General features: G+C 65.8%; 53 protein-coding genes (2 of these 53 cut by a window edge). 26 read left to right on the top strand and 27 right to left on the bottom strand.

All coding sequences use genetic code 11. From position 1 onward, the window contains the following. From greA to TSA1_RS21685, 3 genes are all read right to left on the bottom strand, one after another. On the bottom strand, positions 1–96 hold the start of the coding sequence (gene greA / locus TSA1_RS21695) for a transcription elongation factor GreA (RefSeq protein WP_100178111.1). Its footprint begins 387 nt before the window's first position; 96 of the gene's 483 nt are visible here — the first part of the coding sequence; the start codon lies at positions 94–96; its stop codon lies beyond the left edge, outside the window. A 60-nt stretch (positions 97–156) separates the two neighbouring features. Beyond that, on the bottom strand, positions 157–636 hold the full coding sequence (locus tag TSA1_RS21690) for a hypothetical protein (protein ID WP_100181270.1): 480 nt from the start codon (positions 634–636) through the stop codon (positions 157–159). A 181-nt stretch (positions 637–817) separates the two neighbouring features. Then, the gene (locus TSA1_RS21685) at positions 818–1153 is read right to left on the bottom strand and encodes a hypothetical protein (RefSeq protein WP_100178110.1); all 336 of its coding nucleotides are present in this window, start codon (positions 1151–1153) and stop codon (positions 818–820) included. Positions 1154–1432: 279 nt separating this feature from the next. Here TSA1_RS21685 and TSA1_RS21680 point away from each other — a divergent pair, with 279 nt between their 5' ends. Then, positions 1433–1666 carry a DUF3551 domain-containing protein gene (locus TSA1_RS21680; RefSeq protein ID WP_100178109.1) on the top strand — a complete coding sequence of 78 codons (234 nt, stop codon included), beginning with the start codon at positions 1433–1435 and terminating at the stop codon, positions 1664–1666. A gap of 422 nt (positions 1667–2088) precedes the next feature. Here the strand turns inward: TSA1_RS21680 and TSA1_RS21675 are convergent, their stop codons facing one another. Further along, on the bottom strand, positions 2089–2286 hold the full coding sequence (locus TSA1_RS21675) for a hypothetical protein (RefSeq protein WP_100178108.1): 198 nt from the start codon (positions 2284–2286) through the stop codon (positions 2089–2091). A 229-nt stretch (positions 2287–2515) separates the two neighbouring features. Here TSA1_RS21675 and TSA1_RS38950 point away from each other — a divergent pair, with 229 nt between their 5' ends. After that, positions 2516–2725, top strand: a complete 210-nt coding sequence (locus tag TSA1_RS38950; RefSeq protein WP_142252154.1) for a hypothetical protein — start codon at positions 2516–2518, stop codon at positions 2723–2725. Between the two features lie 394 nt (positions 2726–3119). Here TSA1_RS38950 and TSA1_RS21660 read toward each other — a convergent pair whose 3' ends face one another. From TSA1_RS21660 to TSA1_RS21640, 5 genes are all read right to left on the bottom strand, one after another. After that, positions 3120–3314 carry a hypothetical protein gene (locus TSA1_RS21660; RefSeq protein WP_100178105.1) on the bottom strand — a complete coding sequence of 65 codons (195 nt, stop codon included), beginning with the start codon at positions 3312–3314 and terminating at the stop codon, positions 3120–3122. A 328-nt stretch (positions 3315–3642) separates the two neighbouring features. Beyond that, entirely contained in the window at positions 3643–4449 is an 807-nt protein-coding gene (locus TSA1_RS21655) for a transglutaminase-like domain-containing protein (RefSeq protein WP_100178104.1), read from the bottom strand. 78 nt (positions 4450–4527) lie between these two features. Beyond that, positions 4528–4719, bottom strand: coding sequence for a DUF3606 domain-containing protein (locus tag TSA1_RS21650; RefSeq protein ID WP_100178103.1), 192 nt, complete (start codon positions 4717–4719; stop codon positions 4528–4530). 229 nt (positions 4720–4948) lie between these two features. Further along, on the bottom strand, positions 4949–5467 hold the full coding sequence (locus TSA1_RS21645; RefSeq protein ID WP_100178102.1) for a hypothetical protein: 519 nt from the start codon (positions 5465–5467) through the stop codon (positions 4949–4951). Positions 5468–5504: 37 nt separating this feature from the next. Continuing rightward, positions 5505–7052: an acetolactate synthase large subunit gene (locus TSA1_RS21640; RefSeq protein ID WP_100181269.1), complete on the bottom strand. Its 1548-nt coding sequence runs from the start codon at positions 7050–7052 to the stop codon at positions 5505–5507. A gap of 243 nt (positions 7053–7295) precedes the next feature. Between TSA1_RS21640 and TSA1_RS21635 the strand changes: the two genes are divergently transcribed. Then, positions 7296–7874 carry a L,D-transpeptidase gene (locus tag TSA1_RS21635; RefSeq protein ID WP_097657733.1) on the top strand — a complete coding sequence of 193 codons (579 nt, stop codon included), beginning with the start codon at positions 7296–7298 and terminating at the stop codon, positions 7872–7874. A gap of 218 nt (positions 7875–8092) precedes the next feature. Continuing rightward, positions 8093–8908: a DUF2927 domain-containing protein gene (locus TSA1_RS21630; RefSeq protein ID WP_100178101.1), complete on the top strand. Its 816-nt coding sequence runs from the start codon at positions 8093–8095 to the stop codon at positions 8906–8908. Between the two features lie 8 nt (positions 8909–8916). On the opposite strand, the gene TSA1_RS21625 is transcribed toward TSA1_RS21630, so the two are convergent. Genes TSA1_RS21625 through TSA1_RS21615 form a run of 3 tightly spaced genes read right to left on the bottom strand, consistent with a single transcriptional unit; the run spans position 8917 to position 11833 of the window. Then, positions 8917–10056: a DSD1 family PLP-dependent enzyme gene (locus TSA1_RS21625; RefSeq protein WP_245448385.1), complete on the bottom strand. Its 1140-nt coding sequence runs from the start codon at positions 10054–10056 to the stop codon at positions 8917–8919. Further along, positions 10046–10699 (bottom strand): helix-turn-helix transcriptional regulator, encoded by a 654-nt coding sequence (locus TSA1_RS21620; RefSeq protein ID WP_100178099.1) that lies wholly within the window; start codon positions 10697–10699, stop codon positions 10046–10048. Before TSA1_RS21620 ends, TSA1_RS21625 begins: the two co-directional genes overlap by 11 nt. A gap of 9 nt (positions 10700–10708) precedes the next feature. Beyond that, the gene (locus tag TSA1_RS21615) at positions 10709–11833 is read right to left on the bottom strand and encodes a threonine synthase (protein ID WP_100178098.1); all 1125 of its coding nucleotides are present in this window, start codon (positions 11831–11833) and stop codon (positions 10709–10711) included. A gap of 323 nt (positions 11834–12156) precedes the next feature. Between TSA1_RS21615 and TSA1_RS21610 the strand changes: the two genes are divergently transcribed. The 3 genes from TSA1_RS21610 to upp all read left to right on the top strand — a co-directional run bounded on the left by TSA1_RS21610 (position 12157) and on the right by upp (position 15446). Further along, positions 12157–13413, top strand: coding sequence for a GTP cyclohydrolase II (locus tag TSA1_RS21610; RefSeq protein WP_100178097.1), 1257 nt, complete (start codon positions 12157–12159; stop codon positions 13411–13413). A gap of 7 nt (positions 13414–13420) precedes the next feature. After that, entirely contained in the window at positions 13421–14659 is a 1239-nt protein-coding gene (locus TSA1_RS21605) for a URC4/urg3 family protein (RefSeq protein ID WP_100178096.1), read from the top strand. 157 nt (positions 14660–14816) lie between these two features. After that, a complete protein-coding gene (gene upp, locus TSA1_RS21600; RefSeq protein WP_100178095.1) occupies positions 14817–15446 on the top strand; it encodes a uracil phosphoribosyltransferase in 630 nt (209 codons plus the stop codon). A 192-nt stretch (positions 15447–15638) separates the two neighbouring features. Here upp and TSA1_RS21595 read toward each other — a convergent pair whose 3' ends face one another. Then, positions 15639–16751, bottom strand: a complete 1113-nt coding sequence (locus TSA1_RS21595; RefSeq protein WP_100178094.1) for a M48 family metallopeptidase — start codon at positions 16749–16751, stop codon at positions 15639–15641. 3 nt (positions 16752–16754) lie between these two features. After that, positions 16755–17900, bottom strand: a complete 1146-nt coding sequence (locus TSA1_RS21590; RefSeq protein WP_174719325.1) for a DUF898 family protein — start codon at positions 17898–17900, stop codon at positions 16755–16757. Between the two features lie 302 nt (positions 17901–18202). On the opposite strand from TSA1_RS21590, the gene TSA1_RS21585 reads away from it, so the two are divergent. Together TSA1_RS21585 and TSA1_RS21580 are read left to right on the top strand one after the other, a co-directional pair. After that, positions 18203–19468 carry a cytochrome P450 gene (locus TSA1_RS21585; RefSeq protein WP_100178092.1) on the top strand — a complete coding sequence of 422 codons (1266 nt, stop codon included), beginning with the start codon at positions 18203–18205 and terminating at the stop codon, positions 19466–19468. Positions 19469–19650: 182 nt separating this feature from the next. Beyond that, complete coding sequence (locus tag TSA1_RS21580; RefSeq protein WP_100178091.1) at positions 19651–20925, top strand: cytochrome P450; 1275 nt, start codon at positions 19651–19653, stop codon at positions 20923–20925. A gap of 300 nt (positions 20926–21225) precedes the next feature. Here TSA1_RS21580 and TSA1_RS21575 read toward each other — a convergent pair whose 3' ends face one another. After that, positions 21226–22146, bottom strand: a complete 921-nt coding sequence (locus tag TSA1_RS21575; RefSeq protein WP_100178090.1) for a LysR substrate-binding domain-containing protein — start codon at positions 22144–22146, stop codon at positions 21226–21228. A 125-nt stretch (positions 22147–22271) separates the two neighbouring features. Between TSA1_RS21575 and TSA1_RS21570 the strand changes: the two genes are divergently transcribed. The 4 genes from TSA1_RS21570 (at position 22272) to mdlC (ending at position 27220) form a co-directional block, all read left to right on the top strand. Continuing rightward, the gene (locus TSA1_RS21570; protein WP_100178089.1) at positions 22272–23441 is read left to right on the top strand and encodes an acyl-CoA dehydrogenase family protein; all 1170 of its coding nucleotides are present in this window, start codon (positions 22272–22274) and stop codon (positions 23439–23441) included. A gap of 9 nt (positions 23442–23450) precedes the next feature. After that, entirely contained in the window at positions 23451–24554 is a 1104-nt protein-coding gene (locus TSA1_RS21565; protein ID WP_100178088.1) for a CaiB/BaiF CoA transferase family protein, read from the top strand. Positions 24555–24569: 15 nt separating this feature from the next. Beyond that, entirely contained in the window at positions 24570–25421 is an 852-nt protein-coding gene (locus TSA1_RS21560; protein ID WP_100178087.1) for an HTD2 family dehydratase, read from the top strand. A gap of 176 nt (positions 25422–25597) precedes the next feature. Next, the gene (mdlC, locus tag TSA1_RS21555; protein ID WP_100178086.1) at positions 25598–27220 is read left to right on the top strand and encodes a benzoylformate decarboxylase; all 1623 of its coding nucleotides are present in this window, start codon (positions 25598–25600) and stop codon (positions 27218–27220) included. A gap of 88 nt (positions 27221–27308) precedes the next feature. Here mdlC and TSA1_RS21550 read toward each other — a convergent pair whose 3' ends face one another. Continuing rightward, positions 27309–28085: an SDR family NAD(P)-dependent oxidoreductase gene (locus TSA1_RS21550; RefSeq protein WP_100178085.1), complete on the bottom strand. Its 777-nt coding sequence runs from the start codon at positions 28083–28085 to the stop codon at positions 27309–27311. Positions 28086–28160: 75 nt separating this feature from the next. Here TSA1_RS21550 and TSA1_RS21545 point away from each other — a divergent pair, with 75 nt between their 5' ends. Next, positions 28161–28622: a MarR family winged helix-turn-helix transcriptional regulator gene (locus tag TSA1_RS21545; protein WP_174719007.1), complete on the top strand. Its 462-nt coding sequence runs from the start codon at positions 28161–28163 to the stop codon at positions 28620–28622. A 16-nt stretch (positions 28623–28638) separates the two neighbouring features. On the opposite strand, the gene TSA1_RS21540 is transcribed toward TSA1_RS21545, so the two are convergent. Together TSA1_RS21540 and trhA are read right to left on the bottom strand one after the other, a co-directional pair. Next, complete coding sequence (locus TSA1_RS21540; RefSeq protein WP_100178083.1) at positions 28639–29433, bottom strand: SDR family oxidoreductase; 795 nt, start codon at positions 29431–29433, stop codon at positions 28639–28641. A gap of 67 nt (positions 29434–29500) precedes the next feature. Then, positions 29501–30196: a PAQR family membrane homeostasis protein TrhA gene (gene trhA, locus TSA1_RS21535; protein WP_100178082.1), complete on the bottom strand. Its 696-nt coding sequence runs from the start codon at positions 30194–30196 to the stop codon at positions 29501–29503. Positions 30197–30373: 177 nt separating this feature from the next. Between trhA and TSA1_RS21530 the strand changes: the two genes are divergently transcribed. Further along, positions 30374–31843 (top strand): YcjX family GTP-binding protein, encoded by a 1470-nt coding sequence (locus TSA1_RS21530; protein ID WP_100178081.1) that lies wholly within the window; start codon positions 30374–30376, stop codon positions 31841–31843. Continuing rightward, positions 31840–32868: a YcjF family protein gene (locus TSA1_RS21525; RefSeq protein WP_100178080.1), complete on the top strand. Its 1029-nt coding sequence runs from the start codon at positions 31840–31842 to the stop codon at positions 32866–32868. Before TSA1_RS21530 ends, TSA1_RS21525 begins: the two co-directional genes overlap by 4 nt. A gap of 114 nt (positions 32869–32982) precedes the next feature. On the opposite strand, the gene TSA1_RS21520 is transcribed toward TSA1_RS21525, so the two are convergent. Beyond that, positions 32983–34566 carry a glycosyltransferase family 39 protein gene (locus TSA1_RS21520; RefSeq protein ID WP_245448563.1) on the bottom strand — a complete coding sequence of 528 codons (1584 nt, stop codon included), beginning with the start codon at positions 34564–34566 and terminating at the stop codon, positions 32983–32985. Between the two features lie 379 nt (positions 34567–34945). Here TSA1_RS21520 and TSA1_RS21515 point away from each other — a divergent pair, with 379 nt between their 5' ends. The 4 genes from TSA1_RS21515 to TSA1_RS21500 all read left to right on the top strand — a co-directional run bounded on the left by TSA1_RS21515 (position 34946) and on the right by TSA1_RS21500 (position 39013). Next, positions 34946–36679: an adenylate/guanylate cyclase domain-containing protein gene (locus tag TSA1_RS21515; RefSeq protein ID WP_100178078.1), complete on the top strand. Its 1734-nt coding sequence runs from the start codon at positions 34946–34948 to the stop codon at positions 36677–36679. A gap of 216 nt (positions 36680–36895) precedes the next feature. Next, on the top strand, positions 36896–38095 hold the full coding sequence (sorA, locus tag TSA1_RS21510; RefSeq protein WP_100178077.1) for a SorA family sulfite dehydrogenase catalytic subunit: 1200 nt from the start codon (positions 36896–36898) through the stop codon (positions 38093–38095). Between the two features lie 12 nt (positions 38096–38107). Continuing rightward, positions 38108–38416, top strand: a complete 309-nt coding sequence (gene sorB, locus TSA1_RS21505; RefSeq protein WP_174719006.1) for a SorB family sulfite dehydrogenase c-type cytochrome subunit — start codon at positions 38108–38110, stop codon at positions 38414–38416. A gap of 396 nt (positions 38417–38812) precedes the next feature. Continuing rightward, on the top strand, positions 38813–39013 hold the full coding sequence (locus TSA1_RS21500; RefSeq protein ID WP_008563500.1) for a cold-shock protein: 201 nt from the start codon (positions 38813–38815) through the stop codon (positions 39011–39013). Positions 39014–39186: 173 nt separating this feature from the next. Here the strand turns inward: TSA1_RS21500 and TSA1_RS21495 are convergent, their stop codons facing one another. Next, positions 39187–39648, bottom strand: a complete 462-nt coding sequence (locus tag TSA1_RS21495; RefSeq protein ID WP_018317238.1) for an Lrp/AsnC ligand binding domain-containing protein — start codon at positions 39646–39648, stop codon at positions 39187–39189. A 114-nt stretch (positions 39649–39762) separates the two neighbouring features. On the opposite strand from TSA1_RS21495, the gene putA reads away from it, so the two are divergent. The 3 genes from putA to TSA1_RS21480 all read left to right on the top strand — a co-directional run bounded on the left by putA (position 39763) and on the right by TSA1_RS21480 (position 44896). Next, positions 39763–42774: a bifunctional proline dehydrogenase/L-glutamate gamma-semialdehyde dehydrogenase PutA gene (gene putA / locus TSA1_RS21490; RefSeq protein ID WP_100178075.1), complete on the top strand. Its 3012-nt coding sequence runs from the start codon at positions 39763–39765 to the stop codon at positions 42772–42774. Between the two features lie 115 nt (positions 42775–42889). Continuing rightward, the gene (locus tag TSA1_RS21485) at positions 42890–44095 is read left to right on the top strand and encodes a CaiB/BaiF CoA transferase family protein (protein WP_100178074.1); all 1206 of its coding nucleotides are present in this window, start codon (positions 42890–42892) and stop codon (positions 44093–44095) included. A 153-nt stretch (positions 44096–44248) separates the two neighbouring features. Continuing rightward, complete coding sequence (locus tag TSA1_RS21480; RefSeq protein ID WP_100178073.1) at positions 44249–44896, top strand: glutathione S-transferase family protein; 648 nt, start codon at positions 44249–44251, stop codon at positions 44894–44896. A 165-nt stretch (positions 44897–45061) separates the two neighbouring features. On the opposite strand, the gene TSA1_RS39795 is transcribed toward TSA1_RS21480, so the two are convergent. The 6 genes from TSA1_RS39795 to TSA1_RS21450 all read right to left on the bottom strand — a co-directional run bounded on the left by TSA1_RS39795 (position 45062) and on the right by TSA1_RS21450 (position 50463). Further along, complete coding sequence (locus TSA1_RS39795; protein WP_174719005.1) at positions 45062–45226, bottom strand: hypothetical protein; 165 nt, start codon at positions 45224–45226, stop codon at positions 45062–45064. Between the two features lie 26 nt (positions 45227–45252). Then, entirely contained in the window at positions 45253–46773 is a 1521-nt protein-coding gene (locus tag TSA1_RS21475) for a hypothetical protein (RefSeq protein WP_100178072.1), read from the bottom strand. Positions 46774–46865: 92 nt separating this feature from the next. After that, positions 46866–47858: a hypothetical protein gene (locus TSA1_RS21470; RefSeq protein WP_174719324.1), complete on the bottom strand. Its 993-nt coding sequence runs from the start codon at positions 47856–47858 to the stop codon at positions 46866–46868. Positions 47859–48313: 455 nt separating this feature from the next. Further along, positions 48314–48811 carry a TPM domain-containing protein gene (locus tag TSA1_RS21465; protein ID WP_100178070.1) on the bottom strand — a complete coding sequence of 166 codons (498 nt, stop codon included), beginning with the start codon at positions 48809–48811 and terminating at the stop codon, positions 48314–48316. Between the two features lie 5 nt (positions 48812–48816). Continuing rightward, a complete protein-coding gene (locus TSA1_RS21460; protein ID WP_174719004.1) occupies positions 48817–49716 on the bottom strand; it encodes a TPM domain-containing protein in 900 nt (299 codons plus the stop codon). Between the two features lie 138 nt (positions 49717–49854). Continuing rightward, on the bottom strand, positions 49855–50463 hold the full coding sequence (locus TSA1_RS21450) for a LemA family protein (RefSeq protein WP_100178068.1): 609 nt from the start codon (positions 50461–50463) through the stop codon (positions 49855–49857). A gap of 177 nt (positions 50464–50640) precedes the next feature. Between TSA1_RS21450 and TSA1_RS21445 the strand changes: the two genes are divergently transcribed. From TSA1_RS21445 to TSA1_RS21435, 3 genes are read left to right on the top strand one after another with little or no spacing between them, the layout of a single operon-like run. Further along, positions 50641–51495: an enoyl-CoA hydratase gene (locus TSA1_RS21445; RefSeq protein WP_100178067.1), complete on the top strand. Its 855-nt coding sequence runs from the start codon at positions 50641–50643 to the stop codon at positions 51493–51495. Positions 51496–51499: 4 nt separating this feature from the next. Then, the gene (locus TSA1_RS21440) at positions 51500–52639 is read left to right on the top strand and encodes an acyl-CoA dehydrogenase family protein (protein ID WP_100178066.1); all 1140 of its coding nucleotides are present in this window, start codon (positions 51500–51502) and stop codon (positions 52637–52639) included. A gap of 15 nt (positions 52640–52654) precedes the next feature. Next, the gene (locus TSA1_RS21435) at positions 52655–53851 is read left to right on the top strand and encodes an acyl-CoA dehydrogenase family protein (protein WP_100178065.1); all 1197 of its coding nucleotides are present in this window, start codon (positions 52655–52657) and stop codon (positions 53849–53851) included. A gap of 141 nt (positions 53852–53992) precedes the next feature. On the opposite strand, the gene TSA1_RS21430 is transcribed toward TSA1_RS21435, so the two are convergent. Next, on the bottom strand, positions 53993–55749 hold the 3' portion of the coding sequence (locus tag TSA1_RS21430; protein WP_100178064.1) for a xanthine dehydrogenase family protein molybdopterin-binding subunit. 565 nt of this gene lie beyond the right edge of the window; the window shows 1757 of its 2322 coding nt (coding positions 566–2322); its start codon lies off the right edge, out of view; the stop codon is at positions 53993–53995.

Genomic DNA, 55749 nt, shown 5'->3' with positions numbered 1-55749 from the left:
CGTCACGAGGTTGGGATGCGGCGAGATCGGGCGATCCGGCAACAGCGTCTCGGACGCGGTTTCGGCGCTTTCTTCCTTGGTAAAGGCGACGCTCAATTCGAAAATCCTGTCGAACTCTTCGGGGTGGCGACGCCACGCGTCGCGGATTGTCCCGGACTATATCTCAAGTTCGACGAAACGACGGAGCTTGAAGACGATATCCGGCATGGTCTGGCGGAACCGCGTCGCGTTCTGGAAGCTGGTCGAGAACGGCGCGAAGGTGAGCATGGCGTTCCAATGCCGGTAGCCATAGACCGTGACCGAGACGCCGGTGGCCGGAAAATCCTCCAGCTTGCGCAGCTCGCCCAGCACCAGATCGGCGATCGCCTCGGCCGGCAGCAGCTGCTTGCCATCCCGCGTCGTGACGATCCTTGCGGGCTGCTCGACCGGCTCCACGGTCGCCGGGGCAGCTTCAGGAGGCTTCTCCTGTTTGATCGGGGTCGGTTCGGTGGCGGACGCCGCTTCCGCTCCGTTCGACGGGACGGTCGGCGGCCCTTCGGTGAGCGGCGGCGGTGCAACAGGGTCTGTACGCTTGTTGCCTCCGAGGATGCTGCTGATCATGGCCACGAGGCCAGCATCCTTCACGTCGTCACTCATCATTCCCCCCGGGATTCGGCCTACTCTAGCATTGCGCTCGCAGACCGCCACCAGGGATGTGAGGCCGCCCGGCGGAGGCGGCTCGTCACAGACTGTTCGGCTCGCCTCGTTCGTCGACGGGCCGTTGGTCGAAGGCACCAGCGGCGCGAAGCCGATCACTCCGCGCCGCGGTGCGGGTCCGCTACTGCTTCTCGAACGGAATATACTGCTGGTACTGCTTGGGCACCGAGCTGCGGTAGCGCGCCGGCACGGTGCCGGTGTCGACGGAATGATCGATCTCCTGCTGCCGCGTCATCTTCTTCTTCGCCGGCTTCTTCGACGCGCTCTTCTTGGAGTCGGATGACTGGCCGGAGCCGTCGGTGGTCGCAGCCGGTGCCGCCGTCGTTGCCGGCGCGGCGGTTGTCGCCGCAGGCGCCGTGGTCGCACCGGCGGCCGGTGCGCTCTGCGCCGATGCGAGCGACGTTTGCGCGAGGAGCGCCAGCGCTGCTGTCGCAGCCAGCAAATATGACCTTTGCATCAGAACCTCCAAAAATGAGCCGACCCGAATCAGGAACGCGTGAGCCTTGCGGGAGCAACGCGGGCAAGTCCGGTAACGATAGGCCGGAAAGCCCGTGGCGAACTGTGGCGGAGATCACATTGCTCGCTGCGGCTTGGCGCATCATAAACGCACGTCGAACGCAATGCCCACTGCGGACACCAAGACAAGTACGACAAAGTGTCGGGCAGATCCCGGAACCTGCAGATCGAGCTGCGTGTTCCCTCTTTCAACCGCTCCCGCAACCCAATGGAGACTGAAATGCGTCGCACCATCCTCTCGCTTGCCTCGTTCGCGGCCCTGATGGCCGCCATGGCCCCGACGGCCCAGGCCCACCCCGCAAACGACAGATATTGCCTGCAGGGCCGCATGTGGGGCTATCCCGGCAACTGCCAGTTCGCGAGCTATCAGCAGTGCCAGGCCACCGCCTCCGGCACCTCGGCCTATTGCGGCATCAACCCGCGCTACGCGTATTCGCAGCAGCGCTATTACTGACGACGTTGCGGCGTGCGCGCATCACGCGCGCGCCGCCACACTTTTCACGTGCAGACGATCCGCCGCGCCTGGAAAACTCCAGGCCCTCTTCGTCGGGAAACGGCTCGTCCTCGTCACGCAGATCGAAGTGATAGATTGGCGTCGCAAAGCGCTCACAGACCGTAGCGTAGGCGGGAGCGTGCGTCTCTCTCGGCCACCGGATGCCTGCAGCTGGGTGATGGCCGGTGATCGGAGCCAACCGGAAGAACGTCGGAAGGTTGCTCACGAATTCGGGCATTCAGGCCTTGGCAAACAAAAACGCCGCCCGCTTAAATGAAGCGCAGGCGGCGGTTGACCAGCCCCGGGAGGGAGATTGTAAAATCCCGATATAAGTCTGTCTCCACGTGGAGAGCGAAGGTTCACCGCATCGGGCAAGAGCCAATTCAGGACGGTGCCTGAAGTCCCGGCGAAGTCAGCCATTTGTTGACTTCTCCGGCGACATCGATCTGCCGCGCCTTGCGCAGAAGCTCGTTGCGTCGGACGCCAAGAGGCATTTCCTTGGCCTGCGTGCGGAGATTGATGGCCTCTTGCGCGAGGCGGAATTCGAGGGTGGACGAGTGTCCTGACGGCCGTCGCGCCATGCTTGATGCTCCGCTGCTGGGTTGAGCGGGAGCGCGACTTGCGTCCACACCACCGATAGTTGCTAAGAGCCGCTCGGTGGTGATGCGACAGTGCGCCTTTGTCCGGCGGATAGCCAGAGCTTTGTTTCGGTTCCCGGCAGGAACCATTTTGAGAAATGGCCGAGCGTGAGCCGCGCGCCTCTCGGTCATGCGGCGCGCGCTGTGAGCAAGCCTCCCTTGAGCGCGTCTATTGGTGCTGCTGCTCCCTGAGCAAGATATCGATCGCACGCCGAACAGCGGCGACTGCCTCGGCTCGATTGACGGCGATTCCCGTTCTGGGGGAGCGGCCATGTCGTTCAAACGACCATTTCCAGCCCGGCGGATTGATGGTCTGGACCACCATGTATTCAATCCCCCGATGTTCGTGCGCCATCATCACCCCATGTCGAATCCATCCTGAGCAGCGTTCGCTGGCGGAGCAGCCGACGACCTCCGGCTTCTTCCTGGGTCATCTCATCGAGCTATGAAGCAGACATGTTCGGCTCGACGGCGCTGTCGGCGAAACTCAGCAACCGCGGCAGATATTCTTCAGCTTTGCGGCGGTTCGGGCTTCTTCCGCGAGGAAGGGGTCCTTGTATCCCGACGACGGGCCGTGGCCGGTTTCGGCAGGTTTCCCGGGTTTGGGTGGAAACGCCGCGTCGTAACAGGAGAGGCGTGCACTGGTGCTCTCGATCGCCCGGCAGTTCGGTTCCGCGGCGGATGCGGCTGGCGCTGACGCGCCCAGTGCCGATGCAAGCAAGAGCGCAATCGTCCATGCCGCGGCTCGCACTGTCTTCATGCCGAGTGTCCCATCGCTACCTGCTTTTGCTCGCCCAGGCCGGCTTCTCGCCGGTCCAGGCTGGAAGAGAATCCCATTCAGACCAGCGCATCCGGCGCTCCTCATCTCCGACTTTCACGAAGACGAAAGGTGCATCGTCGCGGCCTGTTTTGGAGCCGACGAAGATCGCCGGAACTCCATAAGCGTCCCTGATGATTGCCGTGTTTGCCATTTCGGGCTCCCGTTTCGCTTGAACTGGCCCCGCCCCGGGCTGCAGTTCGCACGCCGAATGAACTTGCCCCTACAGAACGGCCGCAACCGCGATCATCAGAACGATGAAGACCGGCACCAATATCGGTGGTACGAGCCATTCACGAATTTCGAATTTCGCGGGATCTGACATTTGACCGCCTTGGCTTGGGCTAAGGCGGGAGCGCGAAGCTCTCAGTCACCGATAACAGCCACGAAGCGCGCGGTGATGCCTGCGGTGTAACAGTGTTCTCGCCAATTGGCGAGATCAATCTCGGACCGATCGGCGCTTAACCGCCGGGGCAAGCGCGCTACACGAGTTCATCGGTCCACACCTTGAAGCTGACCAGCGTGTTGGGTCCGAACGTCTGGGTGATCGGAACATCCGCCGCATCGCGGCCCTGCGCGATCAGGACGCGGCCAATTCGCGGCGTGTTGTTGCGCGCATCGAAGGTGTACCAGCGACTGTCAAGATAGACTTCGAACCAGCCTGCAAAATCCCCGGGAGCGTGAGGCGGAGGGATGCCGATGTCGCCGAGATATCCCGTGCAATAGCGCGCAGGAATGTTCATGCAACGGCAGAATGCGACGGCAAGATGAGCATAGTCGCGGCAAACGCCTTTGGCCTCGTTGAATGCTTCCCATGCCGTCTTGGTGGCTCGCGCGTGCTCGTAGCCGAACGCGATGTGATGATGCACGAAATCGCAGATCGCCTGGACCCGCGGCCACCCCGGCGCCGCCTTCTCGAACAGCTTCCACGCGATGTCCGAAAGTCGATCGGTCTCGCAGTAGCGGCTGCCGAGCAGATAGACGATCGTATCGGGTGGAAGATCCTCCACCGGGTGTTGCGAAGCTGAAGGGGCGACCACGTCAGGCAAACCGCTATCGCGCAAGATGCCGTTGGCGGAAAGGCGCATGCGGCCGGCGGGCGCAACCAACCGACTGCACCAGTTTCCGAAGCCGTCGCGGTAGGCCGAGACCGGCACGGAGGGCTCGGTCGTGAGGTGGTCCGGCACAATGACGTCGGATGCCCGGGTGAAATGCGTGCCGACCACCGCAATCAACGGCGTCGCTTGCGGGAAGTCGTAAATCATCTCGAAGCCGACACGTATCCTCATGCCTGGGCCCGACTCCAACTGCACCGGCGCGAACCGCCCGCGCGGAAGACGCACGCCGGCACCATCCCCGGCGGCTCGCTACTTCGAGGCATGGACTTCCTTCAAGGCGGAGGCCTCCTTGGTGATGGCGGCGATCGAGCTGCCAGACTTGCGAACGACGCTGGCGAATTGCTGATCCGACAGCTTGAGCCGCTTGCGCAGGACCTTGACCTGTACTTTATCTCTCAAATCCAACGAATTGCGGAAAAAGGTCGGCTTGTGTCTGAGCATGTCGTCTTCTCGCGATGAAGGGATGAAACAATCGCGACCGGGCGGGCATTACGCCGCTCCGGCCGCGATGGTGACTGTCCCGCTGCTCGCGAAGATTCGGTCTCCATGGGTTCAACATTCCCCGAGCATCAACGTTCCACCGCTTCCGGAATTAACCCGGCGTCGGCGCTGGCGGGCCAGGCAAGCGACCGCGGCTTTGTCATCGAATCCGACGCTTGAAGCACACACCCTATTGCGCCCCCCCGAGGCCGATCTCCTGCAGTCGCGCCGCGAACCAGCGCGACAGCGGGTCGTCGACGAAGCCGCTGACATAGACCTCGGACATCGTCACCTCGCCCTTGTCAAGCACCAGCAGCACGCCGATCCAGTAGGGAAACCAGACGTTGACGTCGGTCAGCGCCCGCAGCTTATGCTGATCGTGCTCCAGCGGCGTGTGATTGCTCGCCTTGCGGATCTCCACAGCGAGCAGATTGTTCGGGATCTCGCGCTGATGCACGACGACGTCGGGGTAGATCGACTTTCCCAGATGGTCGTCGGTCGAGATGACGGTGCCGTGCGGCAGATGCAGCGTGCGTTCGCCGAGCCGGTCGTAATTGCAGTCGACCGACCAGCCGGAGAACTGCTTCTCCAGATGCACGGCGAAGCGGTGCGTGACCGCGCGCTCGCCGACGTCCTTCTCGAACAGGAAGCCTTCGTGGGCGTAGAAGTCCCGGAGCGCCGCGATTACCTTGTTCAGCTCGGTCTGCATCGTGCCTCCGGGCCCTCGGCGCTCTGGATGCTTCGCCCTACATCTGGACTTCGATCAGCCGCGGGCCGGGCTCGGCGACGGCCTCGGCCAGCGCCTTGTTGAACTCGTCGGCATTGGTGACCGCGCGGCCCGGCACGCCCATGCCCTTGGCCAGCGCCACGAAGTCGAGCGTCGGACGGTCGAGCCGGAGCATGTCGTTGGCGCGCTGGCCGGGTTCGCCGGCGCCGACATTGTCGAACTCGCCGCGCAGGATCTGATAGATGCGGTTGGCGAACACGATGGTGACGATGTTGAGATTTTCTCTCGCCTGCGTCCACAGCGACTGGATCGTGTACATCGCGCTGCCGTCGCCGACCATGGTGATGACCTTGCGATCCGGGCAGGCGATCGCAGCGCCGATCGACAGCGGCGTGGAGAAGCCGATCGAGCCGCCCATGTTCTGCAGCCAGTCATGGGGAGCCGCCGCCGCGGTCGGTGGGAAGAAGCCGCGGCCGGTCGTCAGGGACTCATCGACCATGATCGCGTTCTCGGGGATCGCACATGCGATCGCCTGCGCGATCGAGGCGAAGGTCAGCGCGCCGGTCGGCTTGACCAGTTCGGCCAGGGCCTGCGGCTTGACGTCCCTGGCGCTGGCCTTCACGGCGCCGGCGAGCGCTTCGAGGGCTGCGACCGAATTCTCGCCCCAGGAGGTCATGCGATGCACGTCGCAGCCTTCGGGCCTGAGCACGCTCGGCTTGTTCGGATAGGCGAAGAACGCGACGGGATCGTCGGACTCGACCAGCACGATGTGACGGAATTTCGCCAGCATCGGCAGCGCCTGGTCGATGACGTAGTGGATGCGGTCGATCGAGAAGCGGCCACGGCCGCGCGCCATCTTGGGGCGGAAGGTCGGGCCCATCACGGTGCAGCCGGTCTTGCTGGCGATGCGCTCGGCCAGCGCGAGGCCCTGCTCGCTCAGGGCGCTGCCGGTCATCAAGAGCAGCGTGCCCTCGCCGTCGCCGTGCAGGATCTTTGCGGCCTGCTCGACCGCCTGCGGCGAGTAGCTGGCGCGCTGCTGCTCGGCCGGCACCTCGGCGATGCCGTCGGCCTCGTTCCAGGCGGTGTCGGCCGGCAGAATGAGGGTCGCGATCTGCCCCGGCGCGCTCCTGGCGGCGGCGATCGCCGCGGCGCCGTCGGCGGCAACCGACTTGGAGTTCGGCGAGGTCCGGACCCAGGACGACATCGGCCGGGCCAGGCCCTCGATGTCGGAGGTCAGCGGCGCGTTGTAGTCGATGTGGTAGACGGCATGCTGGCCGACGATGTTGACGATGCCGGAATTGGCCTTCTTGGCATTGTGAAGGTTGGCAAGGCCGTTGGCGAGACCCGGGCCGAGATGCAGCAGGGTCGAGGCCGGCGTGCCCTTCATGCGGTAATAGCCGTCGGCGGCGCCCGTCACCACGCCCTCGAACAGGCCGAGCACGCAGCGCATGCCCGGCACACGATCAAGGGCTGCGACAAAATGCATCTCGGAGGTGCCTGGGTTGGTGAAGCAGACATCCACCCCACCCTTGACCATCGTCCGTACCAGGCTTTCCGCACCGTTCATCCCAAGCTCCCGCAGCATGTCCAGATATTCGTTCGGTCAATCATTGTTCGCGCTTCCCGTCAAAGCAAGAGCCGCCATCGCGGCCCTGCCCCGCGCGGCGACGCGCCGGCCTGGGGCAAGCCGGCATGGTTGCCGATTTGATAATGCCGGTCCGGGATGAGGCCCTCACGGGGCCGTGGCTTGCGGAAAGCCCGCAAATATGGCCTGTGGCCTTTGTTGAATCGATTTTTTCTGGGGGAGACAATGATCCGGTTTTTTGCCGCGCCGATTGCCGCCATCGCACTGCTGTCGGCCACTGCGGGCGGCGCGCTCGCCGAAGAGTTCGACTCGCGCGACATCATGGGCGGCGGCCCGAACTTCTTCCGTTCCGGCGCCAATCCGATCCCCCGCACCACCGTCATGTACAACGGCAATTACGCCCCCGGCACGATCGTGGTGAACACCAGCGAGCGGCGGCTGTATCTGGTGCTCCAGAACGGCCAGGCGCTGCGCTACGGCATCGGCGTCGGCCGCGACGGCTTCCGCTGGGGCGGGGTGCACAGGATCACCGCCAAGAAGGAATGGCCGGACTGGACGCCGCCCTCGCAGATGCTGGCCCGCCGGCCCGATTTGCCGCGGCACATGAAGGGCGGCATCGACAATCCGCTCGGCGCGCGCGCGATGTATCTGGGCTCGACGCTGTACCGCATCCACGGTTCCAACGAGCCGGAGACGATCGGCCAGGCGGTCTCCTCGGGCTGCTTCCGCATGACCAACGACGACGTCAGCGATCTCTATAGCCGCGTCGGGGTCGGCACCACGGTGGTGGTGCTGAACAACTGACCAGGCACGAACTCTCGTAGGGCGGGCAAAGCCGGAGGATCGCGCGGACGCGTGATCCTCAGGCCTGCCCGCGGCTTGGAGATGGTGAGCACGGCGCTTCGCGCCTTTGCCCCCTCCGACACTGTAACGCTCTTGCGACAGGCGACGACGGGAACCCGCAGGCCGCGTAAATCTGCGGACTTGTGCGCGCGGCGTGAATACGGCAGCGTCGCACGACGATGAGCGCATTGAATCCGTCCTCGGCTGCCCTACGCATCGCGCTGCTGGCGTTCGCCGCGCTCGCATGCGCGCCTGACCCCGCGGCCACGGCGGTCGCGGGCGAACTGCCCGCGATCTCCTCGCGCCAGCGCGCCGAGAAGAAGACCTTCACCGACGGCGAGATCGTCGACGGCTTTTTGAAGACGGCGTTCGGCGCCGAATATCATCTCGCCGGCCGGGTCGACCGCATCCGCAAATTCGACGGACCGGTGCGCGTCTACGCCGAGAGCGACCGCGCCGATCGCAAGGCGCAGCTGGCCAAGGTCGTGGCTGACATCGGCAAGCGCGTGCAGCATCTCGACATCGACATGATCGCGACCTCCGAAGCGGCGAATGTGCGCGTGAAGCTGGTGCGCGACCGCGATCTGTTCCGCACCCTCACCAGCTTCTACGGCGTGGAAAAGGCGCGCGAGATCCGCTCTTCGCTCGACCCGCAATGCCTGTCCGGCTTCCGCAAGAACGACAATTTCGAGATCGAGCACTCCGACGTCATCCTCACCGTCGACAACGGCGATTTCACCTTCCTCGACTGCGCCTACGAGGAGCTGCTGCAATCGCTCGGGCCCATCAACGACACCGCGAGCGTGCCCTGGACCATGTTCAACGACAACGTCTCGATGGGCTATTTCGACGTCTACGACCAGTACATCCTCAATCTCTTGTACGATCCCCGCATCAAGGCGGGAATGACCGTGGCCGAGGTCAAGGCGGTGCTGCCCACCGTGCTCGCCGACGTGCGAACGTGGGTGAAGCAGGTAAATGATCTGAAGGAGTGAGGCGCCTGCTACCAGCCGTTGACGCGCGGCCAGACCGCGCTGACGGCGCCGGCGGCATCGAGCACGTGGTAGCGATCATATTGCGCGCCGGTGGCGCAGGCGTGGTTGGTGAGGATGCGGATGCGCGCGCCGATCGGCAGGTCGGGCAGCGCGGCGGCCGCGCCTTTTCGCAACGCCACGATGCCGTGCTCCTGATTGGCGTCGGCGACGACGAGATCGGGATAAAGCCGCCCGGCGAGATCGCAGACCTGCCCATAGGCCTGATCGACCGCCTGCTTCGCCGTGCCGCGGTCGCGCGACAGCGCCATCCAGCCGGCATCGACGATGATCCAGCCTTTTGCCTTCTGGTGTCCGATCACGGTGGCGAGCACGGACAGCGCGATGTCGCCGAAATCGACCGAGCTGACGCCGGCCTGATAGAGATCGCCGAACATGAAGACGCCGGCGCGCACCTCGGTGACCCCCGTGAGATCGCGCGCGTAACGCGCGGTCGGTGTCGAGCCGACGCTGACGATCGGGCACGGCAGGCCCGCGCTGCGCAGCGCATTCGCCGCGGTCACGGCCGCGATGCGTTCGGCCTCGGCGGCATCTGCGATGGCCGCAGGATTGTTCAGCGCGTAACTGTCGCCGGCGTGGAGCAGCACGCCGCGCAAGGCCGCGCCGCCGGTCGCCAGACGCTGGCCGATCGCGACCAATGTCGCCGCATCATCAGGCGCGACGCCGGAGCGGTGGCCGTCCGCGTCGATCTCGATCAGCGCCGGGATGGCATCGCCGGTGCGTGTCGCATGTGCGGCAACGGCATCGGCCTGCTCGATGCTGTCGAGGATCACGGCGAGGTCGGCGCCGGCGGCGCGGATCGCGGAGACGCGCGGCAGCTTTGCCGGCGCGATGCCGACGGCATAGATCATGTCGCGCACGCCGCCGGCGGCGAAGTATTCCGCCTCGCGCAAGGTCGAGACCGTCGCCGGCCCCGACGGCGAGGTCATCGCGATGCGCGCGACGTCGAGCGATTTCGCGGTCTTCAGATGCGGGCGGAAGGCGACGCCGAGCGAGGCGAGATGCGTCTTCATCCGCGCCACATTGGCGCGGAGGCGCTGCTCGTCGAGCAGCAGGCAGGGCGTTTCGAGGTCCATCACATCAGCGGGCATCGGCATACACCGTGGCGCGCGACACTCCGAGATGGGCGGCGATGATATCGGAGGCGCGGCGCACCTCCATGCAGCCGGCCTCGCGCAACTCGCGCAGCAGCGTGCGGCGATCTTCCGTGGCGAGCGCGCGCGGCGTGGTGGCGCGGCGCGCGGCGAACTGGTCGATCTGGGCGCGGATCGCGTCCGCGCCGACGGGATTGAGCGACTCGCGGGGGGTGCCTTGCGGATCGATGCTGACGAACTGGCCGATGGCGCTCTGCAGGCCCTGGAACAGGGTGAGGTCGACGTTGAGGCAAAGCGCGGCGACGTAAGCGCCATCCGCACCCTTGATGCCGATCGACGTGCTCTTGGCCTGTCGGCCGTCGGCAAAGCTGTTGGCGTAGTTCGAGATCACTTGCGCGTAGTCGGGGTCGGCGATGCGGGCAAGGCCAAGCTCGGTCGCGGGCTGGCCGACCTTGCGGCCCGACAGATTGTTGTGAATGGCGACGATCGCCTGCCGGGGATCGGTGAGATCGTGCAGCACGACCTCGCAGAACGGCGCAAAGGTCTCGCCGAGACCCTGCGCGATCTGCCGGAGCTGGTCGAACAGCAGCTTCTGCTCGGCGGTGGTCCTGCGCGATGCGGCGCTCTTGCTGCGGCTCATCGCGCGGCCCTACTGCACGAGATCGGCGACAATGGTTGCCGCCTTGAGACCCGTGCCGGTGAGGACGGCCACACTGGTCTCGTTTGCCTTGATGGCGCCGGCGGCCGAGAGCTTTTCGAGTGCTGCGGCCGCGCTGGCACTGGTCGGCTCCGCGAACAAGCCTTGCCGCGCCAGACGCCGCAGGGCGGCGACGATCTCGTCCTCGGCGAGCGCGACGGTGCCGCCGCCGCTCTCGCGCAAGGCGCCGATGATCTCGCGCAGGCGCAGCGGATTCTTGATCGCCGTGCCCTCGGCAATCGTCTTGCTCACCTCGCGCGCGACCGGCGTGTCGACACCGGCCTGGAAGCTCGCATCGATCGGCGAGCAATTGAGCGGCTGCGCCGCGAACAGCCGCGGCAGTCTTGTGATCTGCCCGGCCTTCAACAGCTCGCGGAAGCCGAAGGCGCAGCCGAGCAGGCTGCTGCCCGCGCCGACGGGAACGATGACATTGTCGGGAGCGCGAAAGCCGAGATCTTCCCAGATTTCATAGGCAAGCGATTTGGTGCCTTCCAGAAAGAACGGCTGCCAATTGTGGCTGGCGTAAAACGTCTGGCTCGACTGACGGATGGCCTCGGCCTCCGACTCCTCGCGCGGTCCCTCAACGAGTTGCACCGTCGCACCATAGGCGCGCACCTGCGCGATCTTGGCCGGCGATGTCGAGGCCGGCGCCAGGATCTTCACGCGCATGCCGCCGGCGGCGCCGATGCCGGCCATCGACGAGCCGCCATTGCCGGAGGAGTCTTCCAGAATGGCTGAGATGCCGATCTGGCGCAGGAACGACAGCATCACCGCCGAGCCGCGGTCCTTGAAGCTGCCGGTGGGGTTGAACCATTCGAGCTTGAAGAACGGGCGCAGATCGCCCCAATCTTGCTGGATCAGCGGCGTGCAGCCTTCGCCGAGCGTGATCGGCTTGGCGATTTCGACCGGGAGCGCGGCCCTGTAGCGCCAGAGCGAGCGCATGCGGGGCTCGATATCCTCGCGCGAGATCCCTTCGCCCGGCGTCACCAGCAGCGGCGTGCGATCATCAGAGCACCAGCGCGGCTGCTCCAGCGGATAGAGCCTTCCGTTGCGGGGATCGATGTAGCTGGCAGGCATGCGGGCTCCGGGGCTGGGCGGTTTATACGTTTTGTCTGATTATGTACTATTTGTCTAGTGACGTGGTTCGACTGCCCTTGAACTTACAAAAATAATAACCATTTCATTTACTTAGGCCAAAACAGGGCGCGACATGCAGGCGAGCCGGCCGCCCCGTCGATGACGGGAATTTGGCCGTGGCGGCCTGCCTGCCCCGACACCATTAACTTGTCTGTCGCGGCTCGCCGCTACAATATGTTGGATTGAGCTTGCGCCGCCGGTGGCGGCGCGACCGAGCCAGGCCCGTCCGAGCGGCGGGCCGTTGGCTTTTTGGGAGTTTGGTCATGAGCCGCGCGAACCGTACCGACCACATCCGCCTCACCTCGCATCCGGAGCCGGGCCGCAAGTCCGCCTTCCCGATCCATTGGGGCGCGGCCGACGCACGCGCGCGAGGGCCGATCATCGGCACGGTGTCTCGCGCAGGCGATCGCAACGTGATCGGCAGCCATGGCGGCTCCTACGCGATGTACCGCGCGCTCGCGGTGTCCGCCGGCGCGCTCGATCCGATTCGCAGGCCCGATCTCACCAACACGTTTCCGGCCGCCACCATCGGCCCGTTCGATCAGTGGCGCGATCCCGCCAAGATCGTCGCGCTCGATCCCTGGGGGCATCTGGTCGCGGAAAACTTCCGCCAGGAGATCGCCGAGGGCGCCGACATCCGCCCGAGCATCGCGGTGACGCGGGCGCGGCTCGACCTGCCGGAGATCCGCGAAGCGCTCGCGGCAAAACGGCTGCGCGCCGACGGCGAGGTCGTGCATGCCAATGGCAGCGTCTCCGTGGTGAAGATCGCGATCGATCCGGTCTGGTACCTGCCCGGCCTTGCGGCACGCTTCGGCACCAGCGAGACCGAGCTGCGGCGCACGCTGTTCGAGCAGACCGCCGGCATGTTCCCCGAGCTCGTCACCCGGCCGGACATGAAGGTGTTCCTGCCGCCGATCGGCGGCACCACCGTCTACATGTTCGGCGATGTGACGAAACTGCCCGATCATCGCACCAAGATCACCTGCCGCGTGCATGACGAGTGCAACGGCTCCGACGTGTTCGGCTCCGACATCTGCACCTGCCGGCCTTATCTGATCCACGGCATCGAGGAATCCGCGCGCGGCGCGCAGGAGGGCGGGCTCGGGCTCGTGGTCTATAACCGCAAGGAAGGCCGCGCGCTCGGCGAAGTGACAAAGTTCCTGGTCTACAATGCGCGCAAGCGCCAGGAGGACGGCGACGCGGCCGCCGCCTATTTCGAGCGCACCGAATGCGTCGCCGGCGTGCAGGACGCGCGTTTCCAGCAGCTGATGCCGGATACCATCCACTGGCTCGGCCTGAAGCGCATCGACCGATTCCTGTCGATGAGCGACATGAAATACGACGCGCTGACCTCGCAAGGCATCGACATCGTCGAGCGCGTGCCGATCCCGCTCGAGCTGATCCCGGCCGATGCCCATGTCGAGATCGCAGCCAAGAAGGCCGCGGGCTATTACACGACCGACATCGCGCCGGAGAAGGACGTGAACGGCGTGGTCGGACGTTCGCTGGAAAAATACTGATCGCGCGATGGCGGATGCTTTGGAACAACAGGCCCGCTCCCTGCTCAGCGCAGGAGCGGTTCGCGCGCGTGCGGGCGAGATGCTCGGGATCGGCCTTGCCGGCGGGCTCAATCACTTCACCGTCGATCTCGACCGTATGGATGGCGTGGCCGATGCCGTGCTCGCGGTGACGCGAAAAGCCTATCCCACGCTGGACGTGCCCTTCCACGCGCGGTGGCGGCATTTTGTCATCGGCGGCGTCGACCGCTGGGCAAGCCTTGCAAATGCGGCCGCGTGGCCGGATCGCGCCGCGCGGGCGCGCGCGGAGTTCGACCTCGCCATCGTCAGCGTGCTGCTCGATGCCGGCGCCGGCGCAGCCTGGCGATATCGCGACGCCGTGACCGGCGAGAGCATCGGTCGATCCGAGGGGCTTGCCATCGCGAGCCTCGACATGTTTGCGAGCGGTCTCTTCTCGCACGATGCCCGCTCGCCATTCAGGGCCGATGCGGACGTGCTGGCAAGGCTGCCCCTCGCCTCCCTCACATCCGCCTTTCAGGTCAATGATGCCAATCCTCTGGTCGGGCTCGACGGGCGCACCGATCTGTTGCGGCGTCTGGGCCGGCACGTCGCGGAGCGCCCCGACGTGTTCGGCCTGCACGATACGCCGCGGCCGGGCGGCTTGTTCGATCACATCGCGGCGCAAGCGAATGGCGGTGCCATTGCCGCGCCCGCGATCCTGTCGGCGGTGCTGAACCAGCTCGGGCCGATCTGGCCGTCACGGCTCGAGCTCGCCGGCGTCCCGCTCGGCGATTGCTGGCGGCATCCGGCGATCAAGGCAGACGACGCAACGGCGGGCCTCGTGCCGCTGCACAAGCTGTCGCAATGGCTGAGCTATTCGCTCATCGAGCCGCTGCAGCGCGCGGGATTGGCCGTCACCGACATCGACGGGCTGACCGGCCTCGCCGAATACCGCAATGGCGGCCTGTTCGTCGATCACGACGTGCTGCGCCTGCGCGATGCCGCCGACGCCGCGCGCGCGCATGCGGTGGATTCCTTGCTCGTCGTGGAGTGGCGCGCGCTGACTGTGGCGCTACTTGATCGGCTAGCGGAATTGGTCCGCGCCAAGATCGGCCGCACGCCGGAGACCCTGCCGCTCGCCAGCATTCTGGAAGGCGGTAGCTGGGCCGCTGGCCGCGCCATCGCCTTTTCGCGCCGCCCCGACGGTTCGCCGCCGCTCAAGGTGATCAGCGACGGCACGGTTTTCTAACCCACTCCCCTTGTGGGAGAGGGTGCCTCGCGAAAGCGAGGCGGGTGAGGGGTCTGTCTCCGCGGGCATATCTCTCAGTGAAGTTCGCGGAGAGAACCCCTCATCCGGCGCTTCGCGCCACCTTCTCCCACAAGGGGAGAAGGAAGAAAGGCATCCCATGGAAGGCGTCACGATCGTCGATCATCCGCTGGTGCAGCACAAGCTGACGCTGGTGCGGGACAAGTCCATCTCGACAAAGTCGTTCAGGGAGCTGATCAAGGAGATCGGCATGCTGCTCTGCTACGAGGTCACACGCGATTTGCCGCTCGCCGACACCGTGATCGAGACGCCGCTGGCGACGATGCACTCGGCCAAGATCGCCGGCAAGAAGCTGGTGTTCGTGCCGATGCTGCGCGCCGGCACCACTTTCGTCGACGGTATGATGGATCTGGTGCCGACCGCGCGCGTCGCCCATATCGGGCTCTACCGCGAGCCACACAGCTTTGCCGCGGTCGAATATTTCTTCAAATCGCCCTCCGACCTCAGCGAGCGCCTCGCCATCGTGGTGACGTCGGTGGTCGCCACCGCCAACACGGCGGTGGCCGCCATCGACCGGCTCAAGGAGCGCGGCGCCAAGGACATCCGTCTCGCCTGCCTGATCGCAGCGCCGGAAGGCCTCGAACGGCTGCGCGGATTCCATCCGGACGTGCCGGTCTGGACCGCCGCCGTGGACGAAGGTCTCGACGAGAACGGCTACATCCTGCCCGGCCTCGGCGACGCCGGCGACCGCGCCTACGGGACGCGGTGATCGCTTGACTGCTCGGCAAGGCCGGAGCAAGCGCCTCGTCCTTCGAGACGACCGCTTCGCGGTCTCCTCAGGATGAGGCTGAGTGACATTGGTGTTGGTGGAAACTGCCGCAGCGTACTCCACCCTCATCCTGAGGGCCCGCCAAAGGCGGGCGTCTCGAAGGATGGCCGCGGGGAAGGTTGAAACTCCGCCTCACACCTTCCCGCTGCCGCAGATCAGCTTCAGCGACTGCCACTCCTTGTCCGTCAGCAGCGGCGGGCCGGAGGCCGGGCGGTCTTCCCTGGTCATGCGGGCGAGACGGTCCTCGGTCAGCGGGTGGCTGGCGAGGATCGTCGTGAGCGTCGAGCCGCCTTCCTTGCCGGTGATGCGGTACATCAGCTCAAAAGCAGGTTTTGGCGAGCGGCCGAGCTTGTGCATGATCTCGATCGCGAAGGTGTCGGCCGCGGTCTCGGCTTCGCGCGAATAGGAGGCCTCGACCACGCTGCGCGAGGCGAAGATCACGGCGGACGAGCCGGTGACGTCGCCGAACAACAGGCCGATCAGGAACGACGTGCCGCCGTTGTAGATCAGGCCGCGCATGTTGTCGTAATGCTTGAGATGGCCGAGCTCGTGGGCGAGGATGCCAGCGAGTTCGTCGGGGGTTTGCGCCTTGTCGAGCAGGCCCCTCAGCACATAGACCTTGCCGCCGGGCAGCGCGAACGCATTCGGCACCGCGGTCGGCAGCACGCCGGCCGTCATGGAATCGTCGTCGAGGCCGGCGGCATCGCGCAGGCGGTTGACGAGCTTGGTGAACGCGGCCTTGCCGGCGGGGTCTGCGCAAGCCTTGCCGCCGAAAATGGCTTTGACCTGGACTTCGGAGGCATCCCCAATGCGCCGCTCGATCGGCTTCGGCACCAGCGGGGCGAGACGGTCGGCCGCGAGCGGCACGCCGAACAGCACGACGCAGACGATTGAGGCGGTGGCCGCGACCGACCAGCCGACGATCTTGGCGACGCCGCGGCGCGAGGTCCGGTGCTCGTCGAGCCGCATGCAGCGGGCGGTCACGTCGGCCGCCAGCACCGCGTCGCGAATCTCGAGCCGCGCCAATGGCGGCGCGGTGGTGCAGGCCAGCCGCAGGATCCCGGACGGACTGTCGGCGCGGCGGATGTCGGCATAGGCCCAGTGAACCGGCGCCTCACCCTCCTCGGTGATCTCGAGCGCATCAGCGAACGTCAGCGCCACCTGCCGCCGGCGGCTCGACGTGCCGTCGAAGAAGATGGTCGGCTTGGTGGATTGCGCCGGCGCCTCGGCAAATATTTCACTCACAGCTCAGAATCCCGCAACATCGAGCCCATCGGCAAAACCTTCGCCGAGCGCGCTGGCAAGCTGGCCGCTGCCGCGCACATCCGCCGCGGCCGCGATGTTGTGCACCTCGACGGTTTCCAGCACCTTGGCCCAGAGATCACGCTGGAGATAGACGCGCATCACGATGTTGACCGCAAGCGCCAGCGCGAAATAGCCGATCACCATCATCACCACCATGGGGATGCTCTTGGCGGCATTGTCGGAGCCGAACATTTGATCGGCCGGAACGCCGCTCAGCTGCACGAGCAGCAAGGCGCCGCCGCCCATATAGGCCGAGAAGGCCATCGTGAGCAGCATCCACCAGCCGATCACCTTCCAGTACAGGCCGTAGAAGGCGTCATGAGGCAGATTGGAGGACAGGCTGACGCCGCCGATGCGGATGCCGTCGAGCCACCAGCGCCACTCGCGTGCCTTGAACTCGGCATAGAAGAACGGCGCCAGCGGGAAGATGAAGAGCGCGATCGGGCTGAGCAGCCACAGCCACCAGGCGCGCTTGAAGAAGGTCCAGCCGTCGCCTTCGAAATCGCCTGAGAGATCGCCGTAATGGCTGTGCTGCATCTTGTAGCGCTCCAGCGCGGCCTCGCGCCAGGGCAGCGCCAGGCCGAGCGTGAGCAGCACCAGCAGGCCCCACGCCATGGCGCGGAACGAATAGGCCCAGCCGGAGCCGTCCATCCAGAAGCGGACGCCGCGCCAGACCGTGCGCGTCAACCGGTAACGTCGCGCGCGAAAGATCGCGAACTGGCCGAAGGCGTAGAAGCCGAGGAATAGCGGCGTCGAGGCAAAGCCCTGCCAGCGCTCGAACTCGATGCCAACAAGGAAATAGGCAAGGTAGATCGGCACCAGGATCGCGAGTGCGAACAGGAAGCCGACCAAGAGCTCCTTGGCCCGGCCGGTATATTCGGCGGCATCGCCGTCGATCGCGGTGTTCGCCCACAGATGCCGGCGGATGTCGGTGACGAGCCAGAACCGGTAGAAGCCGAAGGTGACGAGCTCCAGCATGGCACCCTTGGTGACCATTTTCCGGAATTCGGAGCGATTGCCGGAAAAGTCGACCCGCGTGGGCGGCAGCGGCGGCGGGATGGGCTCGGAGCCGATGGGGGTCCATTGCATGTCGTTCACGGCGGCAACCTCGGGATGCGGTCTTGATCCGGTCAAACTATAGATCAGAGGTTAGTCGGTACCCAAGATGGCGGGGTTCGATTTCCCTCGATTCCAGTCGGTTTCTGGCACGATTTCACGACAAACGGTGTGCGGGGGATCACGTTGATGGAGGCGCCCCAAGATCTCTCGCAACGGTTGGATGTGGCAAAACTCTCCCTTGCTCCGGCGCAGACAACCGGCTGTAATTGCAAATCAAATACCGCAGCGCAGAATTCAACGAGAACGCGCGGTTGATGCCAGGGAGAACGGTCATGCATGGGACCATCGAGAACGCGGCCAAGCTCGACGCGCTACGCGCACGCGCCAATTCACTGCCGCTGGAGCAGTTCGACCCGGGCGATCCCGAATTGTTCAGGACCGATACGTTCTGGCCCTATTTCGATCGGCTCCGCCGCGAAGATCCCGTGCACTATTGCAAGGACTCGATGTTCGGCCCTTACTGGTCGGTGACGCGCTACAACGACATCATGGAGATCGAGACCAACCACGCGGTGTTCTCCTCGGCCTCCTCGCTCGGCGGCATCACCATCCGCGACATCGATCCGGACCTGCGCCGCGAGAGCTTCATTTCGATGGACCCGCCGCGCCACGCCGCCCAGCGCAAGACCGTGGCGCCGATGTTCACGCCGACGCATCTGGACAATCTCGCCCTCAACATCCGCAAGCGCTCGGCCGAATGCCTGGACAATCTGCCGCGCGGCGAGGTGTTCGACTGGGTCGACCGCGTCTCGATCGAGCTCACCACCCAGATGCTGGCGGTGCTGTTCGACTTTCCCTGGGAAGACCGCCGCAAGCTGACGCGCTGGTCGGACATCGCCACCACCATTCCCGGACCCGACGGCCTCGTCGCCACCGAGGACGAGCGCCAGGCCGAGCTGACGGAATGCGCCGGCTACTTCGCCCGCCTCTGGAAGGAGCGCATCGCGCAGCCGCCGAAGAGCGACCTGCTCTCGATGATGGCGCATGGCGCCGCCACGCGCGACATGGACGCCAAGAACTTCCTCGGCAATCTCATTCTGTTGATCGTCGGCGGCAACGACACCACGCGCAACACCATGTCGGGCTCGCTGCTCGCGCTGAGCCAGCATCCGGAGCAATATCGCAAGCTGCGCGAGAACCCCGCTTTGCTGGACAGTTTCGTTCCCGAAGTGATCCGCTGGCAGACGCCGCTGGCGCATATGCGCCGCACCGCGCTCTCCGACTTCGAATTCCGCGGCAAGCAGATCAAGAAAGGTGACAAGGTCGTGATGTGGTACGTCTCGGGCAACCGCGACGAGGAGGCGATCGAGAAGCCCTACGAATTCATCATTGACCGCGCCCGCCCGCGCACGCATCTGTCGTTCGGCTTCGGCATCCACCGTTGCGTCGGCCTGCGGCTTGCCGAGCTGCAGCTCAAGATTATCTGGGAAGAGATCCTGAGGCGTTTCGACCATATCGAGGTGGTCGGCAAGCCGAAACGGGTCTATTCGAGCTTCGTCAAGGGACTGGAAGAGCTGCCGGTGAAGATTGCGGCGTAGGAATTCTCCCTCTCCCCGTTCTTACGGGGAGAGGGTCGGGGTGAGGGGCTCTCTCCGCAAACACGCTGAGAGACGGATTCGCGGAGAGTCCCCCTCACCCGGAATTTGAGCTTCGCTCGAATTCCGGCCTCTCCCCGCAGGCGGGGAGAGGCGAAGAAAGAGAACCAACTGGAGCAACCACGATGAACATCCAAGCGCCGGTTAAAGTGGACAAGGCCGAACGCATGCGCAGGGCCCGTGAGGAGGCCTATGCGACGCCGCTGTCGCAATTCCACCCCGGCGCGCCCAGGCTGTTCCAGGACGACACGCTGTGGCCGTGGTTCGAGCGGCTGCGCAACGAAGAGCCGGTGCACTATTGCACCAACGCGCCGATCGAGCCGTACTGGTCGGTGGTGAAATACAACGACATCATGCATGTCGACACCAATCACGGCACCTTCTCCTCGGACTCCACGCTCGGCGGCATCTCGATCCGCGACGTGCCGCCCGGCTACGACTATCCGAGCTTCATCGCGATGGATCAGCCTCGGCATTCGTCGCAGCGCAAGACGGTGTCGCCGATGTTCACGCCGACACATCTGGACGAGCTGGCAAAGCTGATCCGGCAGCGCTCGCAGACCGTGCTCGACAATCTGCCGCGCAACGAGACCTTCAATTTCGTCGAGCGCGTCTCGATCGAGCTGACGACGCAGATGCTCGCGACCTTGTTCGACTTCCCCTGGGAGGAGCGGCGCAAGCTGACGCGCTGGTCCGACGTGTCGACCGCGCTGCCCAAGAGCGGCATCGTCGCCTCCGCCGAGGAGCGCCGCCGCGAGATGGACGAGTGCTACGCCTACATGTCCAAGCTCTGGAACGAGCGCGTCAACTCCGCGCCGCGCAACGACCTCTTGTCGCTGATGGCCCATAACGACGCCACGCGCCACATGGACCCCGACAACCTCATGGGCAACATCATCCTGCTCATCGTCGGCGGCAACGACACCACGCGCAACACCATGACCGGCTCGGTGCTGGCGCTGAACGAGAACCCCGAGCAATACGACAAGCTGCGCGCCAATCCGGAGCTGATCGATTCCATGGTGCCCGAGGTGATCCGCTGGCAGACGCCGCTGGCGCATATGCGGCGCACGGCCTTGCAGGACACCGAGATCGGCGGCAAGCAGATCAGGAAGGGCGATCGCGTCGTGATGTGGTACGTCTCCGGCAACCGCGACGACGAGATGTTCGACAGGCCCAACGAGTTCATCATCGACCGCCCGCGCCCACGCACCCACCTCTCCTTCGGCTTCGGCATCCACCGCTGCGTCGGCATGCGCCTCGCCGAGCTGCAGCTCAAGATCGTCTGGGAGGAGATGCTGAAGCGCTTCGACCGCATCGAGGTGGTCGGCGAGCCCAAGCGGATCTATTCCAGCTTCATCAAGGGATATGAGACGCTGCCGGTGAGGATTCCGGGCTGAGCTCCATTTCTCCGACCGTCATCCTGAGGTGCGCGCCATGGGACGCAACGCGGCCCATGGGGAGCCTCGAAGGATGCACGGCCCCGATGCGTCCGGGCCGTCGTCCTTCGAGGCTCGCTCCGCGGCGCGATGCGCCGCAGAGCGCGCACCTCAGGATGACGGGAAGAGATAAGCGCTCGCCGCCTCCACACCGTCATCGCGAGTGCAGCGAACCTGGCCCAGCTATAAAATTCCGGCATGACAGGTCGCGCCAGATGCGAAGGCAGGACAGCGCCCGGTTGGTCTACGACACCAGCGCATCTAACTCAATTTGATGTCCCACACGCCATCCTTGCGGCAGGCGGCGACTTCCTCGCGCAGCAGCGCCGTGACGGCGAGCGAGGCCGTCGAGACCGGGCGGTCGATCGGAGAAGCGAAAATGAGCTCGCGCGACATCGGCTTCGAGACGACAGCGGTCTCCAGCCGTCCGTCCGCGACCTCGCCGTGGACCGACGATGGCGGCAGCAATGCGAAGCCGAGGCCCTCCTCGACGAGGCTGGTCAGCACCCGGAACGAATCCGCCTCGAGCTGGACGTTGAGCTTGATCTTGCGCTGGGCGGCCGCGTGCTCGATCAGCGCACGGAGGCCGTGCGAGTGAGAGGGCAGCACCAGCCGTTGCCGCAACAGCCAGCCGATGTCGACGCTCTTCTTGCGCGCAAGGCCGCAGCCGCGCGGGCCGACCGCGACGATGTTGTCGCGGCCGAGGCTCTGCACGTTGAGATGCAGATCGGCCGAGCGGCCGTAGAGGATGGCGAGGTCCATCTCGCCGCGATGCAGCCACTCGACCAGATGGCCGCTGTAGCTCTCGACGATGCGCAGCGAGATCCCGGGAAACTTTTCGACGCAGCGCCGCGCAAACCGTGCCGACAGCACGCAGCTCACGGTCGGGACCAGGCCGAGCACGACCTGCCCGGACGGCGGTCCCTGGGACGACTGGATGTCGTCGCGGATCTGGTCGATCTGCCGCACGATGCCGGAGGTGCGCGCCAGCAGCAGCCGGCCGGCCTCGGTCAGCACCATGCCGCGGCCGTTGCGGGTGAACAGCTCGGTGCGCAGCTCGTGTTCCAGGAGCTTGATCTGCCTCGAGAGCGCCGGCTGCGCCACGCGCAGCGTGTCGGACGCCTTGCTCAGGCTGCCGAGCTCCGCCACGCAACTGAAGGTCCTGAGCTGCCGGAAATCCATGCTTGCCAATCCTGGAAGGCTACTCCATACGCTATAACAAATGAGCATAGGGGGCGGGCATTGTTTTCACAACGCCTGAGGGTCGGCCGGCGTTATCTTAACTGCCGCTAAGAACTGGAAACGCCATGAGTGAAGAACACCACACCGAAGATTACGCCGACATTCGCGACGCCGTCGCAAAATTGTGCGCGCAGTTTCCCGGCGAATATTGGCGCAAGCTCGATCGCGAGATGGCCTACCCCAAGGCCTTCGTCGATGCGCTGACCGAAGCCGGCTATCTCTCGGTGCTGATCCCGGAAGAGTATGGCGGCGCGGGCCTGAAGCTCTCGGCGGCGGCTGCGATCCTGGAAGAGATCCAGCGTGCGGGGTGCAACGGCGGCGGCTGCCATGCTCAGATGTACACGATGGGCACCGTGCTGCGGCACGGCAATGCCGAGCAGAAGGCAAAGTACCTGCCGAAGATCGCCAGCGGCGAATTGCGCCTGCAGGCCTTCGGCGTCACCGAGCCGACCAGCGGCACCGACACCTCCTCGCTGAAGACCTTCGCGCGCAAGGAAGGCAACGACAGCTACATCGTCAACGGCCAGAAGATCTGGACCAGCCGCGCCGAGCATTCCGATTTGATGGTGCTGCTGGCGCGCACCACGCCGAAGGAGCAGGTGAAGAAGCGCACGGATGGTCTGTCGGTCTTCATCGTCGACATGCGCGAGGCCAAGAACAACGGCCTTGAGATCCGCCCGATCCGCACCATGATGAACCACGCCACCACCGAAGTGTTCTTCACCGACATGAAGGTGCCGGCGGAGAATCTGATCGGCGAGGAAGGCAAGGGTTTCCGCTACATCCTGTCAGGCATGAATGCCGAGCGGATTTTGATCGCCGCCGAATGCGTCGGCGACGCCAAATGGTTCATTGCCAAGGCGACGAACTACGCCAAGGAACGCAGCGTGTTCGGCCGCCCGATCGGCCAGAACCAGGGCATTCAGTTCCCCATCGCCAAGGCCTATGCCTCCATGCGCGCGGCCGAGTTGATGGTGAAGGAAGCCACGCGCAAATACGAGGCCGGGCTCGACTGCGGCGCGGAGGCCAACATGGCCAAGATGCTGGCGGCGGATGCGTCCTGGGAAGCGGCGAATGCCTGCATCCAGACCCATGGCGGCTTCGGCTTTGCCGAGGAATACGACGTCGAGCGCAAATTCCGCGAGACGCGGCTCTATCAGGTGGCGCCGATCTCGACCAACCTCGTGCTGTCCTTCGTCGCCGAGCACGTGCTCGGCATGCCGCGCTCGTACTGAGGTCGCGCCATGGGAGCATTGGACGGGATCAGGGTGATTGCGGTGGAGCAGGCGGTGGCGGCGCCGTTCTGCTCCTCGCGCCTGGCGGATGCCGGCGCGGAGGTGATCAAGATCGAGCGGCCCGAGGGCGATTTCGCCCGCGGCTATGACGCGGCGGCCAAGGGCCAGAGCAGCTATTTCGTCTGGCTCAACCGCGGCAAGCAATCGGCGGTGGTGGATCTCGCCACCAAGGAAGGTTGCGCCGAGCTGGAGAAGCTGATCGCCAGCGCCGATGTGCTGATCCAGAACCTGAAGCCGGGCTCGATGGACAAGCTCGGCTTTTCGCGCGAGCGGCTCCTGAAGGACTATCCGAAGCTGATCTCGTGTACGATCACAGGCTATGGCGACGAGGGCCCCTACGCCCACCGCAAGGCCTATGACCTCCTGATCCAGGCCGAGAGCGGCCTTGCCTCGATCACCGGCAACCCCGACGGCGCCTCGCGCGTCGGCATGTCGATCGTCGACGTCGCGACCGGCGCCACCGCCCATGCGGCGATCCTGGAAGCGCTGATCGCGCGCGGGCGCACCGGCAAGGGCTGTGACATCCGCATCTCCATGTTCGACGTGATGGCGGACTGGTGCACCGTGCCGCTGCTCAATTCGGAAGCTGGCAATCCGCCCAAGCGCATGGGCCTGCGCCATCCCTCGATCGCGCCCTATGGCGTCTTCACCTCGAAGGACGGCAAGGACATCCTGATCTCGATCCAGAGCGAGCGGGAGTGGAAGACGCTGTGCGCGAAGGTGCTTGATCAGCCCGACCTGCCGGCCGATCCCCGCGTCGCCAACATGGTCGAGCGCGTGCGCAACCGCGACTTCACCGACACGACGGTGGCGGATGCCTTCGGCAAGATGACGCGCGACGAGCTGTTGAAGCGGCTGTCGGACGCCGACATCGCCTTTGCCGAGGTCAACACCATGGCCGACCTCACCAAGCATCCGCATCTCAGGCGTATCGAGGTCGACACGCCGAACGGCCGCGTCAGCTATCCCGCGCCGGCGCCGATCATCGTCGGCGAGACACGCAGCTATGGCGCCGTGCCTGCGATCGGCGAAAAGCCAAAATCAAGAAAGTAACAAGAGCGAGGCATCATGACCGAGAAGCTCGACATCGACCACTTGCGGCAGTGGATCGGCCGCACGACGGAGGCCACCGACATCGTCACCGCGCAGCTCGTCATGGGCCTGCGCGCGACGCTGTTCCAGGAGGTCGGCGAGCCCAAGAAGGGCGATGCCGCGCCGTTCACGGTGCATTGGTGCCTGGCTCAGCCGGTGTTTCCGATGTCGATGCTCGGCCCCGACGGCCACCCCACCCGCGGCGGCTTCCTGCCGCCGGTGCCGCTGCCGCGCCGGATGTGGGCCGGCGGCGAGATCGAATTCCTGCAGCCGTTGCAGGTCGGCGATGAATCGACGCGCACCTCGCGCATCGCCGACGTTCAGGTGAAGACGGGCTCGACCGGCACCCTGTGTTTCGTCTCGGTCGAGCACAGCATCTCCTCGCCCCGCGGCACCGCCATCCGCGAGCGGCAGGACATCGTCTATCGCGAGATGACGAGCAGCGCGCCTGCGTCGGCCAAGGCGCCGCCTCCGCCGCCGACAGCGCAGCACCGCGAGACCCATGTCTCCGATCCCGTGCTGCTCTTCCGCTATTCCGCGCTGACCTTCAACGGCCACCGCATCCATTACGACCGTGACTACGTCACCAAGGTCGAGGGCTATCCGGGCCTGATCTTCCATGGGCCGCTGCAGGCCGCGCTGATCATCGAGATGGCAGCGAAGCTGCATGGCGGCAAGGCGCCGAAGAAGTTCACCTATCGCGGCCTTCAGCCACTGTTCGAGGGCACGGAGTTCTCGGTGAACGCCAACGAGACCGACGCCGGCATGGAGCTGTGGACCGCGAATGCGGATGGGCAGCCGACGATGAAAGGGACGGCGGTGTGGTGAGCCACCGCGCTCTCCCCGTCATTGCGAGCGTAGCGGCGATGTAAGAACGTAGACCCTCACCCTGAGGAGCCGCGCAGCGGCGTCTCGAAGGGGCGAGGCCACCAGCCGGGCCTTCATCCTTCGAGACGCGCGAAGACGCGCTCCTCAGGATGAGGAACTAGAAGGGGACGGAAACCATGGCCAAGAACGGCAAGAGCGGCAGCAAGTCCGTCACCGTCAAGCAGGCGACGCTCGACCTCTTGCGCTCGTTCGGGATCGACCGGGTCTTTGGCAATCCCGGCTCGACCGAGCTGCCGTTCCTCTCTGACTGGCCCGACGACATCGACTACGTGCTGGCGCTGCAGGAGGCCTCCGCAGTCGGCATGGCCGACGGTTACGCGCAGGCGACGCGCAATGCCGGCTTCGTCAACCTGCATTCGGCGGCCGGCGTCGGCAACGCGCTCGGCAACATCTACACCGCGCATCGCAACCAGACACCGATCGTCATCACCGCCGGCCAGCAGGCCCGCTCGATCCTGCCGCTGCAGGCCTTCCTCTATGCCGAGCGCGCCTCGGAATTTCCCCGGCCTTACGTGAAATACAGCGTCGAGCCGGCGCGGCCCGAGGACGTGCCGGCCGCGATCGCGCGCGCCTATTACACCGCAATGCAGCCGCCGTGCGGGCCGACCTTCGTGTCGATCCCGATCGACGACTGGGCGCATGCCTGCGCACCGGTCGAGGCACGCAAGGTCAGCCGCGAGATCGGCCCCGAGCCGGAGGCGATGAAGGCGCTGGTCACAGCGCTCGGTTCGGCAAAACACCCGGCGCTCGTGGTCGGCCCCGGCGTCGACCGCGCCGGCGCGGTCGATCTGATGGTGCGGGTCGCCGAGAAGGCCAAGGCGAGCGTCTGGGTCAGCCCGTTCTCGGCGCGCTGCTCCTTCCCCGAGCGTCACCCGCAATTCGCGGGCTTCCTGCATGCCTCACCGGCCCAGCTCTCCGACGCGCTGCGCGAGCACGATCTCGTCGTCGTCATCGGCGCGCCCGTGTTCACCTTCCATGTCGAGGGCCATGCCGCGATCTTCGACGGCGGCGCGACGATCTTCCAGATCACGGATGATCCGGATGCCGCCGCAGTGACGCCGGTCGGCACCAGCATCGTCGCGACGATGAAGCCGGCGCTGAGCCTGCTGCTCGACTTATTGCCGGAGAGCAAGCGCGCCACGCCGAAAGGCCGCACGCTACCACCGGCGCCGCAGGCCGCCGATCCGCTGCCGGTCGAATTCCTGCTGCATTCGCTGTTAAAGGCAATGCCTGAAGGCGCCTCGCTGGTCGAGGAAGTGCCCTCGCACCGCCCGGCGATGCAGAAGTTCATGCCGATGCGCGGCCAGGATTCGTTCTACACCATGGCGAGCGGCGGCCTCGGATACTCCCTGCCGGCCGCCGTCGGCATGGCGCTCGGCAAGCCGAAGCAACGCACCGTGTGCCTGATCGGTGACGGCTCGGCGATGTATTCGATCCAGGCGCTATGGACCGCCGCGCAGCGCAAGCTGCCGTTGACTGTCGTCGTCATCAACAATTCCGGCTACGGCGCGATGCGCTCGTTCAGCCAGGTGATGCAGGTGCGCAACGTGCCCGGGCTGGAGCTGCCGGGGATCGATTTCGTCCGGCTTGCGGAGGGCATGGGCTGCCATGCGGTGCGGGTGAGCAAGGCGGCGGAGCTCGGCGAGGCGCTGAAGCGCGGCATGGCGTTCGAGGGGACGAGCCTGGTCGAGGTCGTCGTGGATTCGGCGGTGCCGGTGCTGTACGGGCAGAAGCACTGAAGGGCCGTAGCCCGGATGAAGCGAAAGCGAAATCCGGGAATCGTGCAACGAGCAAAGCGGTCCCGGATTGCGCTTCGCTCCATCCGGGCTACGAAGCGAGAAATCCCCCGTCCGCCGCCAGCACGTGTCCGACCACATAGGACGACGCATCCGACGACAGCCACACCACGGCCTCCGCCACCTCCTCCGGGCTGCCCATCCGCCGCAATGGCAATCCCGCACTCACCGTTGCGATATCGCCGACGCCGGCGCGCAGCATCATGTCGGTGACGACGCGGCCCGGCGCGATCGCGTTGATGCGGATGCCGCGCGGGGCATTCTCCATCGCCGCCGAGCGGGTCAACGAGATCGCCGCGGCTTTCGAGGCCGAATAGAGCGAGAAGCCGGGATTGGGATTGCGCATGCCACTGACGGAGGCGTTGACGACGATGCTGCCGCTGCCTTGCGCCAGCATGGCCGGCAATTGATGGCGCAGGCACAGGAACAGCGCGCGGACATTGGTGTCGAACACGGTGTCGTAGACGTCGGTGCCCTGCTCTTCCAGCGGCGCGCGGCGCTCCTGGAAGCCGGCATTGTTGAAAGCGACGTCGAGCCGGCCACAGCGTTCGATCGCCGTGCGAACCATCCGCGCGACCTCGTCCTCGCGCGTGATGTCGGTCCGAAGCGCGATCGCTTCCGCGCCAAGCTCACGGCATGAAGCGGCGGCCGCCTCGATCTCGGCCTCGCGCCGTCCCGCCACGATGATCGCCTCGGCGCCTTCGGTCGCCATCCGCAGCGCGGTGGCGCGGCCGATGCCGCTGCCGCCGCCCGTGACCAGGCAGACCTTGCCCGTCATCCGCATCGCCGCAGGCAAAGCTTCGCTCATCGTCCGCTCCAAAACGCTTGCGCGCGCCGTTCTGCGCATATAGTTGTATGATACAACTATATGCCGGGAGTCAAGATGGCCGAGCTTGCATTGATCGACGACATCCGCGCCGCCTCGCGCCTGATGGTGCGCGAGCTCGGCTTCATGGATGCGACGGTGGCGGCCTCGGAATATCCGCCCTCGGCCGTGCACACGATCCTGGAGATCGGCGTCCGCGGTCCCATGACCTCGGGCGAGCTCGGCGATTTCCTGCGGTTGGAAAAGTCCAGCGTCAGCCGCCTGGTGCGCAAGCTGATCGATTGCGGCGAGCTCAGGGAGACGCCGGATGAGACGGATGCGCGCAGCAAAAGGCTGTCGCTGACGGCGAAGGGCCTGCGCACGCTGGAGGCGCTGCATGCGTTCGGCCGTCAGCAGGTGCGCGGCGCGCTGGCGGCATTGACGGAAGCCGAGCAACGCAAGGTACGCGAGGGCATGATGCTTTATGCAAGGGCGCTGCGAGCGAGCCGGGTGGAGAGTGAGGCGGAGGTGGTGGCCTAACCACCGCTGCCGTCCCTTACTTGCCGAAATCTTCCCGCATCTTCGCCTGGATCTTGGCCATGCCGCCGATCCAGCGGTCGTAATTCTCGGTCTTCTTGCGCATGTAGCCGAGCACCTGGGGGTGCGGCAGGATCAGGAACGTCTCCTGCTCGAGGCCGGCGAGCACGTCTTTCGCCACCTGCTCCGGCGTGAGATCGCCGTCGCCGGATTGCGGGCCCTTGGGGATCGAGCGCAGCATGTTGGTGTCGACGCCCTGCGGGCAGAGGATCGAGACCTTGATGTTATGGGCCTTGTGCGAGATCGCGAGATTCTCGGCAAAGCCGACTGCAGCATGCTTGGTCGTCGAATAGGCCGGACTGCCGACCTGCGACAACAGGCCCGCGGCGGAGATGGTGTTGAGGAAATAGCCGCCGCCGCGCGCCTTCATGCGGGGGATGAGATGCCGCGCCGCATAGACATGGGCCATGACGTGGATCGCCCAGCTGCGCTGCCACGGCTCGTCGGAGGAGCCGCCGGCGTTTTCCGACATCGGATCGAAGCCGCCGCCGATGCCGGCGTTTGAGCAAAAGAGATCAATGGGTCCGAACTGCCGCTCAGTCTCCTCGATGACGTGCGAGATGTCTTTCTCCTGCGCGACGTCGCATTTGAACGCCGCGCCGTCCACCATGGCGGCCACCGCCCGCGCATTGGCGGCGTCCATGTCCGCGACCACGACCTTGGCCGCCCCCGCCGCGTGAAAGGCTTCGCACAGCGCCTTGCCGATGCCGTTTGCGCCGCCCGTGACGACCACGACCTTGCCGGTCACCTGCATGCGACGTCTCCTCTTGTCTTATACCGCTTGTCGGCCGCTTCGCCTGTCCCGGCGTCGCGGTTCCTGCTTAGCTCAACACGAGGTCGAGCACCGCGGTATAATGGCACGCCGCGCCGGCCAAGACAAAGCCGTGCCAGATCGCATTCTGGAAGCGCAGCCGCCGCCAGGCGTGAAAAATCACGCCGAAGCTGTAGAGCAGGCCGCCGGCCAGGATGAGGCCCAGCACCAGTGCCGGCAGTGCCTTGACCACGGCGTCGTAGAGCATCACGCCGCTCCAGCCCATCGCAAGATAAATGCCGACCGAAACGCGCTCGAACCGGCCGGGGTAGAACAGCTTCAGCACGATGCCGAGGACGGCGACGCACCAGACGCCAGCGAGCAGCACCAGCGCGAACACGCTGTCCTTTACCTCCAGGATGAACGGGGTGTAGGTCGCGGCAATCAGCAGATAGATCGCGGAATGGTCGAACCGCCGGAGCAGCCATTTGGCCGGCGACACCGGCCAGAGATTATAGGTCGCCGACAGCACCAGCATCGAGAGCAGCCCGGCGACGTAGATCGAGACGCCGACGATGTTGGTGGCGTCGGCATAGATCGCCGTCAGCACCACCAGCACGGTCGCGGCGACGATGCCGGACAGCACGCCGATCGCGTGGACGATGCCGTCGGCAATGAGCTCGGCACGGTCGTAATCCCAGCCGATGGCGTCGGCGGCGGCATGGACGGAATTCGATGCAAACTGTTTCAGCTGGAAGACGGTCATGGCAATCCGCACGTTGTGGTAATGCCTTCTTCTATGGGTAGTTCGAGATCGGCGCGTCGTTCAAACGGGTGATTTCCGACAAAGGCGGTGGAAGTATGGAGCTTGATTTTCCCCACGCAATTGCCACTTTTGTGAACGGACACACATTCCGCCCGCCCCGGATCCACTAACGTTCATATGGCATTCAGTTTCCAGGATATGGTCGAAGAAGCGCGGCTGTCCGCGCAGGCGCTGATCGACTATGGCGAGCATTTCTTCAATCCGACGGTACGGCTCGGGGTCACGGGCCTGTCGCGGGCCGGCAAGACCGTGTTCATCACCGCGCTGATCCACGGCCTCACCCGCGGCGGCCGGTTTCCGGTGTTCGATGCCTACGCCTCGGGCCGGATCGCGCGGGCGCATCTGGCGCCGCAGCCCGACGATGCCGTGCCGCGCTTCGCCTATGAGAACCATCTGCGTGCGCTGGTCGAGGAACGGCGCTGGCCAAGCTCGACCGTCGACATCAGCGAGCTCAGGCTTGTCATCGACTATCAACGCCCGAACGGCGCCGACCGCACGCTGACGCTGGACATCGTCGACTATCCCGGCGAATGGCTGCTCGACCTGCCGCTGCTGCAGAAGAGCTTCGAGCAATGGTCGGCGGAGAGCCTTGCCTTGTCGCGCGAGGCACCGCGCGCGCATCTTGCGAGCGAATGGCACACGCATCTCTCAACACTCAAGCCCGAAGCGCGCGAGGACGAGCAGGCGACGCTCACCGCTGCAAAACTCTTCACCGATTATCTGCGCGCCTGCCGCGACGAGCGCTTTGCCATGAGCCTGTTGCCGCCCGGCCGTTTCCTGATGCCCGGCAATCTCGCGGGCTCCCCCGCGCTGACCTTTGCGCCGCTCGACGTGCCCGTTGGCGGGCAGGCCCCGGATGGATCGCTGTGGGCGATGATGGTGCGCCGCTTCGAGGCCTACAAGGACGTCGTGGTGCGGCCGTTCTTTCGCGATCATTTTGCCCGGCTCGATCGCCAGATCGTGCTGGCCGACGCGCTGTCGGCGTTCAACTCCGGCCCCGAGGCGCTGCACGACCTCGAAGCCGCACTGGCCGGCATTCTCGATTGCTTCAACATCGGCCGCAGCACGATCCTTTCCAGCCTGTTCCGGCCGCGCATCGACCGCATCCTGTTCGCGGCGACCAAGGCCGATCATCTGCATCATTCCAGCCACGACCGGCTCGAGGCCGTGCTGCGCCGCGCCGTCGCGGGCGCGGTCGCGCGCGCGGAAAATACCGGCGCGGCCATCGACGTGGTGGCGCTGGCCGCGGTGCGGGCGACGAGGGAAGCGCAGGTCGCGCGCGGCCGCGACAAATTGCCGTCCATCCTGGGAACGCCGGCCGCGGGCGAAAGCGCCGGCGGCGAGTTCTTCGACGGCAACACCGAAGTGGCGACGTTTCCGGGCGATCTGCCGCTCGACCCCGAGCCGCTGTTCAACGGCACCGATGCGTTCCGTGGCCTCTCCACCGAGGCCGCCGAAAAGAGCGATTTCCGTTTCCTGCGCTTCCGCCCGCCCCCACTGGACCGCGAAGGCACCGAGCCGCCGACGCTGCCTCACATCCGCCTCGACCGTGCCTTGCAGTTCCTGATCGGAGACAAGCTCGCATGAACGACCGATCGAAGCCACGGCGGCCGGCGACGTTCCGGCTCGACGATCCCGGCGTCGTCGTCACCGAAGCCGACGAGACCAGCCGGCTCAGCCGCGCCACCATCCAGATCACGCCGGAGCATGACCCGCAGGCGCTGCCGGTGCCGATCGCGGCCGCCGTTCCCGCACGGCGCGGATTTCCCTGGGGCACGCTGTTCTGGTCGGGGCTGGGCGGGCTGACGCTGCTCGGCACCGGGCTCGGCGTCGTCCGTCTGATCGAGGATCTGTTCGCGCGCAGCGAAACGCTCGGCTATGTCGGCCTTGCCTTCGCTGCCGTCACCGCTCTGGCGCTCGCGGTCGTGATCGGCCGCGAGGCGTTCGGGCTCGCGCGCCTTGCCACCATCGAGAAACTGCATGCGCGCGCGGCGGCCGTGCTTGCCAGCGACGACCGCAAGGAAAGCCGCGTCATCGTGCGGGATCTGCTCGAGATCGCGCACCAGAACCCGCAGCTCGCCCGCGCCCGCGCCGCGCTGGAGAGCCACACCGGCGAGATCATCGACGGCGCCGACATGATCCGGCTCGCCGAGCGCGAATTGATGTCGCCGCTCGATGCGGAAGCGCGGCGACTGGTGTCGTCGGCCGCGCAAAAGGTCTCGATCGTCACGGCGGTGTCACCGCGCGCGGCGATCGACGTGCTGTTCGTGTTCGTCGCAGCGCTGCGCCTGATCCGCCAGCTCGCCTACCTCTATGGCGGCCGCCCCGGCGCGCTCGGCATGATCCGCCTGCTCCGCCACGTCATCACCCATCTCGCCATCACCGGTGGCATGGCCGCGAGCGACAGCCTGATGCAGCAGATGCTGGGACATGGCATCGCGGCGAAGCTGTCGCAGCGGCTCGGCGAAGGCGTGCTGAACGGATTGCTGACGGCGCGGCTGGGGCTGGCCGCCATCGACGTCACAAGGCCGCTGCCCTTCGCCGCCCTGCCGCCGCCGAAACTGTCGGACCTCGCGACGGATTTGCTGCGGAAGAAGGACGGGGAGGAGTAGCAGGCTCTTCCTTACCCTCCCCTGGAGGGGGAGGGTCGGCTTGCAGCGCGCCAGCGATGCGAGCCGGGGTGGGGTGACAGTCTCTCCTCCTTGAACGCTGCCCGAGTGGAGAGATCACCCCACCCCGCTCGCGCTGCGCGCGATCGACCCTCCCCCTCCAGGGGAGGGTAAGAGAAACCGCGCGAGTCTCGCGCTGAATCCCCCCGCCAGCACCTTCCACTGGAACAGCGGCGAATCCTTCGGCGGTGACAGCTCCGGCGTCCATCCCGTGAGCTTTTCGATCACATAGTTATCCGCGCGAACACCCCGCCAGCTTCGTTCGACCTCTCCGAGCGGCTCGCGCTTCGCCGGAATGTTCTCCCAAAGCGACGAACGATCGTCCGGCTCGCGCCCGACATAGATGCCGGCGTGGCCCTTGATCCGGTCCATGCCGGGATCACGGAAATCCTGGAAGCGGCCGCGCTCGTTGATCTCGATGACGGGCACGCGGCCGCGGAACAGCCAGCGCATCATGGCGTAGGTGCGGTAGTCCGTGGTCGCGATCCAGGTCGCACCGGTCTCATCGAGCGCCGCCTGGGCACGCGCGGCGACCTGCTCATAGCCGGCCTCGGCGCCGATCGGATCGATCTTGCCGAGCAGATTGAAGGGCGCGGCGACATAATAGAGGAACACGATGACGACGAAGGCGAGGCCCGAGCCGACGGCGGTCCTGGCCCAGAACACCGACGATCTCAGCATGCGCGCCGACCAATCCTCCTTCATCATGGCCGCGAGGTTGACCGCGGCTGCAGCGAAGCCGACCGGCCACATGAACATCGGCCAGGTGTCGCCGACCCGGAGCGTCGACGACTTGAAGAGAAAATAGGCGAACGGCACCAGCACCGCGGTCGACAGCAGAATTCCAACGGGCTCGCGCGTGCGATAGCCGCGCCAGGCTGTCAGCACCAGCCCGGTCAGCACCACCGGCAGCATGACGAAGCCGACCAGGCCGAACTGCAGGCCGATGTAATCACCGATCGTGCGCAGCGAGATGCCGTAATTGGCGGTGGCGCGCACGCCCTGGAAACGAAACGAGGCCCAATCGTGCTGCGCGTTCCAGATCAGCACCGGCGAGAACACGAGGATTGCGACCAGGACCGCGAGATAGGGATACGGACTGCGCAGCCAGCGCCAGCGCCAATCCGGCACCAGCAGAAAGGCGGCAACTGCGGGGGCGAACATGACCGCGGTGAATTTCGACAGCATCGACAGGCCGGCGAACAGGCCGGCCGCCAGCCACCAGCGTCCGTCGCCGCTCTGCGCTATCAGCACCAGCGCCCACATCATCGCGACCGCGAACGGGATCATGGCGACATCGGGCGCGACCTTGGCCATCAGCAGACCGTAATAGAGCGCAGCTTCCGGCATCAGCACCGCGAGCACGATCGCGCGCACATCATGGGTGAGGCGGCGGACGATGTCGGCCAGCAGCAGCTGCGTCAGCAGCATCGCGACGATGCCACCGAGGCGCACCCCGAGCGTGGTGTCGCCGAGGATTGCGGTTCCCAGGCGGATCAGCCAGGCGATGCCCGGGGGATGATCGAGGAAGCTCAGCGCCCCCTCCTTCGACCAGGTCCAGTAATAGGCCTCGTCGGTGCGCAGCTCGATCGCGGAGGCATAGACGACGCGAAGCAGCGTCATCGCGGCGATGACGAGCATGGCAATCAGGATGAGACGGCGTTCGGCGCCGTCTGGCTTCGCAGAGATGTCGGGAGCGATCGTCACGGCCGCGCTTTTCGCCAACCTCGGAGGGGGAGTCAATGCGGGGACGGCGCGAAGAACACCGCTGTCGTCCCGGGCAAGCGCCAGCGAAGACCCGGGATCCATAACCACAGGGAGGGGTTTGGCGAAGACTCGGAGTTGCCAGCTCGTCCCAAACTACTCCCTGGGAGTATGGGTCCCGGATCTGCGCGCCGCTGTACGGCGCTTGTCCAGGACGACAGCGGGGCTTGCCGCGCATGTGATCCCGCCGGCTGTCCACATCGGGAATTAAACGCTAGGCTGGCTGTTCTCCTTGATGAACTGATACAATCAGATCATGGCCACCGCTCCTGCACAATTGTCCGAACTCGTCCGCGCGACCAGCGTGCGGCAGGTGCGGCTGGTCTGCGGCCTGATCCTGTTCTCCTACGTGATCAGCCATTTCCTCAACCATGCGCTCGGCAATATCTCGGTCGAGGCCATGGAGGCCGGGGTGTACTACCACACCGCGTTCTGGCAGTTCCTGCCCGTCGCGATCGTGTTCTACACCGCCGCGCTCACCCATATGGGGCTCGGCATCTACGCGCTGTATCAGCGCCGCCAGTTCCGCTGGCGCACGATCGAGCCGCTGCAGCTCGTGCTGGGCCTCAGCATCCCCGCACTGGTCATGGCGCACGTGGTCGGAGTGCGGCTCGGCTACACGCTGTACGGTCATCAGAAGCTCTATCCGCAGGAGCTGTATCTGTTCTTCGTCGCCGCGCCCGGCCGGCTGTGGCAGATGACGATCCTGCTTCTCGTCGCCTGGGTGCACGGCTGCATCGGCATCTATTTCTGGCTTCGTCTCAAGCCGTTCTTCACGCGTGCCGCGCCCTATCTGCTCGCCGCCGCCGTGCTGGTCCCGACGCTGTCGCTGCTCGGCATCTACCAGGGCGGCCGCAACGTCGCCTTCGAAGCCGATGACGGGGAATGGCGCACGCACAATCTCACCCGCCGTCAGGTCGGCACGACAGCCGAGGCCGCGACGCTTGACCGGATCACCGGCGCTTTCACCATCACCTATTTCGGGCTGCTGGGTCTGGCGCTAGCGGCGCGCGGCGTGCGGGCCTGGCGCGAGCGGCGCGGCGGCATGATCGCGCTGTCCTACGGCAACGGCAGGACGGTGCGGGTCCCCAAGGGCCTCTCCGTGCTGGAAGCGAGCCTGCGGCACAATCTGCCCCATGCCAGCGTCTGCGGCGGCCGCGCCCGCTGCTCGACCTGCCGCATCCGCGTCATCGGCGATCATGCCGTCCTGCCCGAACCGTCGCAGCGCGAGGCCTTCGTGCTCACCCGCGTCGGCACCAACGATCCCTCGATCAGGCTGGCCTGCCAGTTGCGGCCGACCTCCGACCTCTCCTTCTTCCAGCTCTTCACGCCGCAAACATCGTCTGCGAGCGCACACGCCTCGGCGCCGGCGAGCATCGGCCAGGAGCGCTATCTCGTCAGCCTGTTCGTGGACATGCGCGGCTCGACGCAGCTCGCCGAGAAGCGGCTGCCGTTCGACACCGTGTTCATCGTCAACCGCTTCCTCGGCGCGGTGTCGCAGGCCGTGATCGAGAATGGCGGCCAGCCGAACCAGTTCGTCGGCGACGGCATGCTGGCGCTGTTCGGGCTCACGGCCGATCCGCAAACCGCTTGCCGCCAGGCGCTGAAGGCGGCTAGCGGCATCGCCACCCATATCGACGAACTGAATCAGCTCCTGAGCCACGATCTTCGCCAGCCGATCCGCTTCGGCATCGGCATCCACGGCGGCGAGGTCATCATCGGCGACATCGGCTATCGCGATCACATCGTCTTCACCGCGCTGGGCGATGCCGTCAACGTCGCCGCCCGCCTGCAGGACATGACCAAGACGCTGGCCTGCGAGGCAATCGTCTCGGACGAGATCCGCAGCACGGCGGGCCTCGCCGACGATGCGCTGCCGCAACAGGAAGTCGCGATCCGCGGCCGCGACGAGCCGATGGCCGTGCGCGTGGTGACGGACGCAAGGGAGCTGGCGGCGCTGGTCGATCGCAGGGAGCGCGTCGCGGCCTGATGTTCGCCTCTCCCCGCAAGCGGGGCGAGGGAGCCCACCGCCGCCGCAGAGAGAACTTGGCCACATGCTTGTCTCCGTAACACCGGCCTGCTGCAACGCAGCGGCATGGGCCTGCTGCGAAAGCACGAATTGACTTCGTCGAGATCGTTGCGACAGATGAGCGCAGGATCGCGGTGATGACCGCTGATTCAACGAAAAGCTCCGGGAGGAGACCCTATGTTCGATCGACGCGACCTGCTCAAAGGGGCGGGCTTTGCCGCACTTGCGGCCACACTGAATTCCACCAGGGCCTCGGCACTCGACACCGTCACGCTCCCCTTCGCCAATGGCGAACGGCCGTTGGTGAAATATCCGCAGAAGCGGGCAATGATCGGCCTCACCAGCCGGCCGCCGCAGCTCGAGACGCCGTTTGCGATCTTCAATGACGGCCCGATCACGCCGAATAACGCGTTCTTCGTGCGCTATCACCTCTCCGACCTGCCCTACAATCTCGATCCCGACAAGTTCACGCTGGAGGTCAAGGGCAAGGTCGACAAGCCGCTGAAACTGTCGCTGAAGGACATCAGGAAGATGAAGGCGACGGAGATCGTGGCCGTCGCGCAATGCTCCGGCAACAGCCGCGGCTTCTTCGAGCCGCGCGTCGCCGGCGGCCAGCTCGCCAACGGCGCCATGGGCTGTGCGCGCTGGCGCGGCGTGCCGCTGAAGGCCGTGTTGGAGATGGCGGGCGTGCAGAGCGGCGCCAAGCAGGTCACGTTTGGCGGCATGGACGGCCCGGTCAGCGACAAGACGCCCGATTTCGTCAAGGCGCTCGACATCGCTCACGCCAGTGACGGCGAGGTGATGCTGGCCTATGGCATGAACGGCGAGGATTTGCCGTTCCTCAACGGCTTTCCGCTGCGCCTGATCGTGCCCGGCTATTACGGCACATACTGGGTCAAGCACCTCAACGAGATCACCGTCATCGACAATGTCTATGACGGCTTCTGGATGAAGTCGGCCTATCGCATCCCCGATACGCCGGACAATTCGATCGAGCCCGGCACCGCGCCGAAGGCGACGATCCCGATCAACCGCTTCACCATCCGCTCCTTCATCACCAGCGTGCCTGACGGTGCCAAGCTGAAGGCCGGCCGCACGACGCTGCGCGGCATCGCCTTCGACGGCGGCAAGGGCATCAAGGAGGTCCAGGTCTCCACCGACGGCGGCAAGAGCTGGGTGAGCGCCAAGCTCGGCAAGGACCTCGGCAAGTACGCCTTCCGCGAATGGAAGCTGCCGGTGAAGCTCGCGGCGGGCAATGTCGAGCTCAAGGTGCGCGCCACCGGCAATGGCGGCGAGACGCAGCCGGATACGCCGCGCTGGAACCCGGCGGGTTATCTGCGCAACGTCGTCGAAACCGTTCGCGTCAGCGTGGCGTGAGGGAGAATGATCATGCAGCGCACCGTCCTCCTCGCCATCACGCTTGCCCTCGCCACCGGCCTTGCGGCCGCGACCGCGGCGCCCGTCAACTACCAGCTTCCGGACGAGGTCGCCGCCTTCAAGCCGGGCCCCAATCTCGAGGTCGTCAAGGGCAATTGCAGCGCCTGCCACTCGGCCGACTACATCAAGACGCAGCCGCCGATGAAGGACAGGAAAGGCTTCTGGCAGGCCGAGGTGACCAAGATGATCAAGGTCTATGGCGCGCCGATCGACGATGCCGACGTCGGCAAGATCGTCGATTATCTGGCCGCGACGTATTGACGGACGGCGCGCGCTTTATTCTCACCCTCCCCTGGAGGGGGAGGGTCGATCGCGCGGAGCGCGAGCGGGGTGGGGTGATCTCTCAACACGAACAGCGCTCGATGCGGAGAGACTGTCACCCCACCCCGCTACGCATTGCGCTACGCTCCATGCGTAGCGACCCTCCCCCTCCAGGGGAGGGTAAGAAAGAACGTTACCGCAGCCCGCCACTCATTTGACCGCGAAACGGGCAAAACCGGCAAAAGCGCCGCGAAGTTGAGCGGAATTCGGCGAAATGCCGATGTGGTTTGAGCTACCAAGCCCGCCACATTCCGCGTATCCTGTTAGGACCGAACCGGCCGGTTGGCGGGGACTGGCGGTTCGAGATCTCGGAGGAAGACCCGCGGAGAAGTCGTGATGGCTAAAGGTACGGTCAAGTGGTTCAACCCGACGAAGGGTTATGGATTTATCCAGCCTGCGTCGGGGGGCAAGGATGTGTTCGTGCATATCTCGGCAGTGCAGAAAGCCGGTTTGTCCACGCTCAACGAGGGACAGACGGTGGAATACGAAGAGATCGCAAACCGGGGCAAGACCTCCGCAGAGAACCTCAAAGTATAAGCCCGCCAGCCTTTGCTGCCTCCCGGAACAACTTCCGGGAGCGGGCCAAAGAAAATTTCAGAAGACGGCCAGTGCATTCGACGACAGGCGTTGCGATTGCACGAGGATAACTATTTTTCCTGGGAGGACCGCACGTTCAACGCCACAGCAATGACAATCGCGACGGCATGTCGTCAGCCCACCGGCAACGGTGCGTCGCGCTTGATCTCTTCCATCACCGCATAGGTCCGCGTCTCGCGCACGCCCGGCATCGACAGCAGGGTCTCGCCGAGAAAGCGTCGATACGCCGCCATGTCCGCCAGCCGCGCCTTCACAAGATAGTCGAAGCCGCCGGCAACCATGTGACACTCCAGAACTTCAGGCGCGAGCTTCACCGCGCGCGCGAACCGTTCGAAATTGTCGGGCGTGGTCTTGTCGAGCAGCACCTCGACGAACACGAGCAGGCCGAGGCCAAGCCGGTGCGGGTTGAGCCGCGCGCCATAGCCTTCGACGAAGCCCTCGCGCTGCAGGCGCTTCAGCCGCTCCCCGATCGAAGTCGGCGACAGCCCGATGCGCTCGGCGAGCTCGACATTGGCGATTCGCCCATCCTCCTGCAAAATCGAGAGGATCTTCCGGTCGATTCGATCCAATTCCATAGTTTATCTGGCCAATCCGCCCTTCATCCTCATTTTGTAAGGCATACGGTCTAATTTGTCCATCGAACTACGGTCAAACGGGCCTTATCCTGGATTTCAGCCACAGGACATGCCATGCCGAACATCCCGCCACCCTTCACCGCGCCCTACGCTCCTGACGATGCCGAGATCGCCGCCCGCCTGTTGCCGGCCTCGCATCTGGCCACGCCGCAGGAGGCGCGGATCGACCGCACCGCGACGCGGCTGATCGAGGCGATCCGCAAGCGCGACGACCGGCTCGCAGGCAATCTTGGTGGCGTCGAGGACATGCTGCGGGAGTTCGCACTCTCGACCAAGGAGGGCCTCGCGCTGATGGTGCTGGCGGAAGCACTGCTGCGCGTGCCAGATGCGCGCACCGCCGACCAGTTCATCGAGGACAAGCTCGGCGAGGGCGACTTCATCCACCACGAGACCAAGTCCACCGCCTTCCTGGTCAACGCCTCGGCCTGGGCGCTCGGTCTCTCCGCGCGGGTGATTCAGCCCGGCGAGACGCCCGACGGTACCATCGGCCGCCTCGTGAAGCGGCTCGGCGCGCCGGCGGTGCGCACCGCGACTCGCCAGGCGATGCGGCTGATGGGCAATCACTTTGTCCTCGGCGAGACCATCGAGCAGGCGCTGGAGCGGGGTAAGCCGCGCTCCGGCCAGAAGTCGCGCTATTCCTTCGACATGCTCGGCGAAGGCGCGCGTACGGCGGCCGATGCCAAGCGCTATTTCGATGCCTATGCCAGCGCGATCGAGACCATCGGCAAGGCGGCTGGCGCGCACCCCCTGCCCGACCGGCCCGGCATCTCCGTCAAGCTCTCGGCGCTGCATCCCCGCTTCGAGGCGATCAGCCGCGACCGCGTGATGTCCGAGCTGGTGCCGCTATTGCTGGACCTCGCCCAGCACGCCAAGGCGCATGACCTGAACTTCACCGTCGATGCCGAGGAAGCCGACCGGCTGGAGCTGTCGCTCGACGTGATCGCGGCGACGCTCGCCGATCCCTCGCTTGCCGGCTGGGACGGATTTGGCCTTGCGATCCAGGCCTATCAGAAGCGCGCGAGCGCGGTGATCGACTATGTCGATGCACTGGCCCGTGCGCACGGCCGCAAGCTGATGGTGCGCCTCGTCAAGGGCGCCTATTGGGACACCGAGATCAAGCGCGCGCAGGAGCGCGGGCTCGACGGCTATCCCGTGTTCACACGCAAGGCGATGACGGATCTGAACTACGTCGCCTGCGCGTCGAAGCTGCTGGCCTTGCGGCCGCGCATCTTCCCGCAATTCGCCACCCACAATGCGCTGACGGTCGCGACCGTGCTGGAGCTCGCAGCAGACGGCGGCGCCTTCGAGTTCCAGCGCCTGCACGGCATGGGCGAAGCGCTGTACGAGCAGCTCGCCAGGGACCACCCTGAGATCGCATACCGCACCTATGCGCCGGTCGGCAGTCATCGCGATCTGCTGGCCTATCTTGTGCGGCGACTGCTGGAGAACGGCGCCAATTCCTCGTTCGTGGCGCAGGCCGCCGATTATCGCGTGCCCGTTACGGCGCTGCTGCAGCGTCCGGCGGATGCGATCCTCCGGCCGCAAGCGGCGGCGCATCCCAAAATTCCGCTGCCGGGCGATCTGTTCGCGCCGGAGCGGCGCAATTCGCGCGGCGTCGAGTTCGGCGCACGCCTCGCGCTCGATCAGTTGCTGGCAGATGTGAAGGCCGAGGCCGCCGACCTCAAGCCCATTGCTGATGCCACACCGGATCAAACCAACGCGGCGGTTGTCGCGGCGCGTGCCGGCTTTGCGGCCTGGAGCCGGACGCCGGCGGGCACGCGCGCGGCGGCGTTGGAGCAGGCGGCGCATCTGCTGGAGAGCCGTGGCGCGCATTTCATCGCGTTGCTCCAACGCGAAGGCGGCAAGACGCTCGACGATGCGCTGTCGGAGCTGCGCGAGGCCGCCGACTTCTGCCGCTATTATGCCGCGCAGGGTCGCAAGCTGTTCGGCAGCGAGATGGCCATGCCCGGCCCGACCGGCGAGAGCAACGCGCTCGCCATGCGCGGCCGCGGCGTGTTCGTGGCGATCTCACCCTGGAATTTTCCGCTGGCGATTTTCCTGGGCCAGGTCACGGCGGCGCTGATGGCCGGCAACTGCGTGGTGGCGAAACCGGCCGAGCAGACGCCGCGCATCGCGCGCGAGGCCGTCGCCCTGCTGCACGAGGCCGGCATCCCCAAAAGCGCACTGCAGCTGGTCACCGGCGACGGGCGCATCGGGGCCGTGCTGACCGCGCATGCGGACATCGCGGGCGTCGTCTTCACCGGCTCGACCGAGGTGGCGCGCTCGATCAACCGGACGCTCGCCGCCAAGGACGGGCCGATCGTGCCGCTGATCGCGGAGACCGGCGGCATCAACGCCATGATCGCGGATGCCACCGCTCTGCCCGAGCAGGTCGCCGACGACGTCGTGACCTCCGCCTTCCGTTCCGCCGGCCAGCGCTGCTCGGCGCTGCGGCTGTTGTTCGTGCAGGAGGACGTCGCCGACCGCATGATCGAGATGATCGCGGGCGCCGCGCGCGAACTCAGGATCGGCGATCCCTTGGATGTCGCGACTCATGTCGGTCCTGTGATCGACATGGAGGCCAAGCAGCGGCTCGATGCGCATGTCGCGCGGATGAAGACCGAGGCGAAGCTGCATTTTGCAGGCCAGGCGCCGGAAGGCTGCTTCGTCGCGCCGCACATCTTCGAGCTCAAGGACGCCGGCCAGCTCACCGAGGAGGTCTTTGGCCCGATCCTGCACGTCGTGCGCTATCGTGCCGAAAACCTCGAGCGCGTGCTGCAGGCGATCGAGCGCACCGGCTATGGGCTCACCCTCGGCATTCATTCGCGCATCGACGACACGATCGAAGCCATCATCGACCGCGCCCGGATCGGCAACGTCTACGTCAACCGCAACATGATCGGCGCCGTGGTCGGCGTGCAGCCGTTCGGCGGCAACGGCCTGTCCGGAACCGGCCCCAAGGCCGGCGGCCCGCATTACCTGGCGCGCTTTGCCACCGAGCAGACCGTGACGATCAATACGGCCGCAGCCGGCGGCAACGCGGCGTTGCTTGCGGGTGAGGAGTGAGGCCCTGCGCCGGGCGCCGTTGCATCCCGCGGAGACATCGGTCTAATGCTGCCATGATGAGCCCGCGCCAATTCCAGCGCGCGGGAAACGACAAGAGCGAGGGAGCAACGCCGCGATGGAAAAAGGCATCTTTTCCGGCCTGAAAGTTCTGGACTGCGCGAGCTTCATCGCAGCGCCCGCGGCCGCGACCGTGCTGTCGGATTTCGGCGCCGACGTCATCAAGATCGAGCCGCCCGGCGCCGGCGACCCCTATCGCAACCTGCCGAATCTGCCGGGCTACCCCACCGGCGAGCACAATTTCGCCTGGCTGCTCGAGGCCCGCAACAAGAAGAGCATCGCGCTCGACCTCGCCAAGGCAGAGGCCCAGGCGGTGCTCTACAAGCTGGTCGAGGAAGCCGACGTCTTCATCACCAACATGCCGCCGCCGGTGCGCGCCAAGCTCGGCATCACCTATGACCATCTCGCCCATCTCAACGACCGGCTGATCTACGCGTCCTTCACCGGCTATGGCGAGAAGGGCGAGGAGGCCAACAAGCCCGGCTTCGACAGCAACGCCTATTGGGCGCGCTCCGGCCTGATGGACCTGGTCCGCGCCGACACCGATACGACCCCAGCCCGCTCGGTCGCCGGCATGGGCGATCATCCCTGCGCCATGGCGTTCTACGGCGCCATCGTCACCGCGCTGTATCAGCGCGAGAAAACCGGCAAGGGCTCGCACGTCGCCTCCAACCTGATGGCGAACGGCGTATGGGCCGCAAGCGTGCTGGCGCAGGCCAAGCTCTGCGGCGCCAAGTTCGGCGAGCGGCGCCCGCGCGAGCGCGCGCTGAACGCGGTCGCCAACCACTACCAGTGCAAGGACGGCCGCTGGCTGATCCTGTCGCTGCTGAGCGAGGAGAAGCAGTTTCCGGCGCTGGCCAAATGCCTGGGCCGCGAGGACTTGATCAACGATCCGCGCTTCGCCACCAAGGCGGACCGTCACGCCCGCTCGGTGGAATTGATCAAGATCTTTGACGAGACCTTCGCCACCAGGGATCTTGCCGAATGGCGCAAGATCCTCGACGGCAACGGCCTCGTGTTCGGCGTCGTCGCCATTCTCGACGACATCCCCAACGACAAGCAGATGCTCGACAACGAGGTGCTGGTGCCGTTCGAGAACGACACCATGCTCACCATCTCCAGCCCGATCTGGATCGACGGCGCCAAGAAAGTGCAGCCGCGCAAGCCGCCTGCAGTGGGCGAGCACAGTGACGAGATTTTGCGCGGGGCGGGATACGACGAGGCCGCGATCAGGCAGCTGCGGGGGTCGGGAGCGGTGGGGTAGGAGCGCGCCGCATATCGTCGTCCCGGGGCGCGCGAAGCGCGAGCCCGGGATGACGGCGGAGATGCATTTCTGGATTGCTTCGCTGCGCTCGCAATGACGATACGGAACGATGTAGCTTCTGTCACAACGTCCTGCATTGTCTCACGAGGCCCCATGCCCCTCTACCGCCTGCACTACTTCCCCGAATCCGGCAACAGCTACAAGCTGGCGCTGATGCTGACGCTGTGCGGCGAGACGTTCGAGCCGGTGTGGACCGATTTCGCCGGCGGCGTCACGCGCACGGCGGAATGGCGCAAGGCCGTCAACGAGATGGGCGAAATCCCGGTGCTCGAAGTCGACGGCGTGAAGATGACGCAAACCGCGCCGCTCTTGCTCAAGCTTGCCGAGCAGTACGGCCGCTTCGGCGCCGAGACCGAGGACGAGAAGTTCGAGCTGCTGCGCTGGCTGTTCTGGGACAACCACAAGCTCACCGGCTACATGGCGACCTACCGCTTCATGCGCGCCTTCACCGAGAAGAACGACCCGCAGGTGCTGAAGCACTTTCGCCGCCGGCTCGAGGATTTCCTCGGCATTCTCGACGGGCATCTCCAGCACAATGAATTCGCGATCGGAGCGAAGCCGACGGTCGCCGATATCTCGATGATGGCCTATCTGCACTATCCCAGCGACGAGCACGGTTTCGATTTCGGAACGAGCTACCCCGCCGTCCACGGCTGGCTCGGCCGCATGGCCGCGCTGCCCGGCTGGAAGCCGGCCTATGAATTGCTGCCGGGCAAGCGGATGACCAACTACGCGAAGTGAGGATTCTTTCCCCTCTCCCCGCTTGCGGGGACAGGGTTAGGGTGAAAGGGAGTCTCCGCGAGGACGGTGAGAGTTGGGCTCGCGGAGCCCCCTCACCCGCCACGCTTCGCGTGTCGGCCTCTCCCCGCACGCGGGGAGAGGCGAAAAGAAAGCTCGCATCGCGGCTTACCGCAGCGACAGCCAGCCGAGCGTGAATAGGATCCCGCCGACGATGACGGCCACCGCCACCGCCCAGATGCTGACGCGGGTGCTGCCAATGACCTGCTTGGCTTCTTCATTGCGCGCGATCTCGCGATTGCGCGCCTTGTTGGCTTCGCTGGTGTCCGTCATGAATCATCCAAATCGCTTTTGCGGGCTCAACGCGTCTTGATGAAGCACATGCCGATGCGGCGCGAGGCCGCGGCGGCCTGACAGGTGAGACCGTTAGCACAGCTCCATGACGTAAAACTCGCATCTCGCGTTCCAGGTCCCGCGTCCTGCAGGAAACAATGCGCGCCCCAGCCGTCCTGATACTCGCTGCCGGCGAGCTCGCGGCTGCCGCGGGTCTGTGGCCGGCTGGCAAATCCGCGTGAGAAATCAGGGCGTTTGCCTGCGGCAAACGCGGTGAGGATGTCGCGGCGGCGGGGCTGGTCGCCGAGGAAGTGCGGCGACGCCGGCACGATGGTGGAATTGGACGGCTTGTCGGCCAGCCAGTCGACGCCGGGGAAATGGAAGCCGCCAATGCCGCGGGTCTGGTGGCAGCCGGCGCAGGTGACGTCGTTGAGACGGCGCTGGAAGCCGGCCACCGAGCGGATGTTCTGCATGTCGCCGCGTGCGGCCGCCCGCTTCAACGCACCGACCACGTCGTTGTCGGTGAAGACCGGCTCGCCTTTGCCCTCCCCCTCCGCCTGCATCATGCCGAATTCCGGCTGCAGCGCCGAAGCATCGAGGCCGGCCGGCGTCGGCACCACTGCACTTCTGGCCAGGAATTTCTCAGGGATCAGCACGGTGCCGCGATCGAACGCGCGAAGATGCTCGGGTTCGAGCAGCCAATCCTTGAACTCGCGCCGAAGCGCGTCATCCGCCATGATCCGGTCGCGGTCGATCTGGTTCTCCAGCACCGCTTCCGCGAACGTCTTCGTAGCCGCGTCGTACTTGAACACCTTGAGCAAATAGTCGGAGCGAAAATCGTGCAGCGCCGATTTCGCTGCGACCGATATCTGGATGTTGGTCTCGATGCGATCGAGCATCGCGTCGTCACGACCGCCGATCAGCTCCTGCCAGTTGCCGTTGTCGAGCCAGCGGCGCGCAATCTCGGCGCAGGTGATCGGCTTGCCGTTGGCGTCTGCCTGGCGCGCATCGCGCGCCTTCATCACCAGATTGAACGTCATCGGCAGGCGTGTCGCGGTCTTGCCGCCGTCGAAACGCGCCAGACGATAGATCAGCCGGATCTCGCCACAGGACTCCTCGCCGACATAGGCGCGGTCCATGCGGTTGACGATGCCGGCCAGCACGAAGCGCGTGTCGGGGGAATTCAGATTGGCCCGATCGAACAGCTGCACGTCAAAGCCTTCGCCGACGCCGATGGTCTCGGTCGGCCAGGCTGCCTTCTGCCGCGCAATGTAGCGGTCGAACTCCGCGTCGATCGCCGGCGGAATATCCTTGAGCTGGGGCAGCGATGCGAACAGCCGGTCGGTGGTCAGCGCACCACCCGCCTTGCGCTCCGGCGACACCAGGCGCGAGATCGTGAGAGCGTCGCCCTCGTCGAGCCTGCGCAAGAGATCGGGATCGATGATGGCGGTGCCACGCGTCAGCGGCGCGGTCTCCGCAGCCGATAGCGCGGCGGTGCCGCCAAACAGGACGGTGGCGGCAAGGAGAATTCGCAACGCACGGCTCATGCCTGAGGTAACACCGCGGTGGCCGGCCTATTCAAGCAGAAAGGCGCTTCACATGGTGGTGAAGCGCCTCTCGAAATTCGTATCTGGGCCGCTCAGCGCGAGACGATCAGCCCCTTGCTGGTGACGACGACCCAGCGGCCATCCTGGCGGCGGATCGCGTCGACACGGCCGACGCCGGGGATGGGATCGCCGGGATAGACCTCGTAGAGGCCGTCTCGGCCCTCGATCAGCGCACCGCCATTGGCGGCATTGCGCAGCCGCCAGCCTTCGATCGTCGGCATACGGCCGACCTCGGTCTTGGGGGCGGCGGCCACTGGGGCCGGTGCCGCGGCAGCGGTCGCAACCTGCTGGGCAGGCGCAATCGAGCCGGTGGTCTCCTTTGCCGGCGCTGCCGCGGCGGCCTGCGCGGGAGCGGCGGGCGGCGCGGCGCGGAGCTTGTCGACGGTCTCGGACAGCTTTGCGATCCTGGCCATCGGCTCGGCCTGCGCCTTCTCGAGCTTGTCGAGACGATCATTGGCCCGGTTGAACTGATTGATGCCGGTCTTCGAGCTGTGCTCGACATTGGCCTTGAGCGCGACGAGGTCGGCATCGATCCGGGCAACCGAAGCATCGAGCGCGCTGGTGTCGGCGACCTGCATCGGCGCCTGGGCAGGGGCTGCGAAGCGCATCATGCCGGCCGTTGCAAGCGCGCCGCTGATCGCGCCGACGCTCGCCGCGATCGCCACCACCGCGGCCATCGCCGACAGGCGGCGCTTGCCGGTCTCGCGCGGCTCTTCCGCCTTCACATGCGGGGAAAAATCCTCGCGGTCCCAAGAGCGGTCCGAGGGCGCCATGACGATCAGCTTGCCGGGCTTCGGCTCGGGCTTGGTTTCGGCTTTGGCTTCGAGCTTCGGCACCTCGATCCGGGATGCTTCGATTTTTGGCGGCTCGACCTTGATCGGGTCAGGCTTGACCGGATCAGGTTTGGGCGGCGCCTCATGGTCCGGCGCAATCGAGGGAGCCTCGATCCCAGCGGCCTCGACGGCCTGCGGCGCGGTCGCAGCAGCTTCGACGACGCCGGTGTCCTGGGCAGCCTGCTCGGGCATTGGTTCGCTCACGGCTCAAATACTCCAGTCTGGGTTGACCTTTTGGTAACTTTCATTGCTTGCGAAATCCTTACCTGAGGACCCGCTTACCGAAATTTTAGGAAGTCATCAGGGGCTGAATTGAGCCGGGAAGATGGAACCGGTGTGGCGGGCGTGAAACAATTTGTAACCGGGGCAAGATGAACGGCGGCGGAATGCCTGACACACGGCGCGCCCCTCAACCCGTCATGCTGAGGTGCGAGCGGCGCGGTGCGTAGCAGCACGCCGGGAGCCTCGAAGCATGAACGGCCGAGTTGCTCCAGCCGGGCCGTCGCCCTTCGAGGGCCGCTGAAGAAGCGGCCACCTCAGGGTGACGGTGAGAGAGTTAGGCTCGCTGATCCAACAGCGTCATTGCGCGCGACGAAACAATCCAGAGTCCCTCCTCGCAATGACGGAGGGCGCGAAGCGCGCTCCGTTCACATCACGACCGGCGCATCCGGCAGCTCGTTCGGATGCGATGCGGCCGGCGGAAAATGGCGCGCCAGTTCGCCCGACACCGCTTCGATGCCGTCGATCACGCCGCGCTCGAACTGGCCGGACCTGAACTCCGTCTCCATCGCGCGGCAGATGCGCTCCCAGCCCCCGGCACCGACCTTGGCGTGAATGCCGCGATCGGCGACGATCTCGACGTCGCGGTCGGCGAGCAGCAGATAGATCAGGACGCCGTTATTGTGCGCGGTATCCCAGATGCGCAGTTGCGCGAACACGTCGAGCGCGCGCTCGCGGGCCGGCTGGTTGCGGAACAGCGGCGCGCCGTCGAGCGCGCCTTCGACGACGAAGCGGACCTGGCCCGAATGAATGGCCTCGCCGCGCTTGATCGCCTGCTCGATGCGGGCGAGCACGGCGGGCGTAAAAATCTGCTTCGCCCGCCAATGATGCTGCACGAGATGTCTGGCAATGCGCTTGATGCTCATGACCGCTACCAGCTCCCCGAGGCGCCGCCGCCGCCAAAACTGCCGCCACCGCCGCTGAAGCTGCCGCTGTCACTGCTGCTCGACGATCCGCTGCTCCAGCCGCCCGAGGAAGAGCCGCTCGACCAGGAGCCGCCGCGCGAGCGGCCGGTACCCGGCGTGATCGCCGAAAACAGATCGGCGACGAATCCGATGACGAAGCCGAGACCACCCAGCGCGAGGGCAAGTCCGAACGATCCGAGGATGAACCAGGTCAGCGTCGCAATGATGCCCCCGGTCACCAGCGATCCGAGCAGCCGTCCCAGCATGGCTCGGAACGCGCCGCCGATGCCGACCGAGACGAACAGCGTGACGATGAAGAGCGGTGCGAGATCGTCGAGACTGCCGAAGTTCACGGTTGGAGAGGGAACCGGCAGCGGCTCGCCGTCGATCACCTTGATGATACGATCGACGCCGTCCGAGATGCCGCCGGCGAAATCGCCGCTCCTGAATTTCGGCGTGATGATTTCGTCGATGATCCGCCGCGAGGTGACGTCGGTGAGCGCGCCTTCGAGGCCGTAGCCGACCTCGATGCGCAAATGCCGGTCGCTCTTGGCGACGACGAGGATCGCGCCGTCGTCGATCTTCCTGCGGCCGATCTTCCAGGCCTCCGCGACACGGATCGAGAATTGCTCGATCGTCTCCGGCTGCGTGGTCGGCACGATCAGCACGGCGATCTGGCTGCCCTTGCGCGTCTCGAAGTCCCGCAGCTTCTGCGACAGCGACGCAATGTCGCTGCTGGAGAGCGTGCCGGTCTGATCGACGACGCGGCCGGTGAGCTGGGGCACGGCGACGTCGGCGGAGGCGGGGAAGGCAAAGGCGAGGAGGAGCGTTGCAACGATGACCGCGCACCACACACTCGGTGTCATTGCCCGGCTTGACCGGGCGATCCAGTATTCCAGAGACGCCAGCGGGATACGGAGAAGCCGCGGCGTACTGGATTCCCCGCGTTCGCGGGGAATGACAGTCGTGGGTGGGGCGAAGCACATTCGCGAAATGACGTGCACTTACTTCGACGGCGCTGGCGCCGGATTGAAATCGACCTTCGGCGCGGTCGAGATCTCCTTCTCGTTCGCCACCGAGAAGTTCGGCTTCTCCTTGTAGCCGAACACCATCGCGGTGAGGTTGCTCGGGAACGAGCGGATGGTGACGTTGTAGTCCTGCACCGACTTGATGTAGCGGTTGCGCGCTACCGTGATGCGGTTCTCGGTGCCCTCGAGCTGCGACATCAGATCCTTGAACAGGGCGTCCGACTTGAGCTGCGGATAGTTTTCGGTCACCACCAGCAGCCGCGACAGCGCGCTGGAGAGCTCGCCCTGGGCGGCCTGGAACTTCTGGAAGGCGGCCGGATCGTTCAACACCTCGGGCGTCGCCTGGATGCTGCCGACCTTGGCGCGGGCATTGGTGACGCCGAGCAGCACGTCCTTCTCCTGCTGGGCAAAGCCCTTCACCGAATTGACGAGATTGGGCACGAGGTCGGCGCGGCGCTGATACTGGTTCACGACCTCGGACCAGTTCGCCTTGATCTGCTCGTCCTCGCTCTGGATCGCGTTGTAGCCGCAATTGGTGAGGCTCAGCGAGGCCAGCGCCGCCAGCACGGTCAGGATCTTGCGCATTAAATTTCTCCCGGTGGAATCCGGCACAAACTACCAGATCGGACCCGCAAGACGCCAGACGTCTTGCATCGCTCTCAAGGCGCGAAAAGCAGCCGACTGACGCAAGCCTCTTGCCTATCCCTGACCGACATAGTCAACTTGGCGAAACAATAAGACGGAATGCCAGGGGGAAACGCGATGACCTCGTTCGAGACCATCCTCGTGGAACGGCCCGAGCCCGCGATCACCCGGATCGTGATGAACCGGCCCGAGGCGCGGAACGCGCAGAACCTGCAGATGACCTACGACCTCAACGCTGCCTTCGATGCGGCGGTGCAGGACGATGCGGTCAAGGTGATCATCCTCGCCGGCAACGGCCCGCATTTCTCCTCCGGCCATGACCTGCGTCCCGGCGGCAAGAACGCCGCCGGCGTCGACTTTCCGCCGATCGGACATTGGGGCGGTTTCGCCGAACCGAATGCCCATGGCCGCTTCGCGCGCGAGCAGGAAATTTATCTCCAGATCACGCGGCGCTGGCGCAATCTCGCCAAGCCGACGATCGCCGAAATCCACGGCAAGTGCATCGCCGGCGGGCTGATGCTGGCCTGGGCCTGCGACCTCATCGTCGCCAGCGACGACGCGCAATTCTGCGACCCCGTCGTCACCATGGGCGTCTGCGGCGTCGAATGGTTCGTGCATCCCTGGGAGCTCGGCCCGCGCAAGGCTAAGGAGTTCCTGTTCACCGCCGACAACTGGAGCGCCGAGCAGGCGCACCGGCTCGGCATGGTCAATCAGGTCGTGCCGCGCGCGGAACTATCATCGCGCGTGCTGGAGCTGGCGCGACGAATCGCGGCAAAGCCGTCCTTCGCGCTGAAGATGACCAAGGAGGCGGTGAACCGCTCGGTCGACGTGATGGGCCAGCCCGCCGCGATCGACCAGGCCTTTGCGCTGCATCAGCTCTGTCACGCCCATAATCTTCAGGAGTTCGGCATGATCGTCGATCCATCCGGCCTGCATCCCTCCGTGCGCAAGCCGCCGGCGGCCGCGGAGTAGAACCATGGACCTCAATCTCAGTGACGAGCAGAAGCTGCTGCGCGAGAGCGCGGAGCGTTTCGTGGCCGGCAGCTACGATGCCGATCACCGCCGCAAGATGGCGAACGATCCGCTGGGCTTCAGCCCTGCGGTGTGGAAGCAGTTCGCCGAGCTCGGCTGGCTGGCGCTGCCTATCCCTGAGGAGTTCGACGGGCTCGGCGGCGGCGCGATCGACATCGGCATCCTGATGGAAGCCTTCGGCCGCGGACTGGTGTCCGAGCCCTATGTCGCGACCGTGGTGCTGGGAGCCGGGCTGATCGCCAGATGCGGCACGACCGAGCAGAAGCAGGCAAGCCTGCCCAAAGTAGCGGACGGGTCCCTGAAGCTCGCCTTCGCGCATTCCGAGCGCGCAGCGCGGTTCGATCTCGCCAAGGTCGCGACGTCAGCGACCAAAACCGCGCAAGGCTGGCGTCTTTCCGGCAGCAAAATTGCGGTGCTCGACGGCCACGCTGCTGACGAGATCATCGTCTCCGCGCTCATCCACGACCATCACGGTCCATCAGGGCGGATCGGTCTGTTCGTTCTGCCAGCGACGGCGGACGGCCTTGCGATGTCGGACTACGCGCGCCTCGGCGGCGGACGCGCCTGCAACCTCGAGCTGGCCGACGTGCATCTGCCCGAAGACGCGCTGCTCGGCGACGGCCATGACGCGCTGCCCGCGATCGAATGGGCCGTCGACCGCACCATGGCCGCATTAGGCGCGGAAGCCGTCGGCATCATGCAGACGCTGCTGGAGACCACGCTCGACTACACCAAGATCCGAAAGCAGTTCGGCCGGCCGCTCTCCGCCAACCAGGTGATCCGCCACCGCCTCGCCGACATGGCGATGCAGGTCGATGAGGCGCGCTCGATGGCGCTGCGGGCGGCGCTCAAGGTGGACAGCCCGCCGACCGAGCGGGCCCGGGCCGCGTCGGGCGCGAAAGCCAAGATCGGCAAATGCGCCCGCTTCGTCGGCGAGCAGTCGATCCAGCTCCATGGCGGCATGGGCGTCACCGAGGAGCTGGAGGTCGGCGCCTATTTCAAGCGCCTCGTCGCCTTCGACACGCTGTTCGGCGGCAGCGCGCATCACTATGCCCGCCACGCCGAGCTTGGCCGCAGAGCCTGACACCGGGAGAGCCTCATGGACCTGTCATTCAATGCCGAGGAGCGTGCCTTCCAGAGTGAGGTGCGCAGCTTCATCGCCCGGAATCTCACCGAGGAGATGAAGCGCGCGACTGCGCTGACGCCATCGGTGTTCTCCGACCCTGATATCGGCATGGCCTGGCAGCGCGCGCTGCACGCCAACGGCTGGGGCGCGCCGGGCTGGCCGGTCGAATACGGCGGCCCGGCCTGGACGCCGGCGCAGCGCTGGATCTTCGAGACCGAATGCGCGCGGGCCGGCGTGCCCAATGTCAACGTGATGGGCGTGAAGATGGTCGGGCCCGTCATCATCGGCTTCGGCTCGCCGGAGCAGAAGAACTTCTACCTGCCGCGAATCCTCTCCGGCGAGGACTATTGGTGCCAGGGCTATTCCGAGCCGGGCTCCGGCTCCGATCTCTCCTCGCTGAAGACGCGCGCGGTGCGCGACGGCGACGACTACATCATCAACGGCACCAAGATCTGGACCACGCATGCCCACCACGCCAACCGCATGTTCGCGCTGGTGCGCACCAACGACGGGCCGCGGCAGCAGGACGGCATCAGCTTCATCCTGATCGACATGAAGACGCCGGGTATCACGACGCGCCCGATCCTCACCATCGGCGGCGACCACGAGGTCAACCAGGTGTTCTTCGACGACGTCCGCGTACCCGTCGCCAACCGCGTCGGTGAGGAGGGCAAGGGCTGGACCTACGGCAAATATCTGCTCGAGTTCGAGCGCGGCTCGGGGATTGCGTCAGCCAAGCTGCGCGAGGGGCTGAAGGCGATTGCGGATCTTGCCGAGTCCGACCTGACGGGCCGCGCCATCGACAGCCCTGACATCGCCGCGCGCATCTCCGAGGTCGAGGTCGACATCGACGCGCTGGAGATGACCGAGCTGCGCGTGCTCTCTGCGCTGCAGACCGGACAGAACCCCGGCGCGGTGTCGTCGATCCTGAAGCTGCGCAACAGCGAAATCCGCCAGGCCGTGACGCGCTTAGGCGTCGACGTGATCGGCCACGACGCGCTCGCCGTCGAGCCGATGCGCCCGCTCTACAAGCTCAACCACGAGCCGGCGACGCCTGAGGAGATGCTGACGGTGGTGCCGGAATATCTCAACGGCCGCGCCTACACCATCTTCGGCGGCACCTCGGAGATCCAGCGCGATATCATCGCGAAGATGATGCTGGGGATTTGACTCCGGTAGCCCGCACTCCGCTGTCGTCCCGGACAAGCGTAAGCGCAGATCCGGGACCCATACTCCGCAGCAATGATTTTGGGGCGCGCTGGTCCGGGACGACAGCGGAGTTTGTCGTCCCAGCCAGCGCAACAATGAGCGTTAACCCGCCTTCGCGTCCCTGATCGCCTGCCAGATCTTCTGCGGCGTCAGCGGCGTGTTGAGCTGGGTGATGCCGAGCTCGGCGAGTGCGTCCATCACGCCGTTGGTGACGCAGGGCGGACCGCCGATCGCGCCGGATTCGCCGCAGCCTTTTGCGCCGAGCGGATTGGTGCGGCAGGGCGCGGAATCATCCAGCGTCACCACGATCGGCGGCACGTCGTCGGCGCGGGGGATGCAATAGTCCTGGTAGCTCGCGGTCAGCAGCTGGCCGTCGGCGTCGTAGGACACGCCCTCATACAGCGCCTGGCCGATGCCCTGCGCGACGCCGCCATGGATCTGGCCGGTGACCAGCATCGGGTTCACGGCGACGCCGACGTCGTCGACCGTGGTGTAGCGCACGACCTTGGAAACGCCGGTCTCCGGATCGATCTCGACCTCGCAGATATGGGTGCCGTTCGGCCAGCTCGGACCGTCCACCTCGCCTTCGGAATCGACGCTGAGCTTGGCGCCGCCTTCCTTCTCGGCGAGATCGAACAGGCTGATGCGGCGGTCGGTGCCGACCACGGTGAGCATGCCGCCCTGATACTCGATGTCCTCGACCGAAGTCTCCAGCACGTTGGCCGCCTTCTCGCGCGCCTTCTGGATCAGGTCGTTGGAGGAGACCGCGACCGCCGTGCCGCCGACGAACAGCGAGCGCGAGCCCACGCTGCCGAAGCCCATGGCGAGATCGGTGTCGCCCTGGACGACGTCGATCTTGTCCATGGGGATGCCCAGCGTGTCGGAGATCATCTGGGTATACGTCGTCTGCAGCCCCTGCCCCATCGCCATGGTGCCGGAATGCAGCACGACGCGGCCTTGCGAGGTCGCGTGCAGGCTGACCTTCTCGGTGTGGGCGCGGCCGCCGGTCCATTCGATGTAGGAGGTGAGACCCCGGCCGTAGAGCAGGCCCTTCTTCTTCGCGGCCTTCTTGCGCGCGGCAAAGCCGTCCCAGTCGGCGAGCTTCACGGCGCGGTCGAGCATGTGCGCGAAGGCGCCGGAATCGTAGACCTGCCCGGCGGCGTTGGTGTAGGGCAGCTGCGCCGGCTTGATGTAATTGGCTTTGCGGATGGCGCGCGGATCCATGCCGATTTTTCGGGCAGCAGCGTCAAACAGACGCTCGACGATGAACACCGCCTCCGGGCGACCCGCGCCGCGATAGGCGCCGACCGGCGCGGTGTGGGTCATCACCGACTTCACCTCGAAATGCACCAGCGGCAGATCGTAGACGCCGGTCTGCACGAACGGCCCGAGCACCAGCGGAATGATGTTCGCCGCGCCCGAAGAATAGGCGCCGGTGCAGCCGATCGACTTGACGCGATAGGCCAGCACCTTGCCCTTCTCGTCGAGCGCGAAGGAGGCGGTCGAGGTCAAGTCGCGGCCATGGGTACCGCCGACGAACTCGTCGGTGCGGTCGCCGCGCCAGCGGATCTTCTTGCTCAGCTTGGTCGCGGCATAGGCGACGATGCCGTCCTCGGGATAGAGGTTGGTCTTCTGGCCGAAGCCGCCGCCGATGTCGCCGACCAGCACGCGGACGCTGTCCTTGGGGCGCTTCAGCACGGCCTCCGCCAGCACGTCACGGGTCGAGGCCGGCGTCTGCGACTGCACGTGCAGCAGCAGACGTCCGGTCTTCTTGTCGATCTCGGCGATGGTCGAACGCGGCTCCATCGCGGAAGGAACGAGCCGCTGGCTGACGAGATCGAGCTCGACGGTGTGCGCGG

Origin of the sequence: Bradyrhizobium nitroreducens (assembly GCF_002776695.1) — a bacterium.
Lineage (GTDB): Bacteria > Pseudomonadota > Alphaproteobacteria > Rhizobiales > Xanthobacteraceae > Bradyrhizobium > Bradyrhizobium nitroreducens.
The sequence above is the reverse complement of the archived record's forward strand: the minus strand, read 5'-3'. Positions and strand labels throughout refer to the sequence as shown.

Bases quoted from the DNA above. Each gene is read 5' to 3' on its own strand.
- TSA1_RS21690 (WP_100181270.1), bottom strand. From the start codon at position 636: ATGAGTGACGACGTGAAGGATGCTGGCCTCGTGGCCATGATCAGCAGC.
- TSA1_RS21685 (WP_100178110.1), bottom strand. From the start codon at position 1,153: ATGCAAAGGTCATATTTGCTGGCTGCGACAGCAGCGCTGGCGCTCCTC.
- TSA1_RS21680 (WP_100178109.1), top strand. From the start codon at position 1,433: ATGCGTCGCACCATCCTCTCGCTTGCCTCGTTCGCGGCCCTGATGGCC.
- TSA1_RS21675 (WP_100178108.1), bottom strand. From the start codon at position 2,286: ATGGCGCGACGGCCGTCAGGACACTCGTCCACCCTCGAATTCCGCCTC.
- TSA1_RS21660 (WP_100178105.1), bottom strand. From the start codon at position 3,314: ATGGCAAACACGGCAATCATCAGGGACGCTTATGGAGTTCCGGCGATC.
- TSA1_RS21655 (WP_100178104.1), bottom strand. From the start codon at position 4,449: ATGAGGATACGTGTCGGCTTCGAGATGATTTACGACTTCCCGCAAGCG.
- TSA1_RS21650 (WP_100178103.1), bottom strand. From the start codon at position 4,719: ATGCTCAGACACAAGCCGACCTTTTTCCGCAATTCGTTGGATTTGAGA.
- TSA1_RS21645 (WP_100178102.1), bottom strand. From the start codon at position 5,467: ATGCAGACCGAGCTGAACAAGGTAATCGCGGCGCTCCGGGACTTCTAC.
- TSA1_RS21640 (WP_100181269.1), bottom strand. From the start codon at position 7,052: ATGAACGGTGCGGAAAGCCTGGTACGGACGATGGTCAAGGGTGGGGTG.
- TSA1_RS21635 (WP_097657733.1), top strand. From the start codon at position 7,296: ATGATCCGGTTTTTTGCCGCGCCGATTGCCGCCATCGCACTGCTGTCG.
- TSA1_RS21630 (WP_100178101.1), top strand. From the start codon at position 8,093: ATGAGCGCATTGAATCCGTCCTCGGCTGCCCTACGCATCGCGCTGCTG.
- TSA1_RS21625 (WP_245448385.1), bottom strand. From the start codon at position 10,056: ATGCCCGCTGATGTGATGGACCTCGAAACGCCCTGCCTGCTGCTCGAC.
- TSA1_RS21620 (WP_100178099.1), bottom strand. From the start codon at position 10,699: ATGAGCCGCAGCAAGAGCGCCGCATCGCGCAGGACCACCGCCGAGCAG.
- TSA1_RS21615 (WP_100178098.1), bottom strand. From the start codon at position 11,833: ATGCCTGCCAGCTACATCGATCCCCGCAACGGAAGGCTCTATCCGCTG.
- TSA1_RS21610 (WP_100178097.1), top strand. From the start codon at position 12,157: ATGAGCCGCGCGAACCGTACCGACCACATCCGCCTCACCTCGCATCCG.
- TSA1_RS21605 (WP_100178096.1), top strand. From the start codon at position 13,421: ATGGCGGATGCTTTGGAACAACAGGCCCGCTCCCTGCTCAGCGCAGGA.
- upp (WP_100178095.1), top strand. From the start codon at position 14,817: ATGGAAGGCGTCACGATCGTCGATCATCCGCTGGTGCAGCACAAGCTG.
- TSA1_RS21590 (WP_174719325.1), bottom strand. From the start codon at position 17,900: ATGCAATGGACCCCCATCGGCTCCGAGCCCATCCCGCCGCCGCTGCCG.
- TSA1_RS21585 (WP_100178092.1), top strand. From the start codon at position 18,203: ATGCATGGGACCATCGAGAACGCGGCCAAGCTCGACGCGCTACGCGCA.
- TSA1_RS21580 (WP_100178091.1), top strand. From the start codon at position 19,651: ATGAACATCCAAGCGCCGGTTAAAGTGGACAAGGCCGAACGCATGCGC.
- TSA1_RS21575 (WP_100178090.1), bottom strand. From the start codon at position 22,146: ATGGATTTCCGGCAGCTCAGGACCTTCAGTTGCGTGGCGGAGCTCGGC.
- TSA1_RS21570 (WP_100178089.1), top strand. From the start codon at position 22,272: ATGAGTGAAGAACACCACACCGAAGATTACGCCGACATTCGCGACGCC.
- TSA1_RS21565 (WP_100178088.1), top strand. From the start codon at position 23,451: ATGGGAGCATTGGACGGGATCAGGGTGATTGCGGTGGAGCAGGCGGTG.
- TSA1_RS21560 (WP_100178087.1), top strand. From the start codon at position 24,570: ATGACCGAGAAGCTCGACATCGACCACTTGCGGCAGTGGATCGGCCGC.
- mdlC (WP_100178086.1), top strand. From the start codon at position 25,598: ATGGCCAAGAACGGCAAGAGCGGCAGCAAGTCCGTCACCGTCAAGCAG.
- TSA1_RS21550 (WP_100178085.1), bottom strand. From the start codon at position 28,085: ATGAGCGAAGCTTTGCCTGCGGCGATGCGGATGACGGGCAAGGTCTGC.
- TSA1_RS21545 (WP_174719007.1), top strand. From the start codon at position 28,161: ATGGCCGAGCTTGCATTGATCGACGACATCCGCGCCGCCTCGCGCCTG.
- TSA1_RS21540 (WP_100178083.1), bottom strand. From the start codon at position 29,433: ATGCAGGTGACCGGCAAGGTCGTGGTCGTCACGGGCGGCGCAAACGGC.
- trhA (WP_100178082.1), bottom strand. From the start codon at position 30,196: ATGACCGTCTTCCAGCTGAAACAGTTTGCATCGAATTCCGTCCATGCC.
- TSA1_RS21530 (WP_100178081.1), top strand. From the start codon at position 30,374: ATGGCATTCAGTTTCCAGGATATGGTCGAAGAAGCGCGGCTGTCCGCG.
- TSA1_RS21525 (WP_100178080.1), top strand. From the start codon at position 31,840: ATGAACGACCGATCGAAGCCACGGCGGCCGGCGACGTTCCGGCTCGAC.
- TSA1_RS21520 (WP_245448563.1), bottom strand. From the start codon at position 34,566: ATGCTCGTCATCGCCGCGATGACGCTGCTTCGCGTCGTCTATGCCTCC.
- TSA1_RS21515 (WP_100178078.1), top strand. From the start codon at position 34,946: ATGGCCACCGCTCCTGCACAATTGTCCGAACTCGTCCGCGCGACCAGC.
- sorA (WP_100178077.1), top strand. From the start codon at position 36,896: ATGTTCGATCGACGCGACCTGCTCAAAGGGGCGGGCTTTGCCGCACTT.
- sorB (WP_174719006.1), top strand. From the start codon at position 38,108: ATGCAGCGCACCGTCCTCCTCGCCATCACGCTTGCCCTCGCCACCGGC.
- TSA1_RS21500 (WP_008563500.1), top strand. From the start codon at position 38,813: ATGGCTAAAGGTACGGTCAAGTGGTTCAACCCGACGAAGGGTTATGGA.
- TSA1_RS21495 (WP_018317238.1), bottom strand. From the start codon at position 39,648: ATGGAATTGGATCGAATCGACCGGAAGATCCTCTCGATTTTGCAGGAG.
- putA (WP_100178075.1), top strand. From the start codon at position 39,763: ATGCCGAACATCCCGCCACCCTTCACCGCGCCCTACGCTCCTGACGAT.
- TSA1_RS21485 (WP_100178074.1), top strand. From the start codon at position 42,890: ATGGAAAAAGGCATCTTTTCCGGCCTGAAAGTTCTGGACTGCGCGAGC.
- TSA1_RS21480 (WP_100178073.1), top strand. From the start codon at position 44,249: ATGCCCCTCTACCGCCTGCACTACTTCCCCGAATCCGGCAACAGCTAC.
- TSA1_RS39795 (WP_174719005.1), bottom strand. From the start codon at position 45,226: ATGACGGACACCAGCGAAGCCAACAAGGCGCGCAATCGCGAGATCGCG.
- TSA1_RS21475 (WP_100178072.1), bottom strand. From the start codon at position 46,773: ATGAGCCGTGCGTTGCGAATTCTCCTTGCCGCCACCGTCCTGTTTGGC.
- TSA1_RS21470 (WP_174719324.1), bottom strand. From the start codon at position 47,858: ATGCCCGAGCAGGCTGCCCAGGACACCGGCGTCGTCGAAGCTGCTGCG.
- TSA1_RS21465 (WP_100178070.1), bottom strand. From the start codon at position 48,811: ATGAGCATCAAGCGCATTGCCAGACATCTCGTGCAGCATCATTGGCGG.
- TSA1_RS21460 (WP_174719004.1), bottom strand. From the start codon at position 49,716: ATGACACCGAGTGTGTGGTGCGCGGTCATCGTTGCAACGCTCCTCCTC.
- TSA1_RS21450 (WP_100178068.1), bottom strand. From the start codon at position 50,463: ATGCGCAAGATCCTGACCGTGCTGGCGGCGCTGGCCTCGCTGAGCCTC.
- TSA1_RS21445 (WP_100178067.1), top strand. From the start codon at position 50,641: ATGACCTCGTTCGAGACCATCCTCGTGGAACGGCCCGAGCCCGCGATC.
- TSA1_RS21440 (WP_100178066.1), top strand. From the start codon at position 51,500: ATGGACCTCAATCTCAGTGACGAGCAGAAGCTGCTGCGCGAGAGCGCG.
- TSA1_RS21435 (WP_100178065.1), top strand. From the start codon at position 52,655: ATGGACCTGTCATTCAATGCCGAGGAGCGTGCCTTCCAGAGTGAGGTG.